The following is a 57,671-nucleotide window of genomic DNA, read 5'->3' as shown; positions in this document are numbered from 1 at the left end:
ACGGCCGCGAGGACGGTGCCACCGGCATGGCGCAGCTCCTCGACCAGGGGCACCGGCCCGACGCCGTGTTCGCGTACAACGACCTCATCGCCATCGGCGCGATGCGGACCATCACCGAACGCGGCCTGCGGATCCCGGACGACATCGCCGTCGTCGGCTTCGACGACATCGAGGAGAGCCGCTACACCACCATCACGCTCACCACCATCGCCCCCGACAAGGAAGCCATCGCCCGCCTCGCCGTCGACAGCCTCGTCGAACAGCTCTCGGGCGAACCCGTCGCCGAACCGCGCAGGCCACGCCCCGGCTACCGCCTCGTCGTCCGCGAATCCACCACGGCCGGCCCCGACTCCGGCCACACCGAGGATCTCTGATGCCGCGCCCCACCGTGCACCGCACCCCGTTCGGCTCCGTCCAGGGGACCCCGATCGACCTGTACACCCTCGACAGCGGTACGGGGGTCCGAGCCGAGGTCCTGACCTACGGCGCGTCCCTGCACAGCCTCACCGTGCCGGACACCACGGGCGCCACCGCCTCCGTCGTCCGGTCGCTCGCGACGCTGGACGACTACACGGCCAAGCACCCCTACTTCGGTGCCGTCGTGGGCCGTTACGCCAACCGCATCGCCCACGGCCGCTTCGTCCTGGACGGGACCGAACACCACATCCCCGCCAACGACCGCGGCCACGCCCTGCACGGCGGGCCCGACGGCTTCCACACCAAGGTGTGGGAAGCCGCCCCGGACCGGACCCACGACACCGTGTCCGTCCGGCTCACCCTGCACAGCCCCGACGGTGACATGGGTTTCCCCGGGGCCCTGGACGCCACGGTCACGTACACCCTCGACACCGCGGGCACCCTGGCCGTCGACTACGCCTCGGTCGCCGACCGCACCACGGTCGTCAACCTCACCAACCACGCCTACTTCGACCTGGCCGGCCAGGTCGACGTGCTCGGCCACCGCCTGGAGGTCGACGCCGACTCCTACCTGCCCGTGGACGACGACGGCATCCCCCTGGGCCCGCCGGCCGAAGTCCGCGGAACCCCGTTCGACCTCACCACGCCCCAGCTCCTCGGGGAACGCCTCGGCACCGAGGACGCACAGCTGCGTGCCGCCGGCGGCTTCGACCACTGCTGGGTGCTCCGGGACACCGACGGCGGCCTGCGACGCGCCGCACGCCTCACCGCCCCGGACGCGGCCAGGGTCCTGGAGGTGTGGACCACGGAGCCCGGCATCCAGGTCTACACCGCCAACCAGCTCGACGGCTCCTTCACCGACGGCACCGGCCGCCGCCACGACCGGCACGGCGCGATCTGCCTGGAGACCCAGCACCTGCCCGACTCACCCAACCGGCCGGACCTGCCCACCACCGTGCTGCGCCCCGGCGACACCGCGCGCAGCCGCACCGAACTGCGATTCCCGCACCTGCGGAATTAATCGATTGCCCCTCGACGAGGCGCCCTGCTGTAATTCCGGCACCGAACGACCGAACAGGGAGATGTTCATGCGCCGAGCTTCTGTGTCCACCCAGACAGGAATTCACACCTATCTCGAGGACCCGAAGCTCAGTGCACACATTGAACCTGGGAATTCTGGCGCATGTCGACGCCGGTAAGACGAGCCTGACCGAGCGGCTGCTCCACACCGCCGGAGTCATCGACGCGGTCGGCAGCGTCGACGACGGCAGCACACAGACCGACACCCTCGCCCTGGAGCGGCAGCGCGGCATCACCATCAAGTCAGCCGTGGTGTCCTTCGCCATCGACGGCGTCACGGTCAATCTCATCGACACCCCCGGACACCCCGACTTCATCGCAGAGGTGGAACGGGTCCTCGGCGTACTCGACGGCGCGGTACTCGTCGTGTCCGCCGTCGAGGGCGTCCAGGCGCAGACCCGGATCCTGATGAGGGCGCTGCGCCGCCTGCGGATCCCCACGCTCGTGTTCGTGAACAAGACCGACCGCGCCGGTGCCCGGTACGAAGGCGTCCTGTCCGACATCGCGCGCCGGCTGTCACCCGCGGTCGTCGCCATGGGCCCGGCCGACGGCCTGGGGACCAGGCGGGCCCGCACCAGACCGTTCACCGGTGCGGACCGGGGCTTCACCACCGCGCTGACCGACCTGCTCACCACGCACGACGACGAACTCCTGGCGGCGTACGTCGAAGGCGCGGCCGGCGTGCCGTACGACCGGCTGCGTGACCGGCTGGCGGCGCAGACCCGGCAGGCGCTGGTGCACCCCGTCTACTTCGGCTCCGCGGCCACCGGCGCGGGTGTGGCCGAACTGACGGCCGGTATCGCCGAGTTCCTGCCGGTGACGGACCAGGACCCCGAGGGCCCGGCCTCAGGAGCGGTCTTCAAGGTCGAACGCGGCCCGGCGGGAGAGAAGATCGCGTACGCCCGCATGTTCTCGGGGACGGTACGCACCCGTGAACGCGTCCGGCTGCGGGGCGACGGTGAGAAGGAGGGCCGCGAGGGCAAGATCTCGGCCATCACCGTCTTCGACCAGGGGACGGATGTCCGCGGGTCCTCGCTCCCCGCCGGCCGGATCGGCAGGCTGCGAGGTCTCCACACCGTCCGGATCGGGGACAGGATCGGCGATCCGGGGACCGCGCGGCCGGCGCGCGCCCACTTCGCTCCGCCGACCCTGGAGACCGTCGTCACCCCCCGCCGCCGTCAGGACAGGGGAGCGCTGCACATCGCGCTCGGACACCTGGCGGAGCAGGACCCGCTGATCGGCGTGCGCACCGACGGCCTCCGGCAGGAGGTGTCCCTGTCGCTCTACGGAGAGGTGCAGAAGGAGGTCATCCAGGCGACCCTCGCGGACGAGTACGGCATCGAGGTCGGCTTCCGGGAGACGACGACCATCTGTCTGGAACGGCCGTCCGGGACGGGCGAGGCCGTCGAGTTCATCGACAAGGAGCCGAACCCCTTTCTCGCCACCGTCGGCCTCCGGGTGGAGCCCGCCGCTTTCGGCGGCGGGGTGGAATTCCGCCGGGAGGTGGAGCTCGGTTCCATGCCGTACTCCCTGATGCGGGCGGTGGAGGACACCGTGCTGGAAACACTCGGCCAGGGAATTCACGGATGGCGGGTCACCGACTGCACGGTCACCATGACCCACTCCGGATACTGGCCCCGGCAGAGCCATTCGCACGCTGTGTTCGACAAGAGCATGTCCAGCACGGCGGGCGACTTCCGCAACCTGACGCCACTGGTGCTGATGGACGCGCTGAAGAGGGCCGGGACCACGGTCTACGAGCCCATGCACCGCTTCCGCGCCGAGCTCCCGGCCGACGCCCTCGGCCCGCTCGTGCCGGTCCTCGCGCGGCTGCGCGCCGCCCCCGGGCCCCCGGAGACGCAGGACGGCGTCTGCACGGTGGAGGGGGCGATCCCCGCCGCACGGGTGCACGAGTTGCAGCAGCTGCTTCCGGGGATGACGCGGGGCGAGGGGGTGCTGGAGTCGGCGTTCGAGGAGTACAGGCCGGTCGACGGACCTGCTCCGCACAGGTCCAGGACCGACCGCGACCCGCTGAACCGCAAGGAGTACCTCCTGCGCACCCTGCGCCGGGTGGACTCCGGCCGGTGAGAGCGGGGCCGGTGTGACGGACGCGTGCCCCCGCGCGTCCGTCGCACCCCGGCTCACTTCAGATACGGACCCGCCGCACCGATCTTCCCCGGGGCAGCGTTCTTCCCGCCGAGATCGAGGACGTACACCCGCAGATTGCCCTTGCCCGGCGCCGGGACGGCGAGCGTGCCTCCCGTCACCACCTGGGTGTCGCCGGTGACGGCGTCCTTGTACGTGCCGTTGGGGACACCCGTGAACGTGGCGCCACCCGAGACCGTCACGAGCGCGAAGCTGTCCGTGCCGCTCGCCGTGTCGGTGTAGCGGCGCTTGTACGCCATCGAGCCGGTGATGCCCTCCGTGGAGTACTGCCCCATCTGCAGGGCGGGCACTGCACGGCGGATCCGGTTGAGCCGCTGGACGTGCTGGACCAGCGGCTTTGCCAGGGTGTCCGCGACCGCACCGGTCGCCGGGCCGACGGTGCCGAAGTCCGTCGCCTCGACGTCGCCCGCGAGATGGGCGCCGTAGTACGCCCGGCCGGTCGTCGCCAGCGGGCAGGTGGGCCCGCAGTCGATCTTCTTGCCGGCCTGGAACTCGATCTCCGAGCCGTAGTAGAGCGTGGGGATGCCCCGGAAGGTCCACATCAGCGACATGTTCTCGGCCCAGGCGTCCGTGCCGCCCGCGTACCGTTCGCTGCTCTTGTTGGGGCCGTAGTCGTGGCTGTCGACGTAGACGACGTTGTAGGTGGCGTCGTTGTAACTGTCGTCGGAGTCCTTGCCGTTGTTGTACGCGTTGGCGGCGTCACCGAAGTTCATGTGCATGCGCATGTCGATGACGTTCATCCCGGAGAACTCGCTGTGGTCCGGTGCGTGGTACGTGTTGCCGTTCAGGAACGCATTGGTGGAGGTTGGCTGGGAACCTGTGCCCTGCTGCTGCTCGTAGTCGTACATCTCCAGGGCGGCCTTCTCGTCGTCCGGGCTGTACTCCCTGCGCTCCTTCCACGTGTAGAACTGCGCGGAGTGGTTGACCGAGCCGCGGTTCCACTTGTCGTTGACGAAGGCGGCGACCTCACCGAAGACGAAGAAGTTCTTCGCGGCCTCGGTGCCGAACTGCTGGGTGACGCGCTCCTGGATGGCAGGCAGGAAGCGGCGGTTCCACGTCGTGCGGGGGATGTGCACGGCGGTGTCGACGCGGAAGCCGTCGACGCCCATGTCGATGTACTTGTTGTAGGCGCCGATCAGATAGTTCTGCACCGGCGCGCTCTCGGTGTTGAAGTCGGCGAGGTCGTCGTGCAGCCAGCAGCTCCGGGAATCCTCGCCCTCCCAGTTGCCGATCCAGCAGTTGTGGTAGTACGCCTTCGGGAACATGCCGGAAGTGGGGTTGGGCCACTGGCAGTTGTAGATCCGGTAGCCCTCCGGCGAGGTGGACCCGGTGGGGGTGCCCCAGTTGACGCAGGTGTTGCCCGAGGGTTCCGCCGTGGACCACAGGTCCCCGTTGTAGTACGACTTCCCGGACTTCGGCTCGACGGTGAGGCCGTCGTACTCGAAGCCGTCGTTCTTCTCGTCGTAGTACCAGCTCCACTGGGTGTCGCGGACCCCGTACGTCTTCGGGGCGAACAGGCCCTTGGCGCCCCAGCGCGAGGAGTGGTTGTAGACGACGTCCTGGTAGATCTTCATGCCCTTGGCGTGGGCCGCGTCGATGAGGTCCTGGTACGAGGCACCGGCGGATTCGAGCCGGGAGTCGACCTCGTAGAAGTCATAGCCGTGGTAGCCGTGGTAGTCGTAGTCGGACCGGTTCAGGACCACGGGGGTGATCCAGACGGCCGACATGCCGAGGCCCTTGATGTAATCGAGCTTGTCGACCAGGCCCTTGAAGTCGCCCCGGAACATGGGGTCGTCGTTGGCCGCGTTGCCCGACTTCCCGTGCTGGCTGCCACCCCGGTTGTTCGCCGTGTCACCGTCGTTGAAGCGGGCGGTGAGGACGAAGTAGATCGGATCCTTGCGGGGATCGGTGCCGAGCGGCTTCCCGGAGGCGGGGGCGGTGGGCTTCTCCCCGGTGGTCGCGGTGGCCGTGGCGGAGGCCGCCGAGACGTTCCCCGCGGCGTCGACCGCTCTGACGGTGTAGCTGTAGGCCGTCTTCGCCTCCAGGCCGGTGTCGGAGTACACGGTGGAGCCGACATCGGTCACCGCGGTGCCCTTGGTGCCACCCGTCCGTGTCACCTGGTACTTCGTCACGCCGCGGTCGTCGGTGGACGGGCCCCAGGTCAGCACGACGGACACGCCGTCCGCGCTCGCCGACACCTTCGCGGGGGCGGTCGGGGCCTGGGTGTCAGGTGTCGCGGCGGCGCACGGGTCCCCGGCGCCGGCCGTGACCTTCTTGTCCTTCACCGTGGTGAGACCGGCGGGGAGCGTGTAATCGGCGCCGTTGTTGTTGTCCCAGACGCCGTTGCCGTTGTTGAAGGCGGCCTGCACGGACGAGGCGGAGCCGAGGTCCACCGACTTCTTCACCCAGCCGGTGCACGCGGGCTCCATCCCCACGCCGGGCACGGTGGTCCAGGACCCGCCCGCCGGCCGGTAGTGGAGGTTGGTGGTCGTCCAGCCGATCGTCGCGGTCGAGTAGTAGACCGAGGCCGTTCGGGCCTCCTCCTCGGGCTCCGTACCGGTCCCGGCGCAGGGGTCGCTGTGGGCCACCACGCCGTCCTTCACGGTGATGGCGCCGGTGCCCAGGGCGTAGTTCTTCCCGGCGTTGTTGTCCCAGACGCCGGAGCCGTCGTTGAACGTCGCGGCCAGGCCGGACGCGCTGCCCAGGGGGACGGTCTTCTTCACCCAGTCCGTGCACGCGGCTTCCATGGCCACCCCGGGGACGGTGGTCCAGGAGCCGCCGTCGGGCGCGTAATGCAGCCGGTAGGCGGACCAGTTCCTGGTCTTCGTGTAGTAGAAGACGGTGGCGGTGGACTCCGAGGCGGCCGCCGGCACGGCCGACTCCGGTCCGGATGGGCCGGGCGCCGGGGTCAGGAGCCCCAGCGTCACCGTCGCCGCGACGGCTGCGGCCGCCGCAGGGCGTCCGGGCAGCCGGACAGGGGTGCGTCTCATTCGTGTGTCTCCAGGGGAGGGCCGCGGGCGGGTGGACCGCGACTGCCGACAGCACAGCCGCTCCGCGAGCGGCTGCCAGGACCCCGCCGGAGAACCCGGACGCGCCTCGGGGTTCGGGCGAGCAGTGCTCTGACAGCAATCTCCGTCAGAACCTTTCTGCAATCTCTTGCATTCAGGAAGTTAGCGGGACATGACAGGTTCGTAAAGAGGCCGCACACCACCGTGACGGAGAGGAATGAGGGAGGGGACGCGCGTGTTCCGCTGCTCATGACCTACTTCGTCGATGTCACGGTGCGCGGATACGAGCTGGACACCCAGGGCCACCTCAACCAGGCGGTCTACCTCCAGTACGCCGAACATGCCCGGTGGGAGCTCCTGCGGGACGCGGGGGTGGCCCAGGAGAAGCTGCTCGCCCAGGGAATCGGGCCGGTGCAACTGGAAGTGACGGTGAAGTACCTCCGGGAGCTGCGGGGCGGGGACAGGGTGCGCGTCAGCTGCGAGCTCTTCTACGGCACGGGGAAGACCTTCGAGATCCGGCAGCGGATCCTCAAGGAGGATGGCACCGTGGCCGCCGAGATCTCAGGAGTGGGCGGCATCCTCGACCTGACGGTCCGCCGGCTGGTGGAGGATCCGGCCGGGCGGTTCGCCGCGCTGGCCGCGAGGCCGGAACTCCTCGGTATCCGCACTCTCTGAGAGGGGGCGGCAGCGGTCACGTGGTCCTGCGGCCCGCCGCCAGCTTCGTGACCAGGCGGTAGGCGGGCGGCCCGGAGCTCCGGGGCCCTCGCCCTGAGCAGCTCCAGGACCACGAGGTAACGGTCCGTCCTGCCGAACCGCTCGAAGCGTTCCGCTGCCCGTGGGTCGGCGGCCAGTGCGGCGGCGAGGTCGGCGGGCACGGTGGCCTCCCTCTGCGACGGGTACGCCGTCCCCCACCGCCCGTCCTCCCGCGCAGCCCGCACCTCGGCGAGCCCGGGCTCCCGCGTCCGGCCGGCCGCCGTCAGCGCCTCCACCTTCCGTACGTTGACGAGGGACCAGGCGCTGCGCGCTACAGGACAGTTCCCGTCCTGTAGGGGCGCGCCGGTGACCCCCGTCATCCGTGAGGCGGCGGGCCCGTGCTCTCCCGGACGACCAGATGGGTCGGGACCAGGGTGGTGCCGCGCTCCGTCGTCTCGTTGCGGATCTGCCGCAGGACGCCGTCCACGCACCGCCGGCCGATCTCGGCGAAGTCCTGATGGACGGTGGTCAGCGGCGGGAGGAAGGAGGCGGAGTCGGCGATGTCGTCGAAGCCGACGACGCTGACGTCCTCGGGCACGCGCCTGCCCCGTTCCTGCAGGGCTCGTAGGACGCCCAGTGCCATCTGGTCGTTGGCGGCGAAGACGGCGGTGCAGGACGGGTCCGCCGCGAGCGCGAGGCCGGCCTCGTACCCCGAGGCCGCCGACCAGTCGCCGTCCACCGGCGGCGGAACCGGGCGTCCCGCCTCCTCCAGGGTCTGCCGCCAGGCCTGGGCGCGGCGCTGCGCCGCGAACGACTCGGGCGGGCCGGCGACATGCGCCACGCTGCGGTGCCCGAGGTCGAGGAGATGCCGCACGGCTGCCCTGGCGCCCCCGGACTGGTCGGTGTCCACGACGCTGTAACGGTCGCCGGCGTCGGAGTCGGCCACCACCACATGGGTGTGCGGCGGCAGCGATATGGCGGCGTCCAGGAGGCGGACTTCCATGATCACGATGATGCCGTCCACGACCTGCTCGCCGAGCATGGTCACGGCGCCCCTGACCCCCGTGCTGGTGGGCGTCGCGACGGGCAGCAGGGTGATCGCGTAACCCTCGTCCGCGGCGGATGCGGAAATGGCCTCCAGCGTGCGGACGTTGCCCGTCGTGGCCAGGGTGAACAGGATGACGCCCAGCGTGCGGAACCTCCCGCTCTTCAGGGCGCGCGCGGCGCTGTTGGGGCGGTAGTTCAGCTCCTTCATGGCGTTCAGCACGCGTTCGCGGGTCTCCTCGGACACCACCGTGTGCCCGTTGGAGACGCGGGAGACCGTCTGGGAGGAGACTCCGGCCAGACGCGCGACGTCGGCCATCGAGGCCTCCTTCCGGGGCGCCCTGTCCATGGCCTGTTCCTTTCCCTGCACTACGTCCGCCTCCGTCGTGGTCGTGTGAGCCTTTCGCCGTGTGGGCGCGCCGTTCCGGCCGCGGGGCCGTCCTCGGCCGCGCGTTGTGGGGGGTGTTCCGATCGGGGCCGGCCCTGTCTCTGCTGCGCGTATGGCTCGTTGTCGCGTGCGGACCGAGGGCTCGGACCAACGGCATTTCTACCACTCCGGACGCCCGGCGCCGACACACGGGCACGCGCGGAGACAGCAGCTCGGGTCGCCGGAGGGCCCCTCGGGCCCCAACTCGTCGGCGTAGCAGGGAAACCGAGTCTTGACCATGGGGTGAGAGACGTGTAGACATCACTTCACCGAAGAATGTTTACGTAAACATCAGTACGGGTGTTCGCGTGGACTTCGGCCTCCTCAAGCACAGCGCCTCCACGATGTCCGGTGTCTCCATCCGGCCGGGGCCATGCACAACCGCCGGACCAACAGGAGTACCCATGACGGCCGTTACGCCGATCACGACCGGACGCCGCCCACCGGCCAGAAGCTCCCGCAGCCGGCGTGGGCGGGTCGGCTGGATCTTCGTAGGGCCCTTCATGGCCGTGTTCGCCCTGGTGTTCCTCGCCCCGATCGCCTACTCGCTGTATCTGAGCTTCTTCCGGGACCAGCTGGTGGGCGGCACGTCGTTCGTCGGCCTGGACAACTTCCAGCGGGCCTTCGAGGACGAACAGTTCTGGGCGGCCGTGGGCCGGGTGACCCTCTTCCTCGCGGTGCAGGTGCCCGTGATGCTGGGCCTCGCCCTGCTCATAGCCCTGGCCCTCGACAGCGGCAGGATCTACGGGAAGAGCTTCTTCCGGATCGCGGTCTTCCTGCCGTACGCCGTACCCGCCGTCGTCGCCACGCTGATGTGGGGCTTCATCTACGGCACCCGCTTCGGGCTGGTGGGGAACTTCAACGACGCGTTCGGCGTGTCGCTGCCGGACCCGCTCTCTCCCTCCCTGGTGCTGGCCAGCATCGGCAACATCGTCACCTGGGAGTTCATCGGCTACAACATGCTGATCTTCTACTCCGCGCTGCGCGTCGTCCCCAAGTCCCTCTACGAGGCCGCCGAGATCGACGGAGCGGGGCAGTGGCGGATCATCACCGCGGTCAAGATCCCCGCGATCCGCGGTGCGCTGGTGATCGCGACGATCTTCTCGGTGATCGGCAGCTTCCAGCTGTTCAACGAGCCCAGCATCCTGCAGAACCTGGCGCCCAACGCGATCACCACCTACTTCACGCCCAACTTCTACACCTTCACGCTGTCCTTCTCCGGACGTCAGCAGAACTACGCGGCCACGGTCTCCCTCGTCATGGGAGTCGTCACGATGATCATCGCCTACGCGGTCCAGCTGCGCGGCATGCGAAAGGAGGCGTGAACGATGAGCGCCCCTTCCTTCACCGCCGAACAGACACCCCGGCGCTCCACCCACCGCGCCCAGCCGCCGAGCCGAGCCGCGCGCAGACGCCGTTCCGTCGACCGGCCGCGCCGCAGCGTGCTGCTCACGGTGCTCATGGGCGTGACCGCGCTCTACGCGCTCATGCCGCTGGCCTGGCTCGTCGTCAACGCGACCAAGACGCAGAAGGGCCTCTTCGGCTCCTTCGGGCTCTGGTTCAGCGGAGACTTCGCTCTCTGGGACAACATCTCGCAGACGCTCACCTATGACGACGGCATCTTCGTCCGCTGGTTCCTCAACACCCTGCTGTACGTGGTCGTGGGCGCGGGCGGAGCCACCTTCCTCGCGGTCCTCGGCGGCTACGGCCTGGCAAAGTTCGACTTCGCGGGCAAGCGCGCCGTCTTCGCCACCGTCATCGGCGCGGTCGCCGTGCCCGCCACCGCGCTGGCCGTCCCGACCTTCCTGATGTTCAGCAAGATGGGGCTCACCAACACACCATGGGCCGTCATCATCCCGTCCCTGATCTCACCGTTCGGGCTCTACCTCATGTGGGTGTTCGCCGCCGAGGCCGTCCCCACCGAGCTCCTGGAAGCGGCCAGGATGGACGGTTCCGGCGAGCTGCGGACGTTCTTCCGCGTCGCGCTCCCGCTGCTGGCCCCGGGCATCGTGACGGTTCTGCTGTTCACCATGGTGCAGACCTGGAACAACTACTTCCTGCCCCTGATCATGATCAAGAATCCGGACTGGTATCCGCTGACCCTGGGCCTGAACGCCTGGAACGAGCAGGCGTCCACCGCCGGCGGCCAGCCGGTCTTCAACCTGGTCATCACCGGTTCGCTGCTGACCATCGTGCCGCTGGTCATCGCCTTCCTGCTGCTCCAGCGCTACTGGCAGTCCGGCCTGGCCGCGGGCAGCGTCAAGGGGTGAACGGCACCCGGGCCCCCTCGGCCACCGAATCTCCGCGCTCCGGGACCGGTTCCCCCCGGCCCTCGCCCGGCGCGGCGTCCCACCCCTCCCCAGCCCCGCACCCCCGTGCGGACGTCCCACGGTTCGTGCACCACCCTCACCACAACGGAGCGAAGCAATTATGAGAACCATGACCAGACGCGCGATGCGTGGCGTCGGCCTGCTGTGCGCGGCCGCGCTGAGTCTCACCGCGTGCGGGTCCTCCGACGGCGATTCCGCCTCGTCGGACAAGACCGTAACGGGAGGTGATCTCCGGGCGGCCCTCAAGGAGGGCGGTTCCATCACGGTGTGGGCGTGGGAGCCGACGCTGAAGCAGGTGGTCAGCGACTTCCAGAAGGAGTACCCCAAGGTCAAGGTCAAGCTGGTCAACGCCGGTACGGGCAACGACCAGTACACCGCCCTGCAGAACGCCGTACAGGCAGGCTCCGGGGTACCGGACGTCGCCCAGGTCGAGTACTACGCAGTCGGACAGTTCGCCCTCGGCGAGTCCCTCGAGGACCTGAGCCGCTACGGCGCCGGGGACTTCAAGGACGACTACTCGCCGGGCCCGTGGAACTCCGTCGCCGTCGACGAGGCCGTGTACGCGCTGCCCATGGACTCCGGCCCGATGGCGCTCTTCTACAACAAGAAGGTGCTGGACAAGCACCAGATCGCCGTCCCCACCACCTGGGACGAGTACCTCGAGGCGGCCCGCGCCCTGCACGCGGCGGACCCGAAGGCCTACATAACCAACGACACCGGCGACGCCGGGTTCACGACCAGCATGATCTGGCAGGCCGGCGGGACGCCGTTCAAGAACCGCGACACCGACGTGACGGTCGACCTCACCGCCGACAAGGGGGTCGTCGCCTACACCAAGGTCTGGCAGAAGCTCATCGACGAGAAGCTCCTGGCGCCCGTCACCAACTGGAGCGACGAGTGGTACAAGGGTCTGGCGGACGGCACCATCGCCACCCTCTCCACCGGCGCCTGGATGCCCGCCAACTTCGTCTCGGGCGTCGAGTCGGCCTCGGGTGACTGGCGCGCGGCCGCGCTCCCGCAGTGGAAGAAGGGCGAGGAGGTCAGCTCCGAGAACGGCGGCAGCGCTCTCGCGGTGATGAAGGCCGGCAAGAACAAGGACCTGGCGTACGCGTTCAACGAGTACGCCAACCACTCCGAGGGCGTCCAGGTCCGCCTCAAGGGCGGCGCCTTCCCCGCCACCACGGCAGACCTGTCCTCGCCGTCGTTCCTCGACACCTCCTTCCCGTACTTCGGTGGCCAGAAGGCGAACGAGATCTTCGCCCGGTCCGCCAGCCAGGTGCCCGAGGACTGGTCCTACCTGCCTTTCCAGGTGTACGCGAACTCCGTCTTCAACGACTCCGTCGGCAAGGCGTACGTCTCCGACACCACCCTGGCCGACGGTCTGAAGCAGTGGCAGAAGGCCGCCGTCACCTACGGCAACGATCAGGGCTTCAGCGTCAACAAGTGACCTCCGGCCGCTGAACCGGCACGGGGCGGTCGTCCTCCGACGGGCGGCCGCCCCGTGCCGCACCCGCACCTCGTATCCGAAAGGATCTTCATGACCCCCGCCTCCGAGCGCCACTGGCTGCGCCCGCCCTCCGACGACCGCCCCGCGCGCTTCGCCTACGGGGCCGACTACAACCCGGAGCAGTGGCCGCGCGAGGTGTGGAAGGAAGACGTCCGGCTGATGCGCGAGGCCGGGGTCACCATCGTCTCCGTCGCCATCTTCTCCTGGGCCCGTCTCCAGCCGGCCGAGGACCGGTGGGACTTCGCCTGGCTGGACGAGGTGCTCGACCTGCTCCACAGCAACGGCATCGACGTGGACCTCGCCACCGCCACCGCCTCGCCGCCGCCCTGGCTCACCACTCTGCACCCGGAGATCCTGCCGGTCACCCGCACGGGGGAGACGCTCTCCCAGGGCGCGCGGCAGCACTGGCGGCCCACCTCGCCCGTCTTCCGCAGATACGCCCTCCGGCTGGTGGAGGCCATGGCCACCCGTTACGCGGACCACCCCGCCGTGGTCGCCTGGCACATCTCCAACGAGCTCGGCTGCCACAACATCTACGACTACTCCGACGACGCCGCCCAGTCCTTCCGCGACTGGCTGCGCGCCCGGTACGTCACACTGGAGGAGCTCAACCGGGCCTGGGCCACCTCCTTCTGGTCGCAGCACTACGGGGACTGGGCACAGATCCAGCCGCCGCGACTGGCCGCCAGCCACGCCAACCCGACCCAGCAGCTCGACTTCAAGCGCTTCTCGTCGGACGCGCTGAAGAACTACCTCCGGGCCGAACGCGCGATTCTGCGCCGCATCACCCCCGACATCCCCGCCACCACCAACTTCATGGTCATGAGCGGGACCCAGGGCATGAACTACCCCGACTGGGCGGCGGAGATCGACTTCGTCTCCAACGACCACTACGCCCACCCCGGGCCGCAGCGCCTGGACGAGCTCTCCTTCTCCGCCGCCCTCACACACTCCATCGCCGAGGGCCGGCCCTGGTTCCTGATGGAGCACTCGACGAGCGCGGTCAACTGGCAGCCCGTCAACGTCGCCAAGCGCGAGGGTGAACTCGCCCGCGACTCCCTCGTCCACGTGGCCCACGGGGCCGACGCCGTCTGCTTCTTCCAATGGCGCCAGTCCGCCGCCGGCGCCGAGAAGCACCACTCCGCGATGGTGCCCCACGCCGGCCCGGACAGTGAGCTGTTCCGCTCGGTGACCGCCCTCGGCCGGACGCTGGAGTCCCTCACCCCGGTCACCGGCTCCGTACGGGAGCCGGCTCGCGCCGCCCTGGTGTACGACTGGGAGTCCTGGTGGGCCGTCGAACGCGACTCCCAGCCGTCCTCCCTGGTGCGCTACCGGCAGGAGGCCCTCGACTGGTATTCGGCCTTCCTGTCCCTGGGCGTCCGCGTGGACGTGGTCACGACCGCGGCCGACCTCACCGGGTACGACTTCGTCGCGGCCCCCCTCCTGCACGTCGTCCCCCTGGAGCTCGCCGGGCGCCTGGACTCGTTCGTGCGCGGCGGCGGACACCTCGCCACCACCTACTACTCGGGCGTCGTCGATGAGAACGACCACGTCCACCTCGGCGGATACCCGGGCGCGCTGCGCGAACTGCTGGGCATCCGCATCGAGGAGTTCGGCCCGCTGCGGGAGGGCGAGGACGTGCGGCTCGACAACGGCCTGACCGGCACGCTGTGGACCGACCGGATCGACCTCACCGACCCCGAGGTCACCGTGGAGGCGCGCTACGTGACCGGGGACCAGGCAGGGCGCCCCGCCGTCACCCGGCGCGCCCCCGCGGACGGCGGTTCCGCCGCCTACGTGTCCACCCGGCTGGGCCCCCACGGGCTGCCCGACGTGCTGGGGCCCCTGCTGTCCGGCGCCGGAGTGCTCAGCGAACTTCCCGCCGACGTCCGGGGGCAGGTGGAGCTGACCGTGCGGACCGACGGCGCCCACGCGTACTGGTTCCTCGTCAACCGTACGGACCGGCCCGTCGCGTTCGCCACGGTGGCCGGAGAGGTCCTTGCGGGGCCCTCGCCGGCCACCGGGGGAGGCCTGGTCCTCCCGCCGCGGGGAGTCGCGGTGCTCCGGGTGGCGGCCGGGACCACGCCGTTCACCGGGCCCGTCGGCTAGCGCTATGTGTTCCGCGTGCCCTGTGGGACGCCTCCCACAGGGCACGCGCGCTCAGCCGGAGGCCGTGAACCGGTGGGTGCCCGACCCCACGGCGAAGACCGCGCACCCGTCGTCCAGCCGCAGGAAGTCCGCGGGCCCCCGGCCGGCACTCCGTTCGTCGCCGCCCGGTACCCACACCTCGGCCGTCGTGTTCGCCGGCAGCACGACGCTGAGGGCGAAGTCGTCCGCGTCCTTCTTCCAGCGCGTGGCGACCGGCCCGTAGCGTGAGTCGAACCGGCCCTCGGCCCTTGTCACTCCGCCGCCCGGCCGCGGTCGCACGAGGACCTTCCGGAAGCCGGGGGCGCCCGGGGCGATGCCGGCGATGTTCGCGTACATCCACTCACCGACCGAGCCGTAGGCGTAGTGGTTGAAGGAGTTCATCCCGGCGTCCTGGAAGGAACCGTCCGGCCGGATCGAGTCCCAGCGCTCCCACATCGTGGTGGCGCCCCGGTCGATCTGGTAACCCCAGCTCGGGAACGTCCGCTGGAGCAGCAGCCGGTAGGCGACATCCGTGTGGCCGGTGTCCGTGAGCACCGGAAGGAGCCGAGGGGTGCCGAGGAACCCCGTCGACAGATGCCAGCCCTTCGCCTCGATGAGCGCCACGAGACGGTCCGCCGCCGGTCCCCGGTCGTCCTCCGTCAGCAGGTCCATGGAGAGCGCCAGCACATAGGCCGTCTGCGTGTCGCCCTTCACCCGGCCGCCGGCGGAGACGTACGCCGCGCGGAACGCGTCGCGCACCCGGCCGAAGAGCGTCCGGTACGGGGCGGGGTCCTTGCCCAGTGCCTCGGCCGTCCGTGCCACGAGATCGGCGCTGTGGGCGAAGTAGGCCGTGGCGATGACGTCCTTGGGCGTCTCGTCCTCGATGTTGAGCCAGTCGCCGAACCCGTCCGCCGGGCGCAGCAGCCCGGTGCTGTGCGCCTCCAGATACTCCAGCCAGTCGGTCATCGAGGACCAGGACTGCTCCAGCACCCGTACATCCCCGTACGCCTGGTACAGGGCCCACGGCACGGTCACCCCGGCGTCGCCCCAGCCCGCCGCGCCGTTGCCGACGCCCGGGAGGTCCGGGGCGACATGGGTGAAGGCGCCGTCGGAGGTCTGGGCGTCGCGCAGGTCGTGGAGCCACTTCGTGAGGAAGCGCGCCGACTCCATCGTGTACGCGGCGGTGGGCGCGAACACGTTGATGTCGCCGGTCCAGCCGAGCCGTTCGTCGCGGGCCGGGGTGTCCGTCGGAATGGACAGGAAGTTTCCGCGCTGCCCCCAGGTGATGTTGCGGTGGAGTTGGTCGAGCATGGGGACATCGGTGGTGAAGTCCATGGTGAACGGCGCCGAGGTGTGGATGACACGGCCCACGATCGCGTCGCGGCCCGGCGTCCCGGGATATCCGGTCACCTCGACGTAGCGGAAGCCGTGGAACGTGAAGCGGGGCTCGTAGGTCTCCCGGCCGCCTCCCTTGAGCGTGTACGTGTCCGTGGCGCGGGCGGTGCGCAGGTTGGCGGTGTAGACCGTGCCGTCCGGGTTCAGCACCTCGGCATGCCGCAGCCGCACCGTGGTCCCGGCCGGTCCGGAGACCGTGAGGCGCGCGGTCCCCACCATGTTCTGGCCGAGGTCGAACACGAAGACACCGGGCTCCGGTTCGGTCACCTCACGGGTCGTCAGCTCACGCTCCACACGGCACGCGCCGTCCACCTCGGCCACGAGTGCCGCCGTCACGCCGTCGACGCTGTCCGCGGCGAGCCAGCCGGCCGCGTCGAAGCCGGCACGTGTCCATCCGGCGGTCTCCAGCCGGGCGTCGTAGTCCTCGCCCGCCATGAGGTCCGCCCCGGTGACCGGTCCCGCCGAGGTGAGCCAGTCGCTCCCCGACACAACGCGCTCGGTCGACCCGTCGGTGTAGGTGACCTCCAGCTGGGCGAGTGCCGCGGGCCGTTCACCGTACTGATGCGGCCCGAACCAGGCGATGTTCCCCGCATACCACCCGGCCGCGAGTGTGATCCCGAGCGCGTTGCCGCCCCGCGCCAGCAGACCGGTCACGTCGTATGTCTGGTACTGGACGCGCTTGTTGTAGTCCGTCCAGCCCGGGGCGAGCCGGTCCTCACCGACGCGCTTGCCGTTGAGGGACACCTCGTACAGGCCGAGGGCGGTCGAGTACAGCCTGGCCCTCGCGACCCGCTTGCGGCCGAGCTTGAACTCCCGGCGCAGCTGGATGGCGGGGGAGTACGCCACCTTCACCTCACCCCAGGGGCCGGAGCCCCAGCGCGCGAGGACCTTGGCGGCGGGCCAGGCGGTGTCGTCGTAGGCGGGGGAGTGCCAGTCTCCCGACGGTTCCTTGTCGGTGGCCCGCCACTCCGCGTCGGTGACGGACGTGACCACGCCGTCGGCGGTGGTCAGTTCGAGCACTCCGAGCAGCCCGGCAGGCCCGCTGACCGCGTTCGTCGCCGACACGGCGATCACCTGGACCCCGGGGGCGAGATGGTCCGACACATCGACGAGGACCGGGCGCTTCCAGTTCTCGGCGGGGCCGTCGGCCTCCGTGTGCGCCACCTCCACGCCGTTCACCCGGGCGGTGAACCCGTCGTCGGCGCTCATGACCAGCCGGGCGCGGGTGACACCCTCCGGAACCTCCACCCGGCCGCGGAACCACCGTGTGGCGGCGGGTGCCTCGACGGCGGGATCCCCTTCCGGGAACCAGATCCACGAGGCGTCGTCCAGGGCGGGCGTGCCGATCAGCGCCTCGGGTGCGGCGATCCACCCGGCCGACCAGTCCGAGGCGTCCAGGAGCCCGGTCTCCCACCACGACGGCTCGCTCCACGCGGAGGCCCGGCCGTCCGCGTCCCAGATCCGCACGGACCAGAAGTAGCGCGTGCGGGACACCGGCTCGGGGCCCGCGTACGGGACCAGCAGGGACTGTGCGGACTCGACCCTGCCGCTGTCCCAGACGTCGGGCTTCCCCAGGCGGTCGGGGGCGGTGGCCACGCGCACCTGGTAGGCGGTCTGGCGCTGGCCCGGGCTGTCCGACGCGACCGGCCAGCTCAGTCGTGGACGCGGGGTGTCCAGACCCAGCGGATCGCGTACGTACTCGACGGTCGGCCCGGTGACGCGAGCCCGGCCCGCGTCTGCCCGAGCGGGTCCTGACGCACCGGCGGGAGGTGCGGACACCGCGGCGAGCGCGGCTGTGGCGGCGGTGGTGCTGAGCAGTCGTCTTCTGCTGATCACAACGCGGCTCCGTAACGATGCGGTGATGAATCGTTTCAGTTGGATGAAGCTAAGGTTTTGACCGCTCACTGTCAAGGGTTCTTTCGCGATAATGCCATTTCCGAATTGATAGTTGTATGACTGCTGCGTGCGGCATTGACGCTCTTCTGGGTCAGGTCTATCTTCAGTCGCCAAGAGGAGTTGAAACCTTTCACGCGATGCGCCGAATGGGCCTGCCCCGGCGCCGATCGTTGCGCTGTCCGGCTGACGCGGCTCAGGCTCGCCGGAGATGTGGACGAAAGGTCAGGTGTTCGCACTTCGCGGACCTGACAGGTCCGCGATCCGCTCCTCCACCCCAAGGGAGAACGCATGCGCCTGCGCGCCCGCTGGGCACCAGCCGCTCTACTGCTGATCGCCCCCCTGATCGGCACCACCACGGCCACGGCGGACACCGGCGAGACTCTCGTGCCGGTGCAGAAGTCGGCCCGGGCCGTGCCCGGTCAGTACATCGTCACCGTTTCACCCGAGCAGAAGCCGGCCGCGATGGCCGAGCAGATCGGGGTCAGCACCCTCTTCACGTACAGCAAGGTCCTGCACGGGTTCGCGGCCTCTCTGACGCCCGCGCAGCTCGAGAAGGTGCGCGGCGCGACGGGCGTCCAGGCGGTCGAGGAGAACAGCGAGGCATCCGTCTCGCCGCCCGCCTCCGAGGCGGCCGGGAAGCGGGCCGTCGCCGGGAGCTGGGGCCAGGACCGCGTCGACCAGCGGAACCTGCCGCTGGACGGCACGTACGACGTGGCCGGCACGGGTCAGGGTGTGACCGCGTACATCCTCGACACCGGCATCGAGTCCGCCCACGGCGAGTTCGGCGGCCGGGTGGGCGCCGGTTACGACGCGATCGGCGACGGCCGCGACGGTGAGGACTGCAACGGCCACGGCACGCACGTGGCCGGGACCGTGGCCGGTACGACGTACGGGGTCGCGCCCGCGGCCTCCCTCGTGCCGGTGCGGGTGCTCAACTGCGAAGGATCGGGCACCTGGGCCGGGATCATCGCCGGGCTCGACTGGATCGCCCAGAACGCCGAGCAGCCGGCCGTCGTGAACGCCTCCCTCGGCGGACCCGCGTCGTCGGCCGTCGACGACGCGTTCGACGCGCTCGCGGCGGAGGGCACCCTGCCGGTGGTCGCGGCGGGCAACGAGAACCAGGACGCCTGTGACGTCTCCCCGGCACGCGCCGACGGCGTGCTCGCCGTGGGAGCGAGCGACGACCAGGACCGGCAGGCGACGTTCAGCAACTGGGGTACCTGTGTATGGCTGTACGCCCCGGGCGTGGACATCGTGTCCGCGAAGCTCGGCGGCGGCTCCACGACCCTGAGCGGAACGTCCATGGCCAGTCCGCACGTCGCCGGTGCCGCCGCGCTCTACAAGGAGCAGCACCCCGACGCGGCACCGCAGGAGGTCTCCGACTGGCTCGCCGCGGAGGCGACCCCTGACGTCCTGACCGGCCTGGGTGCCGGCTCGCCCGACCGGCTCCTCTACGTCGGCGGTCTCTGACCCCCGGCCGGCTCCACCGAGCGGGGTCCGCGTCTGCGGGCCCCGCTTTTCACTGTGCCGTGGAACAGGCACTTTCGGGCAGCTTGCAGTTTTACGCAAAAAGCTTACGCCGAATGAGAGTGTGTCAGGAGGCAGGCATCCACGATGGCGCCCTCTTGAATTTCCCCTCCTTGAAAGGCCCTTGCGCGTCTCCCCGTGTCGCCTCACCGTGCTCCGGTTTCTGTCGCAACCGTGGACGCTCTCGCATTTCTCTGCAACTCTCTGACCGCCAAGCGCAAAACTCAGCTCGGCGCGTGCAGAAACAAGTGCCGCAGAGCTGTGCCGACAGAGCCGCACTCCTCGGCGTGTCCCGCGCCGAGGCTGGAGATCGGGGACCTATGAGAGCCCAACGCTGGAGGTGGCGGACGCTTTCCGCCATGATCGCCACCAGTCTTCTGATGATCGGATGGCCGTCGCTCACCGCCGCGGCGGCCGACGGCCCCAACATCGCCGCGGGCCGCACCGCGGCGGCGAGCAGTGCCGGCGGCGAGTACGCCGCCAGGAACGTGACGGACGGCAACCAGGCGACGTACTGGGAGGGATCGGGCGGCGCACTGCCGCAGTGGGTGCAGACCGACCTCGGCTCGGCCGCCAGGGTCGACGAGGTGACCCTGAAGCTCCCCGCGGGCTGGGAGAGCAGACAGCAGACCCTCTCGCTCCAGGGAAGCGCCGACGGCACCAGCTTCTCGACGCTGAAGAGCTCGGCGGCGTACACCTTCGGTCCCGGCACCTCCAACGCCGTGAAGATATCCTTCCCCGCCACCCAGACCCGGTTCGTGCGCGTGAACGTCACGGCCAACACCGGGTGGCAGAACGCGCAGCTCTCCGAGATGGAGGTCCGGGCCGCAGGGGAGTCCTCGGCGAACCTCGCCGCGGGCAGGACGCTCAGGGCGAGCAGCTACACCGAGACGTATGCGGCCTCCAACGGCAACGACGGCAACCGGGCCAGCTACTGGGAGAGCCGGAACAACGAGCTCCCGCAGTGGATCCAGGCCGACCTCGGATCCTCGGTCCGGGTCGACCGGGTCGTGCTCCGGCTGCCCGACGGCTGGGAGCAGCGCTCCCAGACCCTGAAGATCCAGGGCAGCACCGACGGCACGGAGTTCAGCGACCTGACCGCGTCCAAGGCCTACACTTTCAACGCCGCGGGCGGGCAGTCGGCGACGATCTCCTTCGACGCGACCACGACCCGCTACGTGCGGGTGCTCGTCACCGCCAACTCCGTCCAGCCGGCCGCCCAGCTCTCCGAACTGGAGGTCTACGGCCCGGCCACCGGTGACACGCAGGCGCCCACCGCGCCGTCCGGCCTGGCCTTCACCGAGCCGTCGACCGGGCAGATCAAGCTGACCTGGGCGGCCTCCTCGGACAACACCGGCGTCACGGGCTACGACGTCTACGCCGACAACACGCTGCTGACCGGAGTGGCGGGCGGCGTCACCACCTTCACCGACACCCGCCCGGCGAGCGAGACCGTCTCCTACTACGTCCGGGCCAGGGACGCGGCGGGGAACCAGTCGGGCAACAGCAACACCGTCACCCGCACCGGCGACTCCGGTGACACGCAGGCGCCCACCGCGCCGTCCGGCCTGGCCTTCACGGAGCCGTCGACCGGGCAGATCAAGCTGACCTGGACGGCCTCCTCGGACAACAAGGGCGTCACGCGCTACGACGTCTACGCCGACAACGTGCTCCGCGAGAGCGTGGCCGGCGACGTCACCACGTACACCGACACCCAGTCCGCCGCCACGACCGTCAGCTATGTCGTGCGGGCCAAGGACGCCGCGGGCAACGTCTCCGGCGCCAGCAACACCGTGACGCGCAACGGATCCACGAGCGCCGCGTCCAACCTCGCCGTCTCCAAGCCGATCACCGCGTCCTCGGTGATCCACACGTTCGTCGCGGCCAACGCCAACGACAACTCCCTCAGCACGTACTGGGAGGGCGCGGGCGGCAGCTACCCCAACACGCTGACGGTCAAGCTGGGTGCCAACGCCGACACGGAGAGCGTCGTCGTCAAGCTGAACCCCGACAGCAGCTGGGGAGCGCGCACCCAGAACATCCAGGTACTGGGACGGGAGCAGGACGCCACCTCGTTCACGAGCCTGGCCGCCGCCAAGGACTACGCGTTCAGCCCGGCGACGGGCAACACGGTGACGATCCCGGTCACCGCCCGGGTGGCCGACGTCCAGCTGAAGTTCACCTCCAACACCGGATCCGGCGCAGGTCAGGTCGCCGAGTTCCAGGTGCTGGGTGCTCCGGCCCCCAACCCGGACCTGCAGGTCACGGCGGTCGCCGCCTCGCCCTCGGCCCCGGTGGAATCGGACCCCGTCACCCTGTCGGCCACCGTCCGCAACTCCGGTGCGGTCTCCTCTCCCGCCGGGAAGCTGGACTTCGAACTCGGCGGATCCAAGGCCGCCACCGTCTCGGTGGGCGCTCTCGCCGCCGGCGCCTCCGCCCAGGTCACCGCGTCCATAGGAGCCCGCGACGCAGGCAGTTACACGCTCGGGGCGGTCGTCGACCCGGCAGGCGAGATCATCGAGCAGAACGAGACGAACAACCGCTTCACCAGCGGCACCCCGCTGGTCGTGAAGCCGGTGTCCAGCTCCGACCTCGTGGCGAGCGCGGTCACGACCTCCCCGTCGGGCCCCTCGGCCGGTGACACGGTCACCTTCTCCGTCGCCGTGAAGAACCAGGGCTCCGTGGCGTCCGCGAGCGGCAGCCACGGGATCACCCTCAGCCTGACCGACTCCAAGGGGGCGACGGTCAAGACCCTCACCGGCGCGCACAACGGCGCCATCGCCGCGGGTTCCACGACGTCACCGGTCTCCCTGGGCACCTGGACGGCCGTCAACGGCTCGTACACGGTGAAGGTGGTGCTCGCCGACGACGCCAACGAACTGCCGGTGAAGCGCGCGAACAACACCAGCACCGAATCGCTCTTCGTCGGGCGCGGCGCCAACATGCCGTACGACATGTACGAGGCGGAGGACGGTGTCACCGGCGGCGGAGCCAAGGTCGTCGGCCCCAACAGGACCGTCGGCGACATCGCGGGTGAGGCGTCGGGCCGCAAGGCCGTGACGCTCGACAGCACCGGGAACTACGTCGAGTTCACGACGCGGGCGACCACTAACACCCTGGTCACCCGGTTCTCCATCCCGGACTCCGCGGGCGGCGGCGGCATCGACTCGAAGCTCAACGTCTACGTGGACGGCACGTTCCTTAAGGCGATCGACCTCACCTCGAAGTACGCCTGGCTGTACGGGAACGAGACCGGACCGGGCAACGCCCCCGGCTCGGGCGCGCCCCGGCACATCTACGACGAGGCGAACGTCATGCTGGGGAAGACCGTCCCGGCGGGCAGCAGGATCCGGCTGCAGAAGGACGCGGCCAACACCAGCACGTACGCGATCGACTTCGTCAGCCTGGAGCAGGCCGCCCAGAAGCCGAACCCCGATCCCGCCCGGTACGCCGTGCCCGCCGGCCTCACCCACCAGGACGTGCAGAACGCCCTGGACAAGGTCCGGATGGACACCACCGGAACCCTGGTGGGCGTCTACCTCCCGGCCGGTGACTACTCCACCTCGAGCAAGTTCCAGGTCTACGGCAAGGCCGTGCGGGTGGCCGGCGCCGGGCCCTGGTTCACCCGGTTCCACGCGCCGTCCACGCAGGACAACACCGACATCGGATTCCGAGCGGAGGCCAGTGCGAAGGGTTCGTCGTTCTCCGACTTCGCCTACTTCGGCAACTACACATCGCGGATCGACGGGCCGGGCAAGGTGTTCGACTTCTCCAACGTTACGGACATCGTGATCGACAACATCTGGAACGAGCACATGGTGTGCCTCTACTGGGGGGCCAACACCGACAAGGTCACCATCAAGAACTCCCGGATCCGCAACATGTTCGCCGACGGCATCAACATGACCAACGGCTCCACGGACAACCACGTCACGAACAACGAGGCGCGGGCCACCGGGGACGACAGCTTCGCACTGTTCTCGGCGATCGACGCCGGCGGCGCGGACATGAAGAACAACGTGTACGAGAACCTGACGTCGATCCTCACCTGGCGGGCGGCGGGAGTGGCCGTGTACGGCGGCTACGACAACACCTTCCGTAACATCCACATCGCCGACACCCTGGTGTACTCCGGGATCACCGTGAGTTCGCTGGACTTCGGCTATCCCATGAACGGGTTCGGGACCGGCCCCACGGCGATCGAGAACGTCTCGGTCGTGCGGGCCGGCGGTCACTTCTGGGGGACGCAGACCTTCCCCGGGATCTGGCTGTTCTCGGCCTCCAAGGTCTTCCAGGGCATCCGGATCTCGAACGTGGACATCGTCGACCCGACGTACAGCGGGATCATGTTCCAGACGAACTACGTGGGAGGACAGCCGCAGTTCCCGATCAAGGACACCGTGCTCACCGACATCACGATCTCGGGCGCGCGCAAGAGCGGCGACGCGTTCGACGCGAAGTCCGGGTTCGGCCTGTGGGCCAACGAGATGCCGGAGGCGGGGCAGGGCCCTGCCGTCGGTGAGGTCACCTTCAACGGTCTGAAGTTCAGCGCCAACGCCCAGGACGTGAAGAACACCACCTCCACCTTCAAGATCAACATCAACCCGTAAGGAGGTCCGAAGCGGCTGGGCGGGGCGCTTCCCGTGTTCCGGAAACGGTCCCGGGAGGGGCCCCGCGGCTGCGTAACGTCTTGCAGTCAGAAGTCCGTCTCTTGCGGACCGCGGCCCGCCGAACGTCGCCAGGCGGTCCCTGGAGGGTCGGTGTGTCGACGGACGGCCGGGCCGCGTGCCGCGCCCGGCTCGTCCGGGTTGAGCCGTACAGGAGTGCTCCATCGAGGCGCCGGGATGCTGTTGCCCGGCGCCTCGCCACATGCGGAGCGCTGTCAAACATTTACGAAAACTGCGCGAGATATTGCGCTCACTTGTCGCCGGTGGTTGAGTATGCCGCGCCCCGGCAGACAGTCGGCCGAGGCCTTCCGTGCTCATGCCCGAAGGGGACCACCGATGAGAAGTGCTGGGTTTCGCCGTACCCGCCGTGCCTCCGCGGCCGCCGTCGTCACCGCGCTCGCCCTGACCGCCCTTGCCTCCTGCGGCACGAGCAGCAGCGGCGACGGGAACGACGACTCCGGCAGCGGATCCTCCGATCCGGCCGCGCCGCTCGACCCGAAGGCCGAGGTGACGCTGTCGATCGACTGTATGCCGCCGGCCGCGAAGGCCGCGGAACTGCGCGAGTGGAACGAGGACGTCAAGACGTTCAACAAGAAGTACCCGAACGTCAGAATCAACGGGAAGTCGACGCCCGGCCAGTGCCTGGAGCCGCCGCGCTTCACGGCCATGCTCAAGGGCAAGTCGCAACCGGACGTGTTCTACGCGTACTTCACCGACCTCCAGCAGGTGCTGGACAACGACGGCGCCGAGGACATCTCCGCGTACGTCAACGACACCTCCGTTCCGGCGCTCAAGGACATCCAGCCCCAGGTGCTCGACGTGGCCCGCAAGGACGGCAAGCTCTACGCGCTGCCGACCAGCAACTACACCATGGGCCTCATGATCAACCGGAAGCTGTTCACACAGGCCGGGCTGGACCCCGACACCCCGCCGGCGACCTGGGACGAGGTCCGCGCAGCGAGCAAGAAGATCGCGGCGCTGGGCAAGGGCATCGCCGGATTCGGCGAGTACAGCGCGGGCAACAACGGTGGCTGGCACTTCACCGCCACTCAGTACGGCCTGGGCGGCGACGTCGTGGACGCGAGCGGCAAGAAGGCCGCGTTCAACGACGACAAGGGAAAGCAGGTCCTCTCCCAGCTGCACGACATGCGCTGGGAGGACGACAGCATGGGCAAGACCCAGCTGCTGAAGTGGGGCGATCTGCAGAAGCAGATAGCCACCGACAAGCTCGGCATGTTCCTCGCCGCGCCCGACGACATCACGTACATGGTGCAGCAGCTCGGCGCGGAGTACGAGAACTTCGGCATGGGCCCGATCCCCGGCGCCGAGGGAACGCTCTTCGGTGGGAACAACTACATGATCAAGAAGGGCAGTTCGCCCGACAAGATCAAGGCCGCCGTCGCCTGGCTGAACTTCCAGAACCTCACGCCGAAGAAGGGGCAGTTCGACTGGGGCCGCAGGAAGGCCGACAACCTCCCCGTCGGACTTCCGCAGCCCAACTTCTTCCTCGGCGAGAGCAAGACGACGGACGACGCCGAACGCGTCGCCAACGCCACGATGCCCGTCGAGAACTTCAAGGCATTCATGGACAAGCCCGTCCAGGGCAAGGCCGAGCCGCCGAAGGCCCAGGAGATCTACAAGATCCTCGACAACGCGATGTCCGCGGTCCTGACCAACGAGGACGCCGACATCGACAAGCTGCTCGACACCGCCGAGCAGCAGGTCAACCAGGTCCTGGCCAACCAGTAACGGACGTGCGGAGGCCGGGCCGGGCGGGCCCGGCCCCGCATCCGGACCGTCCGTCTGCGAGTGACTGCACCGGCACCGAGGAGAGACCATGTCGGCCCCCACCCTGTCCACCGGGAAGGCGAGCGCGCCGCCCCCCGGGCACCACCAACGCCCCAGCGGGCCGGACTCCGCCCGCGAGGAGTTCCTGCGCGCCGTGCGCCGAAACATCTCGGCGCACGGCTTCCTGATAGGAGCCGTCCTCTGCTTCTCCTTCTTCTCCTGGTATCCGATGGTCAGGGAGTTCCTCCTGGCCTTCCAGAAGACCGAGGACGGCACGACGACCTGGGCCGGCTGGTCCAATCTGACCTACGTCTTCAACGACCCCGCGTTCTGGCAGGCCTGGCGCAACACCCTGCTCTTCACCGTGCTGGCGCTCCTGCTGGGCTTCGCGGTCCCGTTCGTCGTCGCCGTCGTGCTCAACGAATTCCGGCACGCGCAGGGGTATCTGCGCCTGCTCGTCTACCTGCCCGTCATGCTGCCGCCGGTCGCCTCCGTGCTGCTCTTCAAGTACTTCTACGACCCCGGCTACGGCCTCTTCAACCGCATCCTGGAGTTCCTCCATCTGCCCGCCCAGCAATGGCTCCAGGATCCCGACACCGCCATGCTCTCCGTCGTCATCGCGTCGACCTGGATGAACATGGGCGGGGCCACACTGATCTACCTCGCCGCCCTCCAGGGCATCCCGGGCGAGCTCTACGAGGCGGCCGAGCTCGACGGCGCCGGACTGCTCCGCAAGATCTGGCACGTCACCATCCCGCAGACCCGGCTCATCCTGTCGCTCCTGCTGCTCATGCAGATCATCGCGACGATGCAGGTCTTCACCGAACCGTTCCTGCTCACCAACGGCGCAGGGCCCGAGGGCTCCACCACGACCGTCGTCTACCTCATCTACCAGTACGCCTTCAACTTCAACAACTACGGCGGAGCGGCGGCTCTCGGCCTCCTCCTGCTCGTCGTCCTCGCGGGCTTCTCCGCGGTGTACGTACGCCTCAGCCGCAGCAGCGAAGACTAGGACGGGAGCACAACGATGGCATCGAACACGCTTGTCTCCCGGCGCGGACCCGGCGGTCCCGGCAGCCGGAAGGCCCGTCGCCGGGACGCGGACCAGGGCCGCCAGCGGACCCTGATCTCACCGGCCCAGCTCGGCCGGCCCCGCGGGAAGGCGGTCTACTGGATCGTCTTCGCCCTGGTGGCGGCGGCCTTCACCCTCGCGTTCCTCGGCCCCCTGTACTGGATGGTCACCGGCGGCCTCAAGACCACCCAGGAAGTCGTCCAGAGCCCACCCACCGCCTTCCCCTCCTCGGTCCACACGGAGAACTACTCCCAGGCGTGGAACGTGATGGACCTGGCCCGGCTGCTCTTCAACACGCTCTACTACGCCTTCGGGGCACTCGCCTTCCAGCTCATCCTCGACGTGGCCGCCGCCTACTCGCTCTCCAAGCTCCGGCCGGTCTTCGGCAAGGTCATCCTCGGCATGATGCTCGCCACCCTGATGATCCCGGCGACCGTCCTGGTCGTGCCGCAGTACCTCACGGTCCTCGACGTGCCGATCTTCGAGCGCAATCTGCTCAACTCGCCCTGGGCGATCTGGCTGCCGTCGGTCACCAACGCCTTCAACATCTTCCTGCTGAAGCGGTTCTTCGACTCCATCCCGGGCGAACTCCTCGACGCGGCGGCCATCGACGGCGCTTCGCCCCTGCGCACCCTGCGCTCCATCATCCTGCCGATCTCCCGGCCGATCCTCGGCGTCGTCTCCATCTTCGCGGTCGTCGGAGTCTGGAAGGACTTCCTCTGGCCCATGCTCACCCTGCCCGACCCGGGAAAGCAGACCCTCAACGTCGGCATCTACTCGCTGTCCAACGGCGTGCCGACGAACGTCCTCATCGCCGCGCTCACCATCGCGTCCGTGCCGACGCTGCTCATCTTCCTGCTTTTCCAGCGCAACATCATGAGCGGCCTCACCGCGGGCGGCCTGAAGGGCTGAGCGCCCCTCCGAACCACCGCCTCCCACCAGCACTCCGCCGCCGGCCCTCCCATCGCACGCCCCGCGTACGGGCCGGGGGCGGAGTACCTCCTGCCCGAAAGGAACGCCACGTGGCAGCCAACCCTCCGACCGAGGCCACCGCACCGTGGTGGCGCGACGCCGCCATCTACCAGGTCTACGTACGCAGCTTCGCCGACGGCGACGGAGACGGCACCGGCGATCTCGCGGGAGTGCGGGCCAGGCTGCCCTACCTGGTCGAACTGGGCGTCGACGCGCTGTGGTTCACCCCCTGGTACCTCTCCCCGCTCGCCGACGGCGGCTACGACGTCGCCGACTACCGTGCCATCGACCCCGCCTTCGGCCATCTCGCCGAGGCGGAGAAGCTGATCGCCGAGGCCCGTGAGCTGGGCATCCGCACCATCATCGACATCGTCCCCAACCACGTCTCCGACCGGCACAGCTGGTTCCAGGCGGCACTCGCCGCCGCCCCCGGCAGTCCCGAGCGCGAGCTCTTCCACTTCCGGGAGGGACGCGGCGCCCAGGGAGAGATCCCGCCCAATGACTGGGTCTCCGAATTCGGCGGCACCCCCTGGACCAGGGTCGGGGACGGTCAGTGGTACCTGCACCTGTTCGCCCCGGGACAGCCGGACCTCAACTGGGCGCACCCCGCGGTCCGCCAGGAGCACGAGGACGTCCTGCGCTTCTGGTTCGACCGGGGCGTCGCCGGGGTGCGGATCGACTCTGCGGCCCTGCTCGCCAAGGACCCCGCCCTGCCCGACTTCGTCAAGGACACCGACCCCCACCCGTACATCGACCGCGACGAACTCCACGACATCTACCGCTCCTGGCGTGCCATCGCCGACGGGTACGACGGCATCTTCGTCGGCGAGGTCTGGCTCCCCGACTCCGAGCGCTTCGCCCGCTATCTGCGGCCCGACGAACTGCACACCGCGTTCAACTTCAACTTCCTGGCCTGCCCCTGGGACGCCGGGCTGCTGCGCACCGCGATCGACGACACGCTCGCCGAGCACGCCCCGGTGGGAGCCCCCGCCACCTGGGTGCTGTGCAACCACGACGTGACACGCACGGTCACCCGCTACGGACGCGAGGCCACCGGATTCGACTTCGCGGCGAAGGTCTTCGGCACCCCCACCGACCTGGAGCTCGGCACCCGCAGGGCACGGGCGGCCGCCCTCCTCTCCCTGGCGCTGCCGGGGGCCGTCTACCTCTACCAGGGCGAGGAGCTCGGACTGCCGGAGGCCGACATCCCCCGCGAGCGGATCCAGGACCCCATGCATCTGCGTTCCGGCGGCATCGACCCGGGGCGGGACGGCTGCCGGGTGCCTCTGCCGTGGTCCGCCGAGGAGCCGTACGCGGGCTTCGGGTCCGCAGCCGAACCCTGGCTGCCGCAGCCGGCGGACTGGCCCTCCTACGCCGCCGAAGGGCAGGGAACCGACCCGGGCTCCATGCTCACCCTCTACCGGGAGGCGCTGCGACTGCGCCGCGTCGAACCGGGCTTCGCGGCCGCCCCGGGCGAGTCCGCCGACGGCAGACTGAACTGGCTGCCCTCGTCATCCGGCGTCCTGGCGTTCATGCGGACCCACGGCCTGATCTGCGTCGTGAACCTCTCGGGGAGCCCCGTGCCGCTGCCCGACCACGACGAGATGCTGCTGACCAGCGGCCCTCTGGGCCCCTCCGGCCTGCTGCCGGACGATACGGCGGCCTGGCTGCGCCGGACGCGATAGCGGGGGAGCGGGGGCTGCGGCACAGTGGTCGTATGGATGATCTCAACGCTCTCGCCGACGAGCACCTGGCCGCCGCCCGCGCCAACGCTCACGGGCGCAGCGCGCACCTGCTGCTGCGCCAGGAACCCCTGCGGCAGACGGTGATCGCGCTCACCGAGGGGTCCGCCCTCGACGAGCACAACGCACCTCCCGCCGCGTCACTCCAGGTGCTGCGCGGCGCGGTCCGGCTCACCGCGGGATCCGGGGACGTGGACCTCGCGGCAGGCCGGCTGCACCCCATCCCCCAGGAGCGGCACGGACTGCTGGCCCTGGAGGACGCGGTGGTGCTGCTCACCGCCGTCAACGACTGAGCCCGACCGGAGTACATCCGCGGGACCGAGGCATGAGAGAAAGGGAGCAGCCGGGCCGCCGTGAGGCGTCCCGGCCATCCGCCCTTCCCACGTCCCCCGGAGTAACCGCGTGCCCAGCAGGACCGAAGGCCCAGTCGCGGAACGAACCGCACCCCCGGCAGGGCGCACCGCGCGGAGGCACTGGCGCACCGCTCTGCGCCGGACCCCCGTATCGCTGTGGAACGACGACCTCTCGGACTGGGCGGCCGCTCTCACCTACTACGCCATCCTGGCGCTACTCCCGGCTCTTCTCGTCACGGTCTCCGTCATCGGCCTGGCCAATCCCGGCGCCACCAACGCCCTGATCGCCGACATCACGGCCTTCGCGCCGGCCGAGTCCGGAGCGGCCCTGCGCCGGCCCCTGGAGGCGGCCACCCACGAACGCACGGCCGTCTGGCTGCTCGTCGCCACCGGCAGCGTGAGCGCCGTGTGGTCCGCGTCCAGCTATCTGGCGGTCTTCCGGAGGGCGATGCACGCCATGCACCAGGTGAAGGACACCAGGCCGCCGCTGCGCCAGGCGCACATCATCGTGGTGTCGGCCATCGGGCTGCTCGTCCTGCTGATGACCAGCGCCTTCGTCCTCGTGCTCACCGGACCTCTGGCGCGCTGGCTCGGACGCCGGGTGGGCCTGGCGCAGGCCGGCGAGGCGCTGTGGGAGGGTCTGAAATGGCCCGTCCTGCTCTTTCTGGTCGCCTGTCTCATCCTGGTTCTCTTCAGCACGGGTCCGCGCTCCGCGCGGAACATACGGAGGGCGTTGCCCGGCGGGGTGCTCGCGGCGCTCCTGTGGCTGATCGCCTCGGCCGGATTCGCGCTGTACGCGACCCACGTCGCCAGTTACAGCCGGCTCTACGGTTCGCTCGCCGGCCTGGTGGTCTTCCTGATCTGGATCTGGTTCACCAACCTGGCGCTGATCACCGGCGCCCAGTTCAACGTCGAACTCGCCCGCACCGACGGCCAGGAGCGCGAAGCGCCCTGATGTGCCCCCGGGCCTTGTGGGAGCGCTCCCAGGAGTGAAGGATGGGGCGATGGCCCCGACCGCGTACGTACGCCCCTATCGCCCCGCCGACCGGGAGGCCCTCGCGGACATCTGTGTCCGCACGGCCGACAACGGCGGGGACAGCACGCACCTCTATCCGGATCCGGGGCTGATGCCCGCACTGTTCGCCGAGCCCTACGCCCATCTGGAACCGGAGCTGGCCTTCGTCCTGGACGACGGCTCCGGGCGCGCGGTCGGATACGTCCTGGGGACCGCGGACACGCGGTGGTTCGCCGACGCCTTCCGGGAGGTCTGGCTCCCCCTGGTGACGGACCGCTTCCCCGAGCCGGCCGGCGAACCCCAGACGCTCACCGACGCGATGACGGCCCTCCTGTACCGCCCGGAGCGCATGATCCTTCCGGAGCTGGACGAACACCCCGCGCACCTGCACATCGACCTGCTGCCGCCGTGGCAGCGCAAGGGGTACGGCAGGGAGCTGATGGGTGCGTTCCTGGGCGCGCTGCACCGGAAGGGGGTCCGGGCCGTCCATCTGTCCATGCTGACGGCGAACACTCCTGCCAGGGCGTTCTACGACCGGCTCGGATTCCAGGTGATCGAGGTGCCCGACCCCGGGCCGCTCACCTATCTCGGGCGCACCACGGAGGATGTGGAGCCGACGGGCTGGGCAGGTAGTGGGTGGCGAGCCCGGGAGAGGGCCCGGGCCGCCGGTTCGGAAGGGTGAGTCGTATGACGCAGCAGAGCGCGTGGAGTTTCGCGGACGACCGCGGCCGGCTGGTGGCGGCGGGGCGGCGGCCGTCCCGGGTGCTCGCGTACGTCCAGGCGGGAGCGACGCTGTGGGACCACGGGATACGCCCGGAGGGGATATTCGGCTCCGGGCACGACGGGGCGGAGCCCGACCGGGCGAAGACCGGCACGCTCCCGCTGGACTCCGTGGACTACCGGGGCGCGGGTGGCGACTTGGACGTGGACACGCTGTTACGGGGCAGGCCCGACCTGGTCGTCGCCGTCACCTACGGCCATGGCCAGCTCTACGGGCTGGACGCGGATACCGCCAAGCACCTGGAGGAGCGCGTTCCGGTTGTCGTGATCGACGTGGGCCAGGCGCGCACCCTCGACCGGGTCGCCGAGCGGTTCGCCGAGCTCGCGCGCTCGCTCGGTGGTGCCTTCGCCCCGGACGCCGCGGATGAACTGCACGCGGCCCGCGAGCGGCTCCGCGCGGCCGCCCGCAACCCCGCCGGCCCCAGAGTGGTGGCCCTTTCGCCCGCGGGTCCGGAGCAGGCGTATGTCGCCCGCCCCCAGATGTGGCCCGAGCTGCGGGTGCTGGCCGAGCTCGGGGTCGGCCTCGTGTCCCCGCCGGAGGGGGCGGGAGTCAACTGGGCCACCCTCGACTGGGCGGAGGCCGCGGCCCTGGAACCCGCCGTCGTCCTGACCGACATCCGGTCCAACGCGGTCCCGCTCGACGAGATCACCGCCCCCGCCTGGGAGGCCGCCGGGCGCGGCGCACGGACCGTGCCGTGGAACCCCGAACCGCTGTGCAGTCCACAGGCTCACGCGCGTTTCCTCGAGCTCGTCGCGGACGCGGTGGAGGGGGCGTCAGGAGGCTGAACAAGTTTCCCAAAGATATTCTGCAAAAACTATTTGGCAAAACCCGGATGCGCTCTACGCTGCCGGCATGGACAGCGACGCGACGCACCGTGTGCTCGATCCCGACAGGGACCCGGCGGCCCTGAAGGCCCTCACCCATCCCCTGCGGCTGAGGCTGCTCGGCCTCCTGCGGCTCCACGGTCCCGCCACCGCGAGCGAACTGGCGGTCAGGACGGGGGAGTCGTCCGCCTCGACCAGCTACCACCTGCGGGTGCTCGCCAAGTACGCCTTCGTCGCGGAGGCGGAGCACCGCGACGGACGCGAGCGCCGCTGGCAGGCCGTGCACTCCGTCACCACGGCGGACAACGCGGCCATGCTGGCGACGCCCGCGGGCCGGGCGATGCTGGTGCTGGGCAGGCGCCGCCAGCTCGAGCACCTGCAGCAGTCCATGGAGCAGCACGAGGCGGACATCGACACGGGCCGCCTCGGCGAGGAATGGCACGCCCCCTCGGGGATCGACGACCTGATGCCGCGGCTGACGCCGGAGTCCCTCCGCGAACTCCGCGACACGATGGCGGACAAGCTCGCCGAGCTGACCGCGCGCGACGAGCACGACCCCCGGGCCCGGCAGGTCGTGCTGCTCACCGCCGGACTGCCGCTGGCCCCGGCCGGGCCGGCGGCGCCTCCCGCCGACGCCGCGCCTCCCGCCGACGCCGCGCCCGAGGCCGGAAGAGCCCGGTGACCCCGGCGCCCGGGGGCGGGAAGGTCACTGCCACGACGCCCGACGAACGCACGGCGCGCCGCAGGTTCGTCGCCGTCTCCTTCCTCTTCTGGTTCCCCGCAGGCCTCGTCATGGCGCCGATGGTGCTGCTCTTCACCGAGCGCGGCCTGGCCCTCACCGCCGTCGCCGCCGCATTCGCCGCCCACTCCTTCACCGCCGCCGCTCTGGAGCTCCCCACAGGCGGCCTCTCCGACGTCATCGGCCGACGCACCGTCCTGGCCTGCGCCGGTCTGCTCAACGCCTGCGCCCTCACGCTCATGGGCCTCGGCGCCACCCCATGGGTGATCGTCCTCGGCACAGCCCTCATGGGCGCGGGCCGCGCCCTGTCCAGCGGGCCCGCCGAAGCCTGGTACGTCGACACCGTTCACGCCCGTTCCGGCCCCGACGCCGATCTCCGTACGGGGCTGGCGCGCGGCAGCGCCGCCTCGTCCGGCGCCGTCGCGCTCGGAGTCCTTCTCGGAGGGGCGCTGCCCTGGCTGCTCGGCCTCGGCCCGGACCCAGGGGCCCGGCTGCGGGCGCTCACCTCGGATCTGGTCCTGCCGCTCTCCGTGCCCGTGCTCCTCGGCGTGGTCGTCGACATCGTCTTCGTCGGCTACGTCCTGACCGCCCTGACGGAGCCGCCCCGCCCCGCGGCCACCCTGCGCGGTGTACTTCGGGGAGTTCCCGGCGCTGTCGCCGCGGGGCTCAGGCTCGGCGCCGGGGACGCGCTGATCCGGCGCATCCTGATGACCACGGGCGCCGCGGGTACGGCTCTCGCCGCTCTCGAACTGCTCACCCCGGGCCGCGCCGCCGCGTTGACCGGGACCGCGGAGGCCGGTGCGGTCCTCTTCGCCGGCCTGGCCGCCGCCGGATTCGGGTGCTCGGCGCTCGGCAGCCAGCTGGCCCCGCTCGTCGCCCGGCTCGCGGGAGACGCGGAACGCGCGGTCCTGGCGAGCCTCGGCGTGAGCGTGGCCGGTCTGCTGGCGCTCGGCGCCACCGTGTCCGCCACCGGGGCGCCCGCGCTGGCCATGGCCGTCGTCGGATACGGGCTGGTCTACCTGGGCCTGGGCGCCGCGGGGCCGACCGAGAACGACCTCCTGCACCGCCGCGTCGACACCTCCGGCCGGGCGACGGCCCTCTCCGTGCAGTCGCTGGCCCAGCAACTCGTGGGGGCGGCCGCCGGCCTGGTCATCGGCGCGCTGCCCGCAGGACCGCTGCCCTGGCTGCTCGGCGCCGTAGTACTGCTGGCCGGAGCACTGCTGTGGGCCCGGCGCACCGCCCCCGTTCCACAGGCCGTCCCCCGCCCTTGAGGGGGACGAGGGCTGATCCGCTGCTCCGTACGGACGTCCCGGATCGCGCCGGCCCCCGCCGTTCGGGACGCTGGCCCGAAGCCGGGACGCGAGATCCCCGTACTTCCAGGAGCAGAGATGCAGCAGGACAAGCACCCGTCGTACCGTCCCGTGGTCTTCCGCGACCGTTCCGCCGGGTACGCCTTTCTGACCCGGTCCACCGCGTCGAGCGAGCAGACGATCGACTGGGACGACGGCAACAGCTACCCGGTCATCGACGTGGAGATCTCCGCCGAGAGCCACCCGTTCTTCACCGGTAAGGCGAGAGTGGTCGACACCGAGGGCCAGGTCGCCAAGTTCGAGCGGCGCTACGGCGACGAAGGGCGTGACGACGCCTCCTGAGCCCCGGGTCACCACGGCTCCCCGCACCCGGGCAGAATCGGCGGCAGTCAGCCCCCTCACCACGACCGCCCGCGTTCTCCAGGAGACCCGCCCCCATGCCCGACAGCCCCGACCTGCTGGTCATCGGCGAATGCGTCGCCGACATCGTCCGGCTGCCGGGCGCGCCGGACCGGACCCACCCCGGCGGCAGCCCCGCGAACGTCGCGTACGGTCTGGCCCGACTGGGCCGGGGCACCACCCTCATCACCCAGCTCGGCCCGGACCCCGACGGGCGGCTGATCGAGGCCCACCTGGCTTCGGCCGGGGTACGGGTCCTCGACGACGGCAGCGGCGCGCCCACTCCCGCCGCCACGGTGGACCTCGACGAGGCGGGCCGGGCCACGTACACCTTCGCGATCAGCTGGACGCTGGGCCCGGTCGCGTGGCCCGGGGAGCCGCCCCGGCACGTCCACACCGGGTCCCTCGCCACCGTCCTGGACCCCGGTGCGGACACCGTCCTGGACCTCGTCGGGTCACTGCGCGCGGCGGCGACCGTCAGTTACGACCCCAACGTACGGCCCGGGCTGATGGGGGACCACGCCCGAGCCGTACGCCGCGCCGAGCGCTGGGTAGCGCTCAGCGACATCGTCAAGGCCAGCGACGAGGACCTGCGATGGCTCTACCCGGACGAGGCGCCGGAGAGGGCCGCCGAGCGATGGCTGCGCTCCGGGCCCGCGGTCGTCCTGGTCACCCGGGGCGCCGGAGGGGCGACGGCCTTCCTGACGGGCGGGACCGTGAGCGTCGGCGCGCCACCCGTCCGGGTCGCGGACACGGTGGGCGCAGGCGACGCCTTCATGTCCGCCACGCTGCACGCCCTGGCCTCGTACGGACTGCTCGGAGGACAGGCCCGCGCCCGCCTGCGCTCGCTGGACGCCGCCGTCCTGGGCGACGTGCTGCGCCACGCCGTGGCGTCGGCCGCTGTGACCGTCCAACGGGCAGGTGCCCTGCCTCCCGACGAGGAGGAGCTGGCGGCGGCCCTCACCAGCGTGCCGGTCCGGGAGCGGTAGACCGTCCAGGGGTGTCCTCGCCCGCATCACGGTCGTTGATTTCGTTATGACCGTGCCCCTTACCGACACCGCCCCACCGCCCACCACCGAACTGCTGACCGGCGTCATCCTCGGTCCGGAATTCCGCCGCGAGCACGGGTTCTGGCAGCGGCTGATCAGCACAGAACCGTTCCGCCGCCCCGCCGGTGGAACGCCCGAAGAGCGACTGGACCTCGCCTACGACCGGTTGCGGATCCTCAACCTCTCCCTCGACAGCGGAGCACGCCTCGCCGCCGACCCCCGCGCGATGGCCGCCCTGCACGCCTGGCTCGGCCCGGTGGACCCCGCGCTGACCACCGTGGCGGGTATCCACTACAACCTCTTCCTCGGCAGCCTCCTCGACCACGACTGCGTCGGCCGCCGCGACCTGTCGGACTATCTGTCGATGCGGCGCATCGGTACCTTCCTCTGTACGGAGGTGGCACACGGCAACAACGCTGCCGCCATGGAGACCACCGCCACCTACGACCGTGAGCGCGACGGCTTCGTCCTGCACACCCCGAATCCGGGCGCGCAGAAGTTCATGCCCAACACCAGCCCGGCGGGCGGAGCGAAGTCCGGCCTGGTCGCCGCCCGCCTGGTGGCCGATGGCTCCGACCACGGGGTACGCCTTTTCCTGGTGCCGCTCACCGACGACGCGCAGGCGCTGCCCGGTATCCGGGTGCGGCGGCTGCCGGCCCGGATGGGCAGCCCGGTCGACCACTGCCTGACCTCGTTCGACCGGCTCTTCGTGGCACGGGACGCCCTGCTGGGATCCGCCGAGGAGAGCGTTGCACCAGGGGAGTTCAGAACGGGACCGGGGGACAGGCGGCGGCGCTTCCTCGCCTCGATCGGGCGGGTCACCCCCGGCCGGATCTCCATGAGCGCCTGCGCGGCGGGCTCGGCCCGCGCGACCCTGGCGGTCGCCGTTCGCTACGGCGGCCACCGGATGATCTCCGGCTCCCGGGGCGCCCCGCCGGTGCCGGTGAACGCCCATCGGACGCACCACGGACCGCTCGCCTCGGCCATGGCCACGGTCTTCGCCATGAGCCTGCTGTACCGCAGGGCACAGGAGCGCTGGGAAGCCTGTACGGAGGAGGACGCCCGGACGGACGCGGTACGGCTGGTCGACGTCGCCAAGGCGTGGATCACCTGGCGGGCCCGCGACGTCATCGTCGAGAGCCGCGAACGCTGCGGCGCGCAGGCTCTGCTGGAGAACAACGGCATGACCGAACTCGTCACGGGCGTGGAGGGTGCCATCACCGCGGAGGGGGACAACATCGCCCTGTACGCCAAGGCGGCGGCCGACATGCTGTTCGCCGCCGAGCCGGCCGGTGACGACACCCCGGGCCGGGCCCCGCACCCCGGGGACCTCGCCGACCCGTACTTCCTGGGCCGGCTCCTCGCCTCGGTCCAGGGCATCTGGTTCGACCGGGCCAGGGCCCGCGCGCTGCGGGCGCCCGACGCCGACGCCCTCGGCCGGTGGAACGCGGCCTCGGGTCCCGCCCTGCGCGGGGTCGAGGCCTACGCGTACCGACAGGCTGCCGAGGCCTACGCCGAGGCCCGCGCGACGCTGCCCGACGGGGCGGCCAGGGACCGGCTCGGGGAGCTGGAGCGGCTGTTCGCCCTCGAATGGGTCTCCCGCAACAGCGGCGACCTGCTGGCAGCCGGTCTCCTGAGCACCGCTCAGGTGGACGCCCTGCCCGAGGCCGTCGAGGAGCTCGTCACGGCCGTCGCCGCGCACGCTCCGGAGCTGGCCGACTCCTTCGCGCTGCCCGAGGAGCTGCTCGCCGACTGGCCGATCGCCGGACCCGGCTACGCGGACGCGTACGACGACCCAGGGGGCCCGTGGAACGTCTGCCCGGCGGACGCCCGATGAGCGCCGGAGGCAAGGGGCAGACGGTCTGCGACCGCTTGGGCGAGCACCTGGAGATCCTGGGACTGCGCGCCGTCCTGCTCGCCTACTGGGGTACGACGTCCGTGCTCACCCGCCGCAGCGGGAAGCCGCAGGCGGACCGCGGCGAATCGGTTCGCCCCAAGCCCTGACCCGCCCGACGGCCGGCCGGTACGGAGAGGGAGAAGCCCCCAAGGCGCCCCCCGCCCCGTACCGGCGACGGCCCCCGAGGCAGCCGGTGCGCCGCGTGATAGCTTGCAGACGCCAGTCACACTCCACGTGGAGTCAGGGAATCCGGTGAGAATCCGGAGCTGACGCGCAGCGGTGAGGGGGACGGGCGGGGCCACAGCCACTGGAACACCCTCGGGTGCACCGGGAAGGCGCCTCGTCCGGACGAACCCGAGTCCGAAGACCTGCTGGCAACCGCTTCCGCACCGGGAGCGGAACTCCGTACGGGCTCCGCGCATGAGCCCAGAGAACGCCGAGGTCTCCGTGCCGCCCATAGCCAGCACCGTTCGCCGAACAGCCCTGCTCATCACGGGACTTGTCCTTCTGACCGCATGCGGCCAAGGCGGGAGCACTTCCGACGGCGCGGCACGGGACGAGGCCGGCGACGGCTTCCCCGTGACGCTGAAGAACTGCGGCCGTACGGTGACCGTCGACGCGGCACCGCGTCACGCCGTCTCCCTCAACCAGGGATCGACGGAGATCCTGCTCTCCCTGGGCCTCGCCGACAGGCTGGCCGCCACCGCGACCTGGACGGACCCGGTCATGAAGGGCCTGGAGAAGGACGAATCCACGGTGGAGCGCCTCGCCGAGAACCAGCCCTCCTCCGAGAAGGTCCTCGCCGAGGAACCCGACTTCGTCAGTGCCTCGTTCGAATCCACCCTCGGCAAGGGCGGGGTGGCGTCCCGCGACCAGTTCGAGGAGCTCGGCGTACCGACGTACCTCTCACCCTCCGACTGCGCGGGCAAGGACAACACCGGCAGCAGTGACGGCTCCCGCTCCGAGCCCCTGACCATGGACCGCGTGTACGGCGAAGTACGCGACCTGGCCAAGGTGTTCGGAGTCCCGGGCCGGGGCGAGGAGCTGGTGAGGAGCCTCCGGAGCCGCGTGGACAGGGCGACCGCGGACATCGACGCGTCCGGCACCACGATGCTCTACTGGTTCGCCAACGCCGAGGCCCCGTACCTGGCGGGGTGCTGCGGCGCCCCCGGCATCATCACCGAGGAGCTCGGCGCGAAGAACGTCTTCGACGACACGCACGAGGAATGGCCCCAGATCAACTGGGAGACCGTCGCCGACAGGAACCCCGACGTGCTGGTCATCGGGGATCTGACCCGGAAGTCGCAGACGGCCGAGAGCGCAGCGAAGAAGATCGAGTTCCTGGAGTCCAACCCCGCCACGAAGAACATGGACGCCGTCCGGCACAAGCGGTACGTCCTGCTGAGCGGCCAGGCGATGAATCCGACCATCCGGACCGTGGAGGGCGTGGAGCGCGTCGCGGCCGGGCTGCGCTCGTTCGGGCTCGCGGGGTGACGGAGACCGAACGCGCCCCGGACGTACGGGCGGAGCAGCCGGCCGCGGTCCGGACGGCCGCCGGAGCCCGGCTCCTGCGCGACGGCGTCCTGTGGAGCGCCGGGGTCGCCCTGCTGCTCCTGTCCGTCGCGGTCGCGGTCACGATCGGACCCGCCCGCATCTCCGTCCCGGACGTCTGGTCCGCGGTGGCCTCGCACCTCGGCCTGGGAGACGGGCGGCTGACCCCGATCCGGGACGGCATCATCTGGAACCTGCGCATGCCCCGCACCCTGCTCGCCGCGGTGTGCGGGGCCGGGCTCGCGGTGTGCGGCACCGTGATGCAGTCGCTGCTGCGCAACCCGCTCGCGGACCCCTTCGTCCTCGGTGTCTCCTCCGGGGCGTCCACCGGTGCGGTCGTGGTCGTCGTCCTGGGCGTCGGCGGCGGAGCAGTGTCGGTCTCGGGCGGTGCGTTCGTCGGGGCGCTGTGCTCGTTCGCCCTCGTCCTGCTGCTCAGCCACACCCTCGGCGGATCCACCGACCGGGTCGTCCTCTCCGGGGTCGCGGCCATGCAGCTCTTCTCCGCGCTCACGTCCTTCGTCGTGATGACCGCCGCCGACGCCGAGCAGACCCGGGGCGTGCTCTTCTGGCTGCTCGGCTCGCTGAGCGGGGTGGGCTGGGGCGATGTGTGGATGTGCTCGGCCGTGCTGGCCGTGACGCTGCTGATCTGCCTCGGCCATGCCCGTACGCTCGACGCCTTCGCCTTCGGCCAGGACGCCGCGGCCGCCCTGGGCGTGCACGTGGGCCGCACCCGGATCGTGCTGCTCTGCACCACCGCGCTCCTGACGGCGGCCCTGGTCAGCTCCGCGGGCGCCATCGGCTTCGTCGGCCTCGTCCTGCCGCACGCCGCCCGGGCGCTGACGGGTTCGGGGCACCGGAGGCTGCTGCCGGTGACCGCTCTCGCCGGAGCCGTGTTCCTGGTCTGGGTCGACACCCTGGCCAGGACCGTCCTCGACCCGCAGGAGGTCCCGGTCGGTGTGGTCACCTCCCTCATCGGGGTGCCCGTCTTCGTCCTCATCCTCCACCGCACCAGGAGGAGTGCGTGAACCCGGAAGCCGTCCCCGGCGACGGCCTGCGGGCCGACCGGGTCAGCAGGGAGGCCGGCGGACGGATCGTCCTCGACGGAGTGAGCATCGCACCACCGCCCGGCACCACCGTCGGGCTCCTGGGGCCCAACGGCTCCGGCAAGACCACGCTGCTGCGGGTGATGGCGGGCGTACTCGTCCCCGGCGCGGGCGTCGTCACCCTCGACGGCCGTACGCTCGCCGAAACCGGCCGGCGCCGCGTGGCCCGCCGAGTGGCCGTCGTGGACCAGCACGCGGTCACCCAGGTCGACCTGAGCGTGCTGGACGTCGTCCGCCTCGGCCGCATCCCGCACCGGCGGGCCTGGTCCGCGCCCGGACCCGAGGACGATGCCGCCGTACGCGAGGCCCTGGCGCGCACCGGGCTCGCCGACCGTGCCGCACAGTCCTGGCACACCCTGTCGGGTGGTGAGCGGCAGCGGGTGCAGATCGCCCGCGCCCTCGCCCAGGAGCCGCGTGAGCTCCTGCTGGACGAACCCACCAACCACCTGGACATCCAGCACCAGCTGGAGCTGCTCTCCCTGGTCGCCGCGCTGCCCGTCACCGCGGTGGTCGCGCTGCACGACCTCAATCTGGCCGCCATGTTCTGCGACCGGGTCACGGTCATGAAGGAAGGCCGGGTGGTCGCCGGCGGAACGCCCTCGGAGGTGATCACCGAGGAACTCATCGCCGACGTCTACCGGGTGCGCGCGGTGGTCACGCCGGAAGGGCCCGGCGGGCGCCCCTCCGTGCGGTTCCTGCCGGGGGAAGCCGTCCACCGGCGGTAGCGCGACGAGAGGGCGGGCCCGTGAACCACCCGGGTCCGCCCCTCGCTACTGTCGCGCGGCCTTTCGCCGCTGTGTGAGGGGGTCAGCGACGACGTCCCTGGCCGAACTCGCCGCCCATGTCCTTGCCGCTGCCCATGTCGTCCTTGCCGTCCGCGTAGTCGATCTTCTCCTTGCGGAGCTCGGCGGAGACTTCCTTCTGCTCGGTGACCTTGCTGGTTTCGAGACGGACCCGTTCCACGGGGACCGCCTCCTTGCGGACGGTGGCTCGTTCGGCGTGCAGGGTGACTTCGACGTCCTGTTCGCCGAGGTCGTTCGTGCCCTTCACACCTGTGACCTTCTCGCCCGGCTGCAGAGGCTCGCGCACCACGCGCACCTCCTCGTGGGACACCGGCACCGTCCGCGTGACGTTCTCCGTCACGACGTACTTGTGCAGGCGTGCCTTCCCGCTCTCGTACTCCTCCGTGCCGACCTGGAGCTGCTCCTCGGACCGGACCATCTCCTCGCGGCCGCCGGCACCCGCGGCGGACCGCTCGGCTCCGGCTCCGGCAAGCGGGCGGGACGTGGAGGAGGTCTCCGTGTCGCGGTGCCTGCCCGCGGCACCGGTGGCCTTCGCCTGGCCGCCGGAGGTCGTGCGGGCGGTGCCGGCCGCACCGGCTGCCCCGGCCGCACCCGCGGCACCCATGGCTCCCGTTCCGGTCCCGGACGTCGTGCGCGCGTCGCCGCCCGCTCCGGTGCGTCCGGTGGCCTTCTTGGTCATCCCGTAGTGCCGGTAGAGCTCCTCCTCCTCCGAAACGGAGAGGTGCGCGTCCGCGTCCACCCGGGGGGCTTCCTTGACGCGGTCCTTCGGATGCGAGACGTGCAGGTCGGAGCCCACCCGGCGGGCTCCGGCAAGCGGAACGAAGCTCTCCTTCATGCCGAACATGCCGGTCTTGACCGTGATCCAGTCGGGCTTGCCGGTGTCGTCGTCGACGTACACCCGCCCCACCGTGCCGACCTTCTCTCCGTCGCTGTCGTAGACGGTCAGACCGTCGAGTTCTCCGGAATCCGTGAAACCGTCAGCGGCTCCCATGGCCGATTCCTCCTCGCCCGGGCGCGTCCTGCGGTTGGGTCCAGCAGGGGAGGCGCGTCCGGATTCCATCGCGCCTCACCCGGTTGGACGGTGCAACTTCCCGGCCTGGGCGGCGAGCGGCCCAGGACACCGGGGAGGGGCGGTGGCCCCGTTCCACGCGGGTATCGGCCCCGCCACACGCGTTACGCCATTCGAGTGAGCACTCTCCATGGGCGCGCCGGGTGTGCGGTCCCGGCCCGCCCGTATGATCGACGCCGCTGCCGACGGTCGGCAGGCTTGTCACGGGGTGCGTCATCGGATCCGTAGTCATCCGTCCGCCTCGACAGCGGGGCGAGCTGCTGGCCCGGCAGGAGGACGGCCTCGGGCTGCACCATCTGGTCTGGCGGCTGGGGCCCGGCTGGCGGGTGTGCAGCAGCGCCGTGCTCGGCGGCGGGATCGGCCCCCGGGCCTGGATCCTGAACGCCCAGGTGCCCGGCGGCTACCCCCGGCTCGACCCCGACCGGCACCTCGCCGAGATCGCGGCGTCCGAGGCGCTCGACGGGTTGGGCGCCGGACTCATGACCGCCGCCGATGTCACCGCGCACACCGTCGCCGACGACGGCGGAGTGACCGCGACCGTCACCAGCGGCCTCGGCGTACGGGGATGGGCCGCGGCCCCGACGGAGGGCACCGACGGCCCGCGGCCGCCGGGAACCGTCAACATCGTCGTCACCCTGCCCGTGGCGCTCTCCGACGCCGCCCTGGTCAACGCGGTGGCGACCGCCACCGAGGCGAAGGTCCAGGCGCTCGTGGACGCCGGACTCGACTGCTCGGGGACCCCGACCGACGCGGTGTGCGTCGCCGCGCCGGACCCGGGAGAGCAGCCCGGCGAGCCGTTCGCCGGACCACGTTCGCGCTGGGGCGCGCGACTCGCCAGAGCCGTGCACCGCGCCGCCCTGGAGGGTGCCCTGCGGCAGTCTTGAGGCCCACGGGTCCCGAGACCAGCCCGCACCGACGAAGGGAATCTCCCCATGACCACCGCATCCCCCGCCGACGCCGCCCCCGGCACGCCGACCGTCGCGGTCCTCGGCACCGGGATCATGGGAGCCGGGATGGCCCGCAGCCTGCTCAGGGCACGGCTCCCCGTCAGGGTATGGAACCGCACACGGTCCAGGGCAGAACCGCTGGCCACCCACGGCGCCACCGTGACGGACACGCCCGAGGAAGCGGTACGCGGAGCCGACGTCGTCCTCACCGCCCTGAACGACGGCCGAGCCGTGGCGGAGACCCTCACCGCCGCCACGCCCGGTCTGCGTCCGGGGCAGGTCTGGCTGCAGAGCGCCACCGTGGGCCTCGACGCCACGACCGACCTCGCCCACCGATCCGCCGGACTGGGGCTGGTCTACCTGGACGCCCCCGTCTCCGGCACGAAACAGCCCGCGGAGCAGGGCACGCTCACCGTGTTCGTCTCAGGCCCCTCGAGCGCCCGCGCCACCGCACTCCCCGTCCTGGAGGCCATCGGTCAGCGCACCGTGTGGGTCGGCGAGGAACCGGGGGGCGCCACCCGGCTCAAGCTCGTCGCCAACACCTGGGTGATCAACCTGGTCAACAGCGTGGCGGAGTGCCTCAACCTCTCGGAGGGGCTCGGGCTCGACCCGCAGCTCTTCCTGGACGCCATGAAGGGCGGCCCACTGGACACGCCGTATCTCCAGGGCAAGTCCGCGGCGGTGCTCTCCGGCGATCTCAGCCCGAGCTTCGCGCTCTCCACCGCGCTCAAGGACTCCCGGCTGATCCTCGACGCGGCCGAGGCCTCCGGAGTGACGCTCGACCTGGTCGCCGCCTCCGCCGAGCGGTTCACCCGGGCGGAGGCGGCCGGACACGGCGGCCAGGACATGATCGCCACGTACTACGCGGGCCGGTCCTGACGGTCCTCGTCGGTCAGACCACGGTCACCGGGTGCCTCACCACCGCGTCGAAGAGATAGCCCTGCGTGTTGTGGGCCGTCGTCTCCGGCTGGGTGCGTCCCGCCCGGTCCGTGGCCCGCGCGAGCAGCACCCCCAGGCCGGGCGCCGTCGGAACCCAGTCGGCGGTCCAGCGGACCCAGCTCCCGGCCCGGGGCTCGTCGCGCAGCCGTGCGCGGCGCCACCGGACGCCACCGTCGGTGCTGACCTCGACCGAGCGCACCGGTGCGCCGCCCGACCAGGACCGGCCCGTGAGCAGATGCCTGCGGTGGGCGGCGAACGAGGCACCGGGCGCGAGTTCGAACGCGCTCTTGAGCGTCTGCCGGGTCAGCGGCGCGCTGCCCTCGGGCGGATACCCGGGGCCGAAGAGCCGGTACAGGCCCGTGTTCCACGGGCTCAGCAGCGGCTCCGCGCTCACCTCGATGTCGCCCACCCACTTGATGTTCGCTATGCCCACCCAGGACGGGACGATCAACCGGACCGGCGCGCCGTGGTCGGGCGGCAGCGGCTCGCCGTTCATCTCGTACGCGAGGAGGACGTCGTCCAGGGCCTTCGCCACCGGGAGGGGCCTGCGCACCCGGCCCAGGTTCGTCCCGTCGCTGACGACCTCCGCGTCCAGGCCGCGCGGCAGCACGTCGACCGCGTTCCGGCCGATGCCCGCCCGGCGCAGCACATCGGCGAGCCGCGCCCCACGCCAGCGCGCCGTGCCGATCGCGCCCAGGGTCCACGCGGTGCCGCTGACCTGCTGTCCCTGCTGCGAGGTGAAGTAGCTCCTGCCGTTGCCCGCACACTCGACGAACGCGGTGCGGGAGACGGACGGCAGGGCGCGCAGAGCCTCGTACGAGAAGTCCACCGGACCGCCGGTCAGTCCGCTGCCCCAGACCGTCAGCTTCCAGTCCGCCGCGTCGACGGCCGGGGTCGCGGTGTGGTTGCGGACGAAGAAGCGGTCGGCCGGGGTCAGCAGCCCGGTGTGCCGCAGCGCCGCGAAGTTCGTCTCGGCGTTGGTGCCGCGCACCGTGAACAGCTCAGGCGGCAAGGGCTTCACCACGCCCGCCAGGGACTGCGCCGCGTGCGCGGGGGACGCGGCGGCCGGGAGGAGCGGGGCCGCGACCGAGGCCGCGGCGACCAGCTTCAGCAGATCGCGGCGGTCGATCCCCGCGGATCTCGCGCCGCCACGGGTCCATTGGCGAAGCCGCCTCCGGTCGTACACGGCTTCGGACGGTACGGCACTCATGGGCGCTCCAGGGGAAGAGGTCTGCGGTCAGGGCGGTCAGGGCAAGGATCGGGATCGGGCAGGTTCAGCCGTCCGGGGGCAGCAACTCCCTTACGAGAGCGCCCACCTGGTCCGTCTCGATGAGGAACCCGTCGTGTCCGTGAGGTGATTCGATGATCCGGAGTCGGTCGGCCCCGGGCAGCAGCTCCGCCTGCTCCGCCTGCTGCGCCGGTGGATACAGCCGATCCGAATCGATGCCCGCGACCAGGGCGGGCATGCCGGCCCGGCGCAGTGCCCGCGCGACACCGCCACGGCCCCGCCCCACGTCGTGCGCGTTCATCGCCTCGGTGAGCACCACATAGCTGCCCGCGTCGAAGCGGCGTACCAGCTTGGACGCGTGATGGTCGAGATACGACTCCACCTGGTAGCGCCCTCCCTGCGAGGGCAGTTCACCGGGCTGCGGTCGCCGGCCGAACCGTGCGCCCAGTTCCGCCTCGCTGCGATACGTGACATGGGCGATCCGCCGGGCCAGCCCGAGCCCCTGGTGGGGGCCCGAACCGGGTGGTGCGTCGTGGTAGCCGCCGCCCGCCCAGCCCGGGTCGTTCCGGATGGCGGCGATCTGCGTGGAGCCCCAGGCGATCTGTTCGGCCGAGGAGGCGGCGGGAGCGGCGAGCACCAGCAGCGATCCCGTACGGCCGGGACGGCTCACCGCCCATTCGAGCGCCCGCATGCCGCCCATCGAACCGCCGATCACCGCGGCCCACCGTCCGATCCCCAGGGCATCGGCCACCAGCGCCTCGGCCGCCACCTGGTCGCGCACCGTCAGGTAGGGGAAGTCCCCGCCCCAGCGGGAGCCGTCGGGCCGCCGGGAGGACGGACCCGTGCTGCCCTGGCAGCCGCCCAGGACGTTCGGCGCGACGACGAACCAGCGGTCGGTGTCCAGTGCCCGGCCCGGTCCGATCAACGCGTCCCACCAGCCCGCCGACGGATGCCCGGGCCCGGCGGGGCCCGCCGCGTGACTGTCACCGGTCAGCGCGTGCAGCACCAGCACCGCGTTGGCGCCGTCCGGTGCGAGACGGCCCCAGGTCTCGTACGCCAGCCGTGCCCCGGGCAGCGTGGCACCGGACTCGAGGCCGAACGGGCCGTCGAGCGTCACCCACGAGCGGCGGCCGGGCGGGTCCCCCTCCCGTCGGCCTCCGGAAGCCGGCGGGAGAGGGAGCGAGGACGGCGCGAAGACGCGGTTCAGGACGCCGCCTTGGCGGCGCGGAACCCTGCCTCCAGATCCGCCTTCAGGTCGTCCACGTTCTCCAGGCCCACGGAGAGCCGCACCAGCCCCGCGGTGGCTCCCGTGGCGGCGAGCTGCTCCTCGGTCAGCTGGCTGTGCGTCGTGGACGCCGGATGGATGATCAGGCTCCGCACGTCACCGATGTTGGCGAGGTGGCTGAACAGTTCGACCGCGTCCACGAACCGCTTGCCGGCCTCCACCCCGTCCCGGAGTTCGAAGGCGAGCACGGCACCGGCGCCGCGCGGCAGGTAGCGCCGGCCGGTCTCGTACCAAGGGCTCGACTCCAGGCCGGCGTAGTGCACGGCCGACACCTCGTCGCGGTTCTCCAGCCAGCGGGCGAGCGCCAGGGCGTTGGACGTGTGCCGCTCCAGACGCAGGCTCAGCGTCTCCACGCCCTGGAGGAGGAGAAAGGCGGAGTGCGGCGAGAGCGCCGGCCCGAGGTCGCGCAGCAGCTGGACCCTGAGCTTCACGGCGAACGCGCCGCGTCCGAGGTCCGGCCAGTACCGCAGGCCGTGGTAGCTGGGGTCCGGCGTGTGGAAGTCCGCGAAGCGCTCGGCGTGGGCGCCGAAGTCGAAGGTGCCGCCGTCCACGACGACCCCGCCGATCGTGGTGCCGTGCCCCCCGAGGAACTTCGTCGCCGAGTGGATCACGATGTCCGCGCCGTGCTCCAGCGGACGCAGGAGGTAGGGCGTGGGAACGGTGTTGTCGACGATCAGCGGGACCCCCGCGCCGTGCGCCACGTCCGCCACGCTCCGGATGTCGAGGACGTCACCCCGAGGATTGCCCAGCGTCTCCGCGAACAGTGCCTTGGTGCCGGGCCGGATCGCCGCACGCCACGCCTCGATGTCGTCGGGGTCCTCCACGAACGACACCTCGATCCCGAAGCGGGGAAGCGTGTGCCGGAACAAGTTGTACGTACCGCCGTAGAGGGAGGCGGAGGAGACGATGTGGTCGCCGGCGCCCGCCAGCGTCAGCAGCGCGAGCGTCTCGGCCGCCTGGCCGGAGGCGAGCGCGACGGCGGCGACCCCGCCCTCGAGCGCGGCGATCCGCTGCTCCAGGACGTCCTGTGTGGGGTTGTGGATCCGGGTGTAGATGTTGCCGGGCTCGGCCAGCGAGAAGAGGTCCGCCGCGTGCTTGGTGTCCTTGAAGACGAAGGAGGTCGACTGGTAGATCGGCACCGCGCGGGCCCCGGTCGTCGGATCGGGGACCGCGCCGGAGTGGATCTGCTTCGTCTCGAAGGACCACGCGGCCCCGGCTTCCTGCCGGTCGTGGTCCTCAGGGGTGTGTCCCGCGGTGACGGAGTCGACGGGCTGGCTCATGTGATACCTCGCACGGTCGTTCGGGATGTCCGCGCGAGCACGGTGGCGACGCGGCGGCGTACTGATTACGGACCGTAGAGGCCGCCCGCGCCGGGACGGAAGCCGGTCGCGCACGTGGCCACGAAGCTGCAATGCCGCCGCAACAGACAAGCCGGACCGGCCCCGTCACAGACGGAGCCGGCCCGGCGTCGGCCGTAGGTCAGTCCTGTATGAACATCCCGCTGCGCAGCTTGCTGAGCATGCGGCTGAGCAGCCGGGAGACATGCATCTGCGAGATGCCGAGCTCCTCGCCGATCTGAGCCTGTGTCATCTCCTGGCCGAACCGCATGTCGATGATGCGGCGCTCACGCGCGTCGAGATCACCCAGCAGCGGGGCGAGCGTCTGGAGATTCTCGACCGTCTCCATCGCGGGGTCGGGCTCGCCCAGCACATCCGCCATGGTGCGCCCGCCCGACGCGCGGCCAACCGGTTCCGCAGCGTCGGCCGGCAGGTCGATCGACCCCGCCGTGTAGCCGTTGGCCGCGACGAGGCCCTCGGTGATCTCCCCCTCCTCGAGGCCGAGGTACTCGGCGAGCTCCCGCACCGTGGGGTCCCGGTCGAGGCCCGCCGCGAGCGTCTCCTTCGCCTTCGCGAGCTCCACCCGCAACTCCTGCAGCCGCCGCGGCACATGCACGGACCAGGTGGTGTCCCGGAAGAAGCGCTTGATCTCACCGACGATGTAGGGCACGGCGAACGAGGTGAACTCGACCTCGCGGGAGAGGTCGAAGCGGTCGATCGCCTTGATCAGACCGATGGTGCCGACCTGGACGATGTCCTCCATGTCGCCGCCGCCCCGATTACGGAAGCGTCCCGCGGCGAACCGTACGAGGGAGAGGTTCATCTCTATGAGGGTGTTCCGGGTGTACTGGTACTCCGCGGTGCCCTCGTCGATCTCCCGCAGGGCGTCGAAGAAGAGCTTCGACAGCTTCCGTGCGTCCTGGGGGGCGACCTGTCCGGCGTCCTCGATCCAGGGGATCCCGTCCGGGGCACCTGCCCGTTCCGCACCGGCGGTCTGTGCAGTGTGCAGGGTCATCCCGTCACGCTCCTCAGATTGCGGGCCCTGAGGTGTATGCGTCTGCCCGGTGGTCCGCAACTCATGCGGAGAGGAGTTGATTTGAGCCAGGGTCATGCCTGGATTGGCCGAGAACGGACGTGATCGTCCTCCGGGTCACGATGACGGAGCTTCGCGCGCCCCGGGAGTGTCGCGCGGAAGCACACAGAACCGCCCCACCGGTACGGGGGAGCCCGGTGGGGCGGCCATGTCCAGAGTGCCACAGGCCGAGGTCCGGTGGGGCCGTATCCCGCGCAGTGGTGCGCGATTCGCAGGACCGGCCGGGCGGGCGCACACCCTGCCGCACGCACGGGTCCGCCCGGTTCCGACGCGGCACCACGGAGGCGGGATGCCCTGGTGAGCGCGTTGATTGCATGTGTGTGAACGGTCCGGCCGCCCGGGAATAGAAGCGGGCCCGCCGGCCTTCCACCCCTGTCCCCGGCCGCCGAGACCAACGGAGTGAGAGAGTCCATGCCCGAGGCCACACCCCCGCTCACGAACCCGCCCACGTCGCGGAGCACGGACACGCACACGTCCCGGAGCGAGGACCCGTCCACGCCGAATACGACGGGCCCGTCCACGCCGCGTACGCCGGACCCGTCCACGCCGCGTACGCCGGACCCGTCCACGGCGACCGTGCCCGGCCCCGGTGCGGAGACCGAAGGGCCCCATCCGCTGGACAACCCCGCCCGCGCCTCGCTGACCGGCCCGCACGCGCACTTCGCCGAGCGGCGCGGCCGCATCCTGCGTTACCGCCCCGACGTCACCCCCTGGCTGGCTCTGCCGGACGCGCCCGACGCCCAGGACTGGGCCGACGTCGCCGCACTCGCGGGCCCTGGTGCGCCCGTCACTCTCACCGCTTTCCGTGAGCCCCCGCCCGCCGACTGGGAAATCGTCTTCCACGCCGAGGGCGTCCAGCTGGTGGACCACTCGGTGGACGCCGCCCCCGACCCGGAGGCCCTGCTGCTCGGCCCCGCCGACGTGCCGGACATGCTGGACCTGGTCGAGCGCACCCGCCCCGGCCCGTTCCTGCCGCGCACCGTGGAGCTCGGCACCTATCTCGGGATCCGCCGCGCCGGAGTCCTGGTCGCGATGGCGGGGGAGCGGCTGCACCCACCCGGCTGGACCGAGATCAGTGGCGTCTGCACCGACAGCTCGGTACGGGGTCAAGGACTCGCGACGCGTCTCGTCAGGGCGGTCGCCCACGGCATCAGGGAGCGGGGCGAGACACCCTTCCTGCACGCCGCCGCGTCGAACACCTCCGCCATCCGGCTCTACGAATCCCTCGGCTTCACCCTGCGCCGCAGGACCGCCTTCCTCTCGGCCCTCGTCCCGGCGGAGGCGGAGCCGCGCGCGGACGCCAGGACCCGGGGCCAGGGGGCGGGTAGCTTGGAACACGCGGGGCGTTAGGGACGGACAGGCGGGAGGCGTGCCGTGGTCATGGGTCTCCGGCGCCCGTCGGCGGCGCGCAGCCTTCCGTTGCCCGGCGCCGATCCGGGAGAGACCGAGGCGGGCACCGCCCGGATCGCGAGCTGGGCGCTCGCTCTGTGGCTCCTCCTTCTGACCGTCGCGGTCGTCCTCCTCGACGCCCTCACCGGTAACGACCTCCCCCTCATCCCGCTCCTGGTGGTGCTGCCGGCGCTGGCCTCGGTCTTCTGCACGGTGCGGCAGACAACGGCCGTGGCGGTATGGGTCACGCTGGTCGTCGTCGGATCCCGGATCGCCTCCACCGGGGCCTTCTGGGACGTGGTATTCCTCATCGGCTTCACCGCCGTCGCCAGCGCCCTGGGCGTCGTCGCCTGTGCCGCACGCATCCGGCACGCCACCGAGGTGGCGAGGCTGCGCTCGGCCGCCGTCGCACTCCAGCGCCAGATCCTGCGCCCGCTCCCCGTCGTCACGCGGCAGGTCTGTGCCCACGGTCTCTACGAGCCGATCGAGGAGGACCGGTTCGTCGGCGGCGACATCTACGAGGTCGTGCAGTCGCCCCACGGGACCCGCGTGATCATCGGTGATGTGCAGGGCAAGGGGCTGCCCGCGATCGGGACGGGGTTCGCCGCCCTCGGAGCGTTCAGGGAGGCGGCCGTCAGGGAGCCCGAGCTCACCGCCGTGGCCGACGCCGTCGAGGACGCGGTCGTCCGGCACAACGCCTTCTCCGCCGAGACCGGTGAGGACGAACGCTTCGTCACAGCCCTGCTGCTCGATTTCGACGGCGGTGAGCGGGTGCGGGCCGTCAACTGCGGCCATCTGTCGCCACGGCTGCTGTGCGACGGGGCGGCGTCGGCGGTCACCCTGCACCGGACGTCCGTACCGCTCGGCATGGCGGACCTCAGCGGCGATGCACGCGCCGCCGAGTGGATCGGGTTCCCGCCGGAGGCCGCCCTGCTGGTATTCACCGACGGGGTGACGGAAGCGCGCGACGAGGCGGGCGCGTTCTACCCGCTGGACGAGCGGCTCCGCCTATGGGCGGGGCATGAGCCGGATCAGGTCCTCAATGCCCTCCAGGCCGACCTGGAGAGCTACTCCGGCGGCGTACGCCGCGACGACGTCGCCGTGCTGATCCTGAGCAGGCCGCCGGACGGCGGGTGCGCGGCCATGTCCCCCCAGGGCCCCGCGAGTACCAGCTCCAGCGACCAGCAGTAGCAATACCGCCCACGCCCTGCTCACCCACCCGGACCACCTCGGTCGGGTGCTCGCCGGCGACATCCCCTGGAGCGAGATAGTCGAGGAGACCCTGCGCTGGGCACCGTCGACAGCGAACCTCACCGGGCAATACAGCTGGGCCGTCGAGGACATCGAGCTGCACGCACTGCCCGTGCGTCTGGGCTGACCTCCTGGAGCTGCCCTGAACGGCCCTGGCCGACCGCGCCGCGCCCTGCCGCGATCCGCCTCAGTGCGGCGTGTGTCCGGTCCGGACTCCGACCCGGCATCCGGCGCCGCCGATGTAGTACGCGTTGAGGTAGTTCGGCCCGGCCCCCGGCAGCTGCGTGGGGCCGGGGCCGACGCAGAGGTGGAAGTCGTTCCCGCTTCCGCCCCCTCTGACGTCGACGTGGACCAGCACGGTCGTCTCACCGCAGTGGTTGTACGCGGCGAACTGGGACTCGCGGACGCTGTACCGGAAGAATCCGCACTGTGCGGCGGAGACCGTGCCGGCCTGCCGCACTTCCGGACCGCGTGCGGATTCGGGGAAGGCTGGAGCCGCGGACGCCACCGTCGCGGCCGCGAGGAGCGCGCTCGCCGTCAGTGCGAAAGCGGCTCGAGGAGAACGGGGCAGGGAGAGCTTCACGGGCATTCCTTGGGGTGAGGCCATGACGATGGACGACCGGCTGATCGACTGTGCCTGGCGCCATGCCTCCCACCGCGCGTCGCTCACCGGCAGGAACATCGTAACTCTGGGTTCATGAGAAATGACAGAATGTCACTCCAAAGTGGTGAGGGAATCACGGAGAGCCGACGGTGGCACCCTGGTACGCGTCCCCCACGTCCCACCCGACGACACGTCATGTTCACCATAGGGACTCATGGGATTGTGTACGTGTAGCGTTCACTCATCCGATGGCGTGCCGTCAGGAATTCGGTGGATGTTTTCGGCCATGGACATCCCCCGTTTCGGAATCCCCGAGAAGCTCGCCGACCGCATGAGCATGGCCGAGCAACACGAATACCTGCGCGCCCGGCTCACTCGGCGCGGTGTTCTCCGTACGAGCATGGCCACCGCGGCCGTGGCGGGCACCGGTCTGGCCTCGGGCCTCGCCTCCCAGCCCGCGTACGCCGCCGCTCCGGACGTGATCACGTCGCAGGCCCGCTCGGCGCAGGTGGACGGCTCGCTGGTGGCCCCCTTCGGCCGCCACCTCGCCTACGGGGCCGACGCGAAGACGCAGATGACGGTTTCCTGGCAGGTCCCCTTCGCCGTGAAGCGGCCATACATACGCATCGGCCTCAAGCCGTGGGCGCTCAGCCGCAAGATCGACGCGGAGGTACGGCACCTGACGACGCCTCTGCTGAACGACGGCAAGATCGCGGCCGCCGAGCAGTTCTACGTGCACGCGGCCCTGGAGCGGCTGAAGCCCGGCACGACGTACTACTACGGCGTGGGCCACGACGGGTTCGACCCGGCCGACACCCGTAACCTCGGCACGCTCGGCACCCTCACCACCGCGCCCGCGCGCGCCGAGTCCTTCACCTTCACGGCCTTCGGCGACCAGGGTGTCAGCTACCACGCGCTCGGCAACGACCAGCTGATCCTGGGCCAGAACCCGTCCTTCCACCTGCACGCGGGCGACATCTGCTACGCCGACCCGTCCGGCTCGGGGCAGGCCACCGACTCCTACGACGCCCGCACCTGGGACCAGTTCCTGGCCCAGACCGAGACGGTGTCCAAGGGCGTGCCGTGGATGGTGACCACAGGGAACCACGACATGGAGGCCTGGTACTCGCCCGACGGCTACGGCGGCCAGAACGCCCGCTGGACGCTGCCGGACAACGGCCCGGATCCGGTCGGCCAGCCCGGCGCCTACTCCTTCACGCACGGCAACGTGGGCGTGATCGCGCTCGACGCCAACGACGTCTCGTACGAGATCCCGGCCAACTTCGGTGTCAGCGACGGCAAGCAGACGCGCTGGCTGGACCGGCGCCTGGGAGAGCTGCGGGCCCGGGACGACATCGACTTCATCGTGGTGTTCTTCCACCACTGTGCGTTCTCCACGACCAATGCGCACGCCTCCGACGGCGGGGTGCGCGACGCCTGGGTGCCGCTCTTCGAGAAGCACCAGGTGGACCTGGTCATCAACGGCCACAACCACGTCTACGAGCGCACCGACGCGATCTTGAGGAACACGGTCCGGCGTGCGGTCCCGATCGGGGAGCGCACCGACCCGACGCGGGACGGCATCGTGTACGTCACAGCCGGCGGGGCGGGCAAGGCACTGTACGACTTCCCGGCACCGGACAGCTACGAGGGCCACGTCTCGGACCTCGAGAGCGTGAACACCTACCACGTGGTCAAGGGCGGCGGAAAGGCGGCCGAGACCGTGGAGTGGTCCCGGGTCCGCTACACCGGCTTCTCCTTCCTCGCGGTGGAGGTGGAGGCCGGCAGGCACCCCCGGATGAAGGTCACGGCGCTCGCCGAGTCGGGAGAGCGCGTCGACCACTTCGAGATCAGCCGCGGCTGACCTGCGGGGAACGGGTGGGCCGGGCGTGCGTCGGGCGGGACGCAGGGGGTACGCGAGGGTGCGAGACCGGCCCGCCCGTACCAGCATGGGCACATACAGACGGGAGCGACGACATGACCGACCGCAGGCCCCAGGGAACCGCCTACACGGGGGCGACGGGCTGCCCGCCGCCGATACCCGCCGACATGCCCGACCAGCAGGCGCAGGAGGGTGAGGACGCTCTCGACGTGATCCTCCCGCCGGGCGCGGAACGCCCCGAAGCGGAGAAGGAGGCCGGTTCCGACGCCGACGGGCCCGACCCCGACGAGGCCGGCTCGGGCCGCAGCGGTGCCCGCAATGCCGGTGTCCACCCGGAACACCCCACCCCGGACGAGTCGACGGGCTGACCTCGCCCGGCCCCCGGTGGACCACGTCCCGGGTCCACCGGGGGGCCGCCGCGGCATGGTTAGAATGGGTGCCATGGGTTCGTACTACTTCTTTCTCTGATTCCCGGCCAGGACGCCGCCGCGCGACGCTGACCGTCGCCGCGTGACCCATCCGGTCACGCCATCGGCCGCCGTCCTCTCCGCTGTCCGACACCCTGTCCCACATGCGCGCTTCCGTCCGTGACGTCCGTGACGTCGATGTGCGCGCTGTCGAGGACCTGTCATTTCAGGGAAAGAACCCATGTCTCTTCAGCACCTCCGCGCCCAACTGGCCATGACCGACGTCTCGAAGGCGTACGGCGACCGGTCCGTCCTCGACCTCGTGTCCCTCACCGTCCGGCCCGGGGAGAAGGCCGGTGTCATCGGCGAGAACGGTTCCGGGAAGTCCACCCTGCTCCGCCTGATGGCCGGAGCCGAGACCCCGGACAGCGGTGACGTCACCGTCAGCTTCCCCGGCGGCACCGGGTATCTCGCCCAGGTCCTCACCCTCGACCCCCGCAGCACGGTCCAGGACGCCGTCGACGGGGCCCTCGCGGCTCTCCGTGCCCTTGAGCGGCGGATCCGCACGGCGGAGGAGCAGATGTCCGAAGGGGACCCCACCGACGCGCAGCTCGCCGCGTACGGGGACCTGCTGACGGCGTACGAGGAACGCGGCGGATACCAGGCGGACGCCAGGACGGACGCGGCACTGCACGGCCTCGGGCTGGGCCGCCTGCCCCGGGGCCGCGCGCTGGGGACGCTCTCCGGCGGTGAACAGTCCAGGCTGGCCTTGGCCTGCGTGCTGGCCGCGGCACCGGAACTCCTGCTCCTCGACGAGCCCACCAACCACCTCGACGCGGCCGCCGTCGCCTGGCTGGAGGACCACCTCCGCGCCCACCGCGGCACCGTGGTCGCCGTCACCCACGACCGGGCGTTCCTGGAGCGGATCACCACCGTCATCCTGGAGGTCGACCGCGACCTGCGGAGCGTCTCCCGGTACGGCGACGGGTGGGACGGTTACCGCAGGGCGAAGGCTGCCGCGCGCCGCCGTTGGGCCCAGGAGCACCAGGAGTGGCTCGCCGAACTGGCCCGCACCGAAGAGCTCGTGAGCGCGGCCGGCCAGCGGCTCGCCGGGACAGGCAAGGACCCCGGGCAGGGCTTCGGCAAGCACCGCAGATCGCACGAGGCCAAGCTGTCGGGCCAGGTCAGGTCCGCCAGGACCCGCCTCGAAGTGCTGCGCCGCTCGCCCGTCCCGGCGCCTCCCCGGCCGCTGCGCTTCACCGCCGACCTCGCTCTCGCCGGTGGGGACGGCTCCCCGGCGGACGGGGACGGCAGAGCATCGCCCCTGGTTGAGCTGGACGCGGTCCTCGTCGGCGATCGGCTGGACCTGCCCTCCCTGCGCGTCGAGCCGGGCCGGCGGCTCCTGGTCACCGGGCCCAACGGCGCGGGGAAGTCCACACTTCTGCGCGTCCTGGCCGGAGACCTCGCGCCGGACACCGGCGCGGTCCGACGGCGGGGCAGGATCGGCTACCTCCCGCAGGAACTCCCCACGAGGCCGACCCGCCGCACCCTGCTCGCCACCTTCGCCGCCGGCCGGCCGGGGTTCGCCGACGAGTACGCGGACGAGCTCCTGGCCCTCGGCCTGTTCCGTCCGGAGGACCTGACCGTGCCCGTGGCGGCCCTCTCCATCGGGCAGCAGCGCAGGCTCGCCCTGGCACGGCTGGTGACCCGCCCGGCGGACCTGCTGATCCTGGACGAGCCGACGAACCACATCGCGCTCGACCTGGTCGAGGAGCTGGAGGCCGCGATCGGCCGGTACGCGGGAGCGGTCGTGGTCGTCTCGCACGACCGGAGCTTCCGCGGCCGCTTCACCGGCGAACGCCTCGAACTCCGGTCGGGCCGCGCGGTGACGGACCCAGGAATCCACGCCTCGGAGGGGGTGAGCTGCTCGCGCACGTAGGTACGCAGACGCTCGACGGACACCGCCTGCCCGCCACCGCGCATCGTGATCCGCACCGGTGGGCGGCGTTCGCCCGGCAGACCAGGCCGTGAGGTGCAGGGGGTGTCAGGATGTTCGTATGGACGTGCGGAAGAGGAACCGGGTACGGGTGACAGGCCGGGAGAGCGGCCCGGTGGTGATGCTCGCCCATGGTTTCGGCTGCGATCAGAATCTCTGGCGTCTCGTCGCGCCCGCACTGGAGAAGCGCTTCCAGGTGGTTCTCTTCGATCATGTGGGGGCGGGGCGCTCCGATGCGTCGGCCTGGAGCCCCGAGCGGTACTCCACCCTGGACGGTTATGCGCAGGATGTCATCGAGATCTGCCAGGAGCTCGGCCTCGGGCCGGTGACCTTCGTCGGGCATTCGGTCAGTTCCATGATCGGTGTGCTCGCCGCCGTGCAGGAGCCCGGGCTCTTCGAGAAACTGGTCCTCCTCACCCCCTCGCCGTCGTACATCGACGACGGCGACTACCGGGGCGGATTCAGCGAGCAGGACATCGACGAGCTGCTCGAGTCACTGGACAGCAACTACCTGGGCTGGTCCGCGACCATGGCACCGGTGATCATGGGAAACCCGGAGCGC

General features: G+C 70.9%; 45 protein-coding genes, 1 pseudogene and 1 riboswitch (2 of these 47 cut by a window edge). Of the genes and pseudogenes, 36 read left to right on the top strand and 10 right to left on the bottom strand.

What is annotated here, in order from left to right; translation table 11 throughout:
* From ACIQM3_RS08950 to ACIQM3_RS08940, 3 genes are all read left to right on the top strand, one after another.
* On the top strand, window positions 1-374 hold the end of the coding sequence (locus ACIQM3_RS08950; protein ID WP_401620878.1) for a LacI family DNA-binding transcriptional regulator. 664 nt of this gene lie to the left of the window's left edge; only the last 374 of its 1,038 coding nucleotides appear in the window; its start codon lies off the left edge, out of view; its stop codon occupies window positions 372-374.
* Window positions 374-1,438 (top strand): aldose epimerase family protein, encoded by a 1,065-nt coding sequence (locus tag ACIQM3_RS08945; protein WP_401620876.1) that lies wholly within the window; start codon window positions 374-376, stop codon window positions 1,436-1,438. The genes ACIQM3_RS08950 and ACIQM3_RS08945 overlap by 1 nt, the downstream gene beginning before the upstream one ends.
* A gap of 131 nt (window positions 1,439-1,569) precedes the next feature.
* Entirely contained in the window at window positions 1,570-3,585 is a 2,016-nt protein-coding gene (locus ACIQM3_RS08940; RefSeq protein WP_401620873.1) for a GTP-binding protein, read from the top strand.
* A gap of 53 nt (window positions 3,586-3,638) precedes the next feature.
* Here the strand turns inward: ACIQM3_RS08940 and ACIQM3_RS08935 are convergent, their stop codons facing one another.
* Window positions 3,639-6,653, bottom strand: coding sequence for a carbohydrate binding domain-containing protein (locus ACIQM3_RS08935; RefSeq protein WP_401620870.1), 3,015 nt, complete (start codon window positions 6,651-6,653; stop codon window positions 3,639-3,641).
* Window positions 6,654-6,920: 267 nt separating this feature from the next.
* Between ACIQM3_RS08935 and ACIQM3_RS08930 the strand changes: the two genes are divergently transcribed.
* Window positions 6,921-7,346: an acyl-CoA thioesterase gene (locus ACIQM3_RS08930; RefSeq protein WP_401622370.1), complete on the top strand. Its 426-nt coding sequence runs from the start codon at window positions 6,921-6,923 to the stop codon at window positions 7,344-7,346.
* A gap of 119 nt (window positions 7,347-7,465) precedes the next feature.
* Here the strand turns inward: ACIQM3_RS08930 and ACIQM3_RS08925 are convergent.
* Both ACIQM3_RS08925 and ACIQM3_RS08920 read right to left on the bottom strand, forming a co-directional pair.
* Window positions 7,466-7,744: pseudogene (locus tag ACIQM3_RS08925) on the bottom strand (YdeI/OmpD-associated family protein); the annotation flags it as partial.
* On the bottom strand, window positions 7,741-8,757 hold the full coding sequence (locus ACIQM3_RS08920; RefSeq protein ID WP_401620867.1) for a LacI family DNA-binding transcriptional regulator: 1,017 nt from the start codon (window positions 8,755-8,757) through the stop codon (window positions 7,741-7,743). The pseudogene ACIQM3_RS08925 and the gene ACIQM3_RS08920, both read right to left, overlap by 4 nt.
* Before the next feature lie 482 nt (window positions 8,758-9,239).
* On the opposite strand from ACIQM3_RS08920, the gene ACIQM3_RS08915 reads away from it, so the two are divergent.
* From ACIQM3_RS08915 to ACIQM3_RS08900, 4 genes are all read left to right on the top strand, one after another.
* Complete coding sequence (locus tag ACIQM3_RS08915) at window positions 9,240-10,160, top strand: carbohydrate ABC transporter permease (protein ID WP_401620864.1); 921 nt, start codon at window positions 9,240-9,242, stop codon at window positions 10,158-10,160.
* Window positions 10,161-10,163: 3 nt separating this feature from the next.
* Window positions 10,164-11,105, top strand: a complete 942-nt coding sequence (locus ACIQM3_RS08910; protein ID WP_401620861.1) for a carbohydrate ABC transporter permease — start codon at window positions 10,164-10,166, stop codon at window positions 11,103-11,105.
* Between the two features lie 160 nt (window positions 11,106-11,265).
* Window positions 11,266-12,612, top strand: coding sequence for an ABC transporter substrate-binding protein (locus ACIQM3_RS08905; RefSeq protein ID WP_401620858.1), 1,347 nt, complete (start codon window positions 11,266-11,268; stop codon window positions 12,610-12,612).
* Window positions 12,613-12,702: 90 nt separating this feature from the next.
* Window positions 12,703-14,781, top strand: coding sequence for a beta-galactosidase (locus ACIQM3_RS08900; RefSeq protein ID WP_401620855.1), 2,079 nt, complete (start codon window positions 12,703-12,705; stop codon window positions 14,779-14,781).
* Between the two features lie 51 nt (window positions 14,782-14,832).
* On the opposite strand, the gene ACIQM3_RS08895 is transcribed toward ACIQM3_RS08900, so the two are convergent.
* Entirely contained in the window at window positions 14,833-18,030 is a 3,198-nt protein-coding gene (locus ACIQM3_RS08895) for an alpha-L-rhamnosidase (RefSeq protein ID WP_401620852.1), read from the bottom strand.
* Window positions 18,031-18,378: 348 nt separating this feature from the next.
* Here ACIQM3_RS08895 and ACIQM3_RS08890 point away from each other — a divergent pair, with 348 nt between their 5' ends.
* The 19 genes from ACIQM3_RS08890 (at window position 18,379) to ACIQM3_RS08800 (ending at window position 41,604) form a co-directional block, all read left to right on the top strand.
* Entirely contained in the window at window positions 18,379-19,560 is a 1,182-nt protein-coding gene (locus tag ACIQM3_RS08890; protein ID WP_401620849.1) for a S8 family serine peptidase, read from the top strand.
* Window positions 19,561-19,937: 377 nt separating this feature from the next.
* Complete coding sequence (locus ACIQM3_RS08885) at window positions 19,938-24,227, top strand: discoidin domain-containing protein (RefSeq protein WP_401620846.1); 4,290 nt, start codon at window positions 19,938-19,940, stop codon at window positions 24,225-24,227.
* A 393-nt stretch (window positions 24,228-24,620) separates the two neighbouring features.
* On the top strand, window positions 24,621-26,033 hold the full coding sequence (locus tag ACIQM3_RS08880) for an extracellular solute-binding protein (RefSeq protein ID WP_401620839.1): 1,413 nt from the start codon (window positions 24,621-24,623) through the stop codon (window positions 26,031-26,033).
* Window positions 26,034-26,121: 88 nt separating this feature from the next.
* On the top strand, window positions 26,122-27,084 hold the full coding sequence (locus tag ACIQM3_RS08875) for a carbohydrate ABC transporter permease (RefSeq protein ID WP_401620835.1): 963 nt from the start codon (window positions 26,122-26,124) through the stop codon (window positions 27,082-27,084).
* Window positions 27,085-27,099: 15 nt separating this feature from the next.
* Window positions 27,100-28,056: a carbohydrate ABC transporter permease gene (locus ACIQM3_RS08870; RefSeq protein ID WP_401620832.1), complete on the top strand. Its 957-nt coding sequence runs from the start codon at window positions 27,100-27,102 to the stop codon at window positions 28,054-28,056.
* 110 nt (window positions 28,057-28,166) lie between these two features.
* Window positions 28,167-29,801, top strand: coding sequence for a glycoside hydrolase family 13 protein (locus ACIQM3_RS08865; protein ID WP_401620829.1), 1,635 nt, complete (start codon window positions 28,167-28,169; stop codon window positions 29,799-29,801).
* Window positions 29,802-29,833: 32 nt separating this feature from the next.
* A complete protein-coding gene (locus tag ACIQM3_RS08860) occupies window positions 29,834-30,151 on the top strand; it encodes a cupin (RefSeq protein ID WP_104791065.1) in 318 nt (105 codons plus the stop codon).
* A gap of 109 nt (window positions 30,152-30,260) precedes the next feature.
* The gene (locus tag ACIQM3_RS08855) at window positions 30,261-31,166 is read left to right on the top strand and encodes a YihY/virulence factor BrkB family protein (protein ID WP_401620826.1); all 906 of its coding nucleotides are present in this window, start codon (window positions 30,261-30,263) and stop codon (window positions 31,164-31,166) included.
* A 49-nt stretch (window positions 31,167-31,215) separates the two neighbouring features.
* Window positions 31,216-31,908: a GNAT family N-acetyltransferase gene (locus ACIQM3_RS08850; RefSeq protein ID WP_401620823.1), complete on the top strand. Its 693-nt coding sequence runs from the start codon at window positions 31,216-31,218 to the stop codon at window positions 31,906-31,908.
* A gap of 5 nt (window positions 31,909-31,913) precedes the next feature.
* Window positions 31,914-32,792, top strand: a complete 879-nt coding sequence (locus tag ACIQM3_RS08845) for an ABC transporter substrate-binding protein (protein ID WP_401620820.1) — start codon at window positions 31,914-31,916, stop codon at window positions 32,790-32,792.
* 67 nt (window positions 32,793-32,859) lie between these two features.
* Entirely contained in the window at window positions 32,860-33,513 is a 654-nt protein-coding gene (locus ACIQM3_RS08840; protein WP_401620817.1) for a helix-turn-helix domain-containing protein, read from the top strand.
* A gap of 110 nt (window positions 33,514-33,623) precedes the next feature.
* Entirely contained in the window at window positions 33,624-34,841 is a 1,218-nt protein-coding gene (locus ACIQM3_RS08835; RefSeq protein WP_401622367.1) for an MFS transporter, read from the top strand.
* Between the two features lie 117 nt (window positions 34,842-34,958).
* Complete coding sequence (locus ACIQM3_RS08830; protein ID WP_401515838.1) at window positions 34,959-35,222, top strand: type B 50S ribosomal protein L31; 264 nt, start codon at window positions 34,959-34,961, stop codon at window positions 35,220-35,222.
* Window positions 35,223-35,317: 95 nt separating this feature from the next.
* Complete coding sequence (locus tag ACIQM3_RS08825; RefSeq protein WP_401620814.1) at window positions 35,318-36,268, top strand: carbohydrate kinase; 951 nt, start codon at window positions 35,318-35,320, stop codon at window positions 36,266-36,268.
* 46 nt (window positions 36,269-36,314) lie between these two features.
* Complete coding sequence (locus tag ACIQM3_RS08820) at window positions 36,315-38,165, top strand: acyl-CoA dehydrogenase (RefSeq protein ID WP_401620811.1); 1,851 nt, start codon at window positions 36,315-36,317, stop codon at window positions 38,163-38,165.
* Window positions 38,162-38,332, top strand: a complete 171-nt coding sequence (locus ACIQM3_RS08815; RefSeq protein ID WP_401620808.1) for a hypothetical protein — start codon at window positions 38,162-38,164, stop codon at window positions 38,330-38,332. The genes ACIQM3_RS08820 and ACIQM3_RS08815 overlap by 4 nt, the downstream gene beginning before the upstream one ends.
* 96 nt (window positions 38,333-38,428) lie before the next feature.
* Window positions 38,429-38,616, top strand: a riboswitch (cobalamin riboswitch).
* Between the two features lie 29 nt (window positions 38,617-38,645).
* Window positions 38,646-39,719: an ABC transporter substrate-binding protein gene (locus ACIQM3_RS08810; RefSeq protein WP_401620805.1), complete on the top strand. Its 1,074-nt coding sequence runs from the start codon at window positions 38,646-38,648 to the stop codon at window positions 39,717-39,719.
* Complete coding sequence (locus tag ACIQM3_RS08805; protein ID WP_401620802.1) at window positions 39,716-40,801, top strand: FecCD family ABC transporter permease; 1,086 nt, start codon at window positions 39,716-39,718, stop codon at window positions 40,799-40,801. The genes ACIQM3_RS08810 and ACIQM3_RS08805 overlap by 4 nt, the downstream gene beginning before the upstream one ends.
* Window positions 40,798-41,604 carry an ABC transporter ATP-binding protein gene (locus ACIQM3_RS08800; RefSeq protein WP_401620799.1) on the top strand — a complete coding sequence of 269 codons (807 nt, stop codon included), beginning with the start codon at window positions 40,798-40,800 and terminating at the stop codon, window positions 41,602-41,604. The genes ACIQM3_RS08805 and ACIQM3_RS08800 overlap by 4 nt, the downstream gene beginning before the upstream one ends.
* Before the next feature lie 82 nt (window positions 41,605-41,686).
* Here ACIQM3_RS08800 and ACIQM3_RS08795 read toward each other — a convergent pair whose 3' ends face one another.
* Entirely contained in the window at window positions 41,687-42,673 is a 987-nt protein-coding gene (locus ACIQM3_RS08795) for a PRC and DUF2382 domain-containing protein (RefSeq protein WP_401620796.1), read from the bottom strand.
* 335 nt (window positions 42,674-43,008) lie between these two features.
* Between ACIQM3_RS08795 and ACIQM3_RS08790 the strand changes: the two genes are divergently transcribed.
* Window positions 43,009-43,635, top strand: coding sequence for an adenosylcobinamide amidohydrolase (locus tag ACIQM3_RS08790; protein ID WP_401622365.1), 627 nt, complete (start codon window positions 43,009-43,011; stop codon window positions 43,633-43,635).
* Window positions 43,636-43,683: 48 nt separating this feature from the next.
* Window positions 43,684-44,577 (top strand): NAD(P)-dependent oxidoreductase, encoded by an 894-nt coding sequence (locus ACIQM3_RS08785; protein ID WP_401620793.1) that lies wholly within the window; start codon window positions 43,684-43,686, stop codon window positions 44,575-44,577.
* Between the two features lie 13 nt (window positions 44,578-44,590).
* Here the strand turns inward: ACIQM3_RS08785 and ACIQM3_RS08780 are convergent, their stop codons facing one another.
* From ACIQM3_RS08780 to ACIQM3_RS08765, 4 genes are all read right to left on the bottom strand, one after another.
* Entirely contained in the window at window positions 44,591-45,847 is a 1,257-nt protein-coding gene (locus ACIQM3_RS08780) for a sulfite oxidase (protein WP_401620791.1), read from the bottom strand.
* A gap of 64 nt (window positions 45,848-45,911) precedes the next feature.
* A complete protein-coding gene (locus tag ACIQM3_RS08775; protein ID WP_401622362.1) occupies window positions 45,912-47,072 on the bottom strand; it encodes a homoserine O-acetyltransferase in 1,161 nt (386 codons plus the stop codon).
* Window positions 47,069-48,430, bottom strand: a complete 1,362-nt coding sequence (locus tag ACIQM3_RS08770) for a bifunctional o-acetylhomoserine/o-acetylserine sulfhydrylase (protein ID WP_401620788.1) — start codon at window positions 48,428-48,430, stop codon at window positions 47,069-47,071. The genes ACIQM3_RS08775 and ACIQM3_RS08770 overlap by 4 nt, the downstream gene beginning before the upstream one ends.
* Before the next feature lie 199 nt (window positions 48,431-48,629).
* Window positions 48,630-49,502 carry an RNA polymerase sigma factor SigF gene (locus tag ACIQM3_RS08765; protein WP_401620786.1) on the bottom strand — a complete coding sequence of 291 codons (873 nt, stop codon included), beginning with the start codon at window positions 49,500-49,502 and terminating at the stop codon, window positions 48,630-48,632.
* Between the two features lie 489 nt (window positions 49,503-49,991).
* Here ACIQM3_RS08765 and ACIQM3_RS08760 point away from each other — a divergent pair, with 489 nt between their 5' ends.
* Genes ACIQM3_RS08760 through ACIQM3_RS08750 form a run of 3 tightly spaced genes read left to right on the top strand, consistent with a single transcriptional unit; the run spans window position 49,992 to window position 52,347 of the window.
* Window positions 49,992-50,930: a GNAT family N-acetyltransferase gene (locus ACIQM3_RS08760; protein ID WP_401620783.1), complete on the top strand. Its 939-nt coding sequence runs from the start codon at window positions 49,992-49,994 to the stop codon at window positions 50,928-50,930.
* Between the two features lie 24 nt (window positions 50,931-50,954).
* Window positions 50,955-52,160, top strand: coding sequence for a PP2C family protein-serine/threonine phosphatase (locus ACIQM3_RS08755; protein ID WP_401620780.1), 1,206 nt, complete (start codon window positions 50,955-50,957; stop codon window positions 52,158-52,160).
* 46 nt (window positions 52,161-52,206) lie between these two features.
* A complete protein-coding gene (locus ACIQM3_RS08750; RefSeq protein ID WP_401620777.1) occupies window positions 52,207-52,347 on the top strand; it encodes a hypothetical protein in 141 nt (46 codons plus the stop codon).
* 60 nt (window positions 52,348-52,407) lie between these two features.
* On the opposite strand, the gene ACIQM3_RS08745 is transcribed toward ACIQM3_RS08750, so the two are convergent.
* On the bottom strand, window positions 52,408-52,890 hold the full coding sequence (locus tag ACIQM3_RS08745) for a DUF6355 family natural product biosynthesis protein (protein ID WP_401620774.1): 483 nt from the start codon (window positions 52,888-52,890) through the stop codon (window positions 52,408-52,410).
* A 220-nt stretch (window positions 52,891-53,110) separates the two neighbouring features.
* Here ACIQM3_RS08745 and ACIQM3_RS08740 point away from each other — a divergent pair, with 220 nt between their 5' ends.
* From ACIQM3_RS08740 to ACIQM3_RS08725, 4 genes are all read left to right on the top strand, one after another.
* Window positions 53,111-54,688, top strand: coding sequence for a fibronectin type III domain-containing protein (locus tag ACIQM3_RS08740; protein ID WP_401620772.1), 1,578 nt, complete (start codon window positions 53,111-53,113; stop codon window positions 54,686-54,688).
* 113 nt (window positions 54,689-54,801) lie between these two features.
* Entirely contained in the window at window positions 54,802-55,074 is a 273-nt protein-coding gene (locus tag ACIQM3_RS08735) for a hypothetical protein (RefSeq protein ID WP_401620769.1), read from the top strand.
* Between the two features lie 280 nt (window positions 55,075-55,354).
* The gene (abc-f, locus tag ACIQM3_RS08730) at window positions 55,355-57,052 is read left to right on the top strand and encodes a ribosomal protection-like ABC-F family protein (protein WP_401620766.1); all 1,698 of its coding nucleotides are present in this window, start codon (window positions 55,355-55,357) and stop codon (window positions 57,050-57,052) included.
* A 118-nt stretch (window positions 57,053-57,170) separates the two neighbouring features.
* Window positions 57,171-57,671, top strand: partial view of an alpha/beta fold hydrolase gene (locus ACIQM3_RS08725; RefSeq protein WP_401515793.1) — the 5' portion only. It continues 300 nt past the right edge of the window; 501 of the gene's 801 nt are visible here — the first part of the coding sequence; it begins with the start codon at window positions 57,171-57,173; its stop codon lies off the right edge, out of view.

The sequence above is a fragment of the Streptomyces sp. NPDC091271 genome (assembly GCF_044757505.1).
Lineage (GTDB): Bacteria > Actinomycetota > Actinomycetes > Streptomycetales > Streptomycetaceae > Streptomyces.
This window is presented reverse-complemented; position numbering and strand designations above follow the sequence as displayed.

Coding starts and splice junctions, on each gene's coding strand:
- ACIQM3_RS08890 (WP_401620849.1), top strand. CDS start 18,379: ATGCGCCTGCGCGCCCGCTGGGCACCAGCCGCTCTACTGCTGATCGCC.
- ACIQM3_RS08795 (WP_401620796.1), bottom strand. CDS start 42,673: ATGGGAGCCGCTGACGGTTTCACGGATTCCGGAGAACTCGACGGTCTG.
- abc-f (WP_401620766.1), top strand. CDS start 55,355: ATGTCTCTTCAGCACCTCCGCGCCCAACTGGCCATGACCGACGTCTCG.
- ACIQM3_RS08740 (WP_401620772.1), top strand. CDS start 53,111: ATGGACATCCCCCGTTTCGGAATCCCCGAGAAGCTCGCCGACCGCATG.
- ACIQM3_RS08870 (WP_401620832.1), top strand. CDS start 27,100: ATGGCATCGAACACGCTTGTCTCCCGGCGCGGACCCGGCGGTCCCGGC.
- ACIQM3_RS08810 (WP_401620805.1), top strand. CDS start 38,646: ATGAGCCCAGAGAACGCCGAGGTCTCCGTGCCGCCCATAGCCAGCACC.
- ACIQM3_RS08780 (WP_401620791.1), bottom strand. CDS start 45,847: ATGAGTGCCGTACCGTCCGAAGCCGTGTACGACCGGAGGCGGCTTCGC.
- ACIQM3_RS08830 (WP_401515838.1), top strand. CDS start 34,959: ATGCAGCAGGACAAGCACCCGTCGTACCGTCCCGTGGTCTTCCGCGAC.
- ACIQM3_RS08735 (WP_401620769.1), top strand. CDS start 54,802: ATGACCGACCGCAGGCCCCAGGGAACCGCCTACACGGGGGCGACGGGC.
- ACIQM3_RS08845 (WP_401620820.1), top strand. CDS start 31,914: ATGACGCAGCAGAGCGCGTGGAGTTTCGCGGACGACCGCGGCCGGCTG.
- ACIQM3_RS08920 (WP_401620867.1), bottom strand. CDS start 8,757: ATGGACAGGGCGCCCCGGAAGGAGGCCTCGATGGCCGACGTCGCGCGT.
- ACIQM3_RS08875 (WP_401620835.1), top strand. CDS start 26,122: ATGTCGGCCCCCACCCTGTCCACCGGGAAGGCGAGCGCGCCGCCCCCC.
- ACIQM3_RS08915 (WP_401620864.1), top strand. CDS start 9,240: ATGACGGCCGTTACGCCGATCACGACCGGACGCCGCCCACCGGCCAGA.
- ACIQM3_RS08930 (WP_401622370.1), top strand. CDS start 6,921: ATGACCTACTTCGTCGATGTCACGGTGCGCGGATACGAGCTGGACACC.
- ACIQM3_RS08835 (WP_401622367.1), top strand. CDS start 33,624: ATGGCGCCGATGGTGCTGCTCTTCACCGAGCGCGGCCTGGCCCTCACC.
- ACIQM3_RS08825 (WP_401620814.1), top strand. CDS start 35,318: ATGCCCGACAGCCCCGACCTGCTGGTCATCGGCGAATGCGTCGCCGAC.
- ACIQM3_RS08910 (WP_401620861.1), top strand. CDS start 10,164: ATGAGCGCCCCTTCCTTCACCGCCGAACAGACACCCCGGCGCTCCACC.
- ACIQM3_RS08850 (WP_401620823.1), top strand. CDS start 31,216: ATGGCCCCGACCGCGTACGTACGCCCCTATCGCCCCGCCGACCGGGAG.
- ACIQM3_RS08945 (WP_401620876.1), top strand. CDS start 374: ATGCCGCGCCCCACCGTGCACCGCACCCCGTTCGGCTCCGTCCAGGGG.
- ACIQM3_RS08820 (WP_401620811.1), top strand. CDS start 36,315: ATGACCGTGCCCCTTACCGACACCGCCCCACCGCCCACCACCGAACTG.
- ACIQM3_RS08760 (WP_401620783.1), top strand. CDS start 49,992: ATGCCCGAGGCCACACCCCCGCTCACGAACCCGCCCACGTCGCGGAGC.
- ACIQM3_RS08770 (WP_401620788.1), bottom strand. CDS start 48,430: ATGAGCCAGCCCGTCGACTCCGTCACCGCGGGACACACCCCTGAGGAC.
- ACIQM3_RS08935 (WP_401620870.1), bottom strand. CDS start 6,653: ATGAGACGCACCCCTGTCCGGCTGCCCGGACGCCCTGCGGCGGCCGCA.
- ACIQM3_RS08860 (WP_104791065.1), top strand. CDS start 29,834: ATGGATGATCTCAACGCTCTCGCCGACGAGCACCTGGCCGCCGCCCGC.
- ACIQM3_RS08815 (WP_401620808.1), top strand. CDS start 38,162: ATGAGCGCCGGAGGCAAGGGGCAGACGGTCTGCGACCGCTTGGGCGAG.
- ACIQM3_RS08785 (WP_401620793.1), top strand. CDS start 43,684: ATGACCACCGCATCCCCCGCCGACGCCGCCCCCGGCACGCCGACCGTC.
- ACIQM3_RS08880 (WP_401620839.1), top strand. CDS start 24,621: ATGAGAAGTGCTGGGTTTCGCCGTACCCGCCGTGCCTCCGCGGCCGCC.
- ACIQM3_RS08905 (WP_401620858.1), top strand. CDS start 11,266: ATGAGAACCATGACCAGACGCGCGATGCGTGGCGTCGGCCTGCTGTGC.
- ACIQM3_RS08885 (WP_401620846.1), top strand. CDS start 19,938: ATGAGAGCCCAACGCTGGAGGTGGCGGACGCTTTCCGCCATGATCGCC.
- ACIQM3_RS08765 (WP_401620786.1), bottom strand. CDS start 49,502: ATGACCCTGCACACTGCACAGACCGCCGGTGCGGAACGGGCAGGTGCC.
- ACIQM3_RS08900 (WP_401620855.1), top strand. CDS start 12,703: ATGACCCCCGCCTCCGAGCGCCACTGGCTGCGCCCGCCCTCCGACGAC.
- ACIQM3_RS08840 (WP_401620817.1), top strand. CDS start 32,860: ATGGACAGCGACGCGACGCACCGTGTGCTCGATCCCGACAGGGACCCG.